We start from the raw sequence: 57671 nt of genomic DNA, 5'->3' as shown, positions 1-57671 counted from the left end.
CGTCGACGCCGGAACGATCAGCATGCCGCGGCAGCCGTAGGAACCCGAGGAGGGGCCCGCCGCCAGGTCGCCGGCCGCCCAGTGCCGCACCCGGCCCGGCTCCTCCAACGCCCCGAGCGCCTCCGCGAACGCCTCCGGGCTGCCGTCCGCTCCCCGCGCCAACCACCGGCGCAGGTCCTCCCGCCAGTGCGCGTCCCGGAACGGCTGCCCGGTCTCGTCCAGCAGGGTCAGCCGCGAGGCCCGGCTGACCACCAGGTCCACCTGCTCGCCGGCGTCCAGCAGCCCGCGGATCACCGCCGCGGCGTACGGCGTCCCGGACGCTCCCGACACACCGACAAGCCAGGGCGTACGCCGTATCGAACCCTCGGAGCTCTCCGTCACACCCCCGACCCTAGGTGTACCAGGCCGTGTGGTCGGTGACAGGGGCCCGTCGTTCGGATCTTCGCTTGTCCGCGACGCCCCGCACGCCGCCCGGCCGGGGTGGGGAGGGCACCGGCGGGGGCGCACCGGGCTCCGCGACCGATGGGCGCACAATGGGGGGGCGAGCGATCTGCGTACGCACCCGGGGAGGCCGACATCGACACCACGCGCAGAGGCCGCGGCACCGTCGCGATCCTCACCTCGGCCGCCCTGCTCGTCGGCGTCGGCAGCGCCTGTTCGGCGGCCGACCACCTGACGTCGGCGATGAAGGTCAAGCAGGCCGTCGAGAAGCTCGGCGAGCGGGACAGCGTCTCGGTGACCGCCCGGTTCGACGCGACCGAGGAGCAGATCCTCGCCTACCTCCAGGAGGGCGAGGGCCCCGGCAAGGGCGGCAACGCACGCCGGCACGCCCGGCTGCTCGCCGATCTGGAGCTGGCCGCCGCGGTCAGCGCCGGAATGCCGCTGCGGGACGTGGCCAGGAACGACCGGTTCGACAACGCCGCGGCGCTCAACTTCGGCGGCAACGACGTCTTCGCCCTCAAATCGGTCGACCGCAAGCTCTACACCCGGGTCAACCTCGCCGCGCTGGCCAGGGAGGTCGGGGACGACGGACCGATGGCCGGACGGGCGGGCGAGCTGGAGGAGTTGGCGCGCCAGCTGCCCGGCTCGCTGGCGACCGCCCGCTCGGCGCTGCGCGGCGAGTGGGTGCGGGTCAGCCCGAACGAGTTCGGGGAGATCGGCCGCGCGCTCGGCGGCGCGGGCGACGGCGCCGTCGAGAACAGCGACCGGATCGCCCAGGCCACCGCGCTGCTCCGGGATCCCGCGCTCCAGCAGCAGGTGGTGTCCGCGGTGGAGAAGGCGCTCGGCAAGCGCGCCCGCTTCGCCTCCGCCGGAAAGCGCGAGGGCGCCGAGCACATCACCCTCACTCTCAACGCCAAGGACGCCGCCCACGAACTCGGCAAGGCCCTCGCCCCGGTGCGCGCCCAGCTCGGCGATCCCGATCTGGACATGCTGGAGCGCGCCCCCGACAAGGACGTACGGGTCGGGCTCGCGATCCGGCACGAGCGCCTCTCCACGCTCACCGTCGACGTGGGCCAGTTCGACCGGGGCCGCTCCGGCGCGCTGCCGCTGAAGCTGACCTTCGCGGCGGGAGAGGTGGTCTCGGTGGCCGCCCCCGCCGACGCGAAGCTGCTGGCGCCGCACGATCTGCTGGAGGCGCTGGCGTACGCCGCCTCCCGGCACCCGGAACTCTCGACCCTGCGTTAGCCGTTGGTCTGGCTGTATAGGCTGGTCCTCGGGGCTCTCGCAGCTCCCGACCCGCCTTCCGCAGCTCCGCGCGCATCCGCCGGTGCCCGGGGGAGGCGCGCGGCCGACAGACGAATGACGACGCCGGGGGTGCTCGATGGCGTACGGACCGAGCGGATCCGGGCAGACCGGCACTCGCCGGGCCCGGGCGATGACGGCAGCGACCTTCATGCTGGGGTGGATCGCCGTCCTGTGGGTGCTGGAGGCGGTCGACGGCCCGGACGGCCCCATAGTCCGCGAGTACGGCATCCGCCCCCGGGAGCTGGACGAGGTGCCGGACATCTTCCCGGCGGCCTTTCTGCACTTCGGCTGGGACCACGTGATGGCCAACACGCTGCCGCTGCTGGTCTTCGGCTTCCTCGCGGCGGTGCGCGGGATGGCGCGCTTTCTCGGCGTCGTGCTGGTCATCATCACCGTCAGCGGCCTCGGAGTGTGGCTGACCGCCCCCGACGGATCGAACACCGCGGGCGCCTCCGGCGTCGTCTTCGGCCTCTTCGGCTATCTGCTGGTGCGCGGCTTCGTCGAGCGGGACGCGTTGGACATCACCGTGGGGATCACGGTGCTGCTCCTCTACGGCTCGATCCTGTGGGGCGTGCTGCCGACGAACTCCGGCATCTCCTGGCAGGGCCACTTCTTCGGCCTGCTGGGCGGCGTTCTGGCGGCGTTCTGGCTCAGACGCACCCCGCCCCGCCGGCAGCAGGTGCCGCCGGGCGGGATCGGGCCGAGCCCCTGGAGCTGACCACCGGCGCCGGGGCGGGGCGGCTCCGTCCGGGGCGGCTCGCTCCGGGTCAGCTCGGTCCGGGTCAGCTCGCTCCGGGTCAGCTCGGTCCGGGGCGGTCGGTGCGGGTCAGCTCGGTCCGGGGCGGTCGGTGCGGAAGGGCTCGACATGGGTCGGGAGGCACTCGGCCGCGAAACCGGCGGCCTCGCCCGCCGCCAGGTCCGGCGCCTCGTACACGCCGTAACCCGCCGCGGTGCTCACCGAGACGGTGGCCAGGCCCAGGCGGCGCTGGAGCAGTGACTGCCGCACCCGTACACCGCTGACCGCGTCACGGCGCAGCGCCGTGGTGGTTCGGCTGAGCGCGCCGGAGCGGACCAGCAGATGACGTCCGGCGATGGTGTGGCCGAGTGCGCGGTGGCCGACCGCGGCGAGCGTGAGCGTGAGCGGCAGCAGCACCAGAGCCGTCATCCACCAGGCACGGTCCGGCACCGCGGTGGTCGCGCCGAGCCAGGCCAGCAGTCCGCACACCGCGCCGCTGACCATCAGCGCCCAGCCGGCCCGGCGGCGCAGGGCGGTGGCGGGGTGGCGGCGCAGCGTCGCGCCCAACGGGCTGTCGTGCTCCGCCAGTACGGCGTCGGCGACCGGTCGCGCGGTGCTCATCGGTCCGCGCGGCAGGATGGTGGCCGCCGCGCTCCACACCGACAGTCCGGTGGTGACGACGCTGGTGTCGGTCATCCGCATCCAGCGCCACAGCAGCGGTTCGGAGAGGCTCACCCCGCGCAGCCGCTTGTCGTCCCGGGTGACCTCGCGGGTCTTGAACAGCCCCTGGCTGGTGCGCAGTACGGTCCCGGCCGGCGTCGGCACCCGCTCCAGGCGGAAGTTCGCGTGCTCGGTGAAGAAGGCCACCGCCATGCCCAGCACGCCGAGCGTGCCGGTGCCCGCGAGGGCGAGCAGCACGGTGAGCGGCAGTCCCAGCTCGTCCCAGTCGGCGAGCCCGGTGATCCAGCCGCCGAGGTCGAGACCGAACATCATCGTCATCCAGTACGCGCCCCACAGCAGACCGGCGGCGGTGAGGTAGGCCCAGGCGCTGAACATGTTGTAGCAGACCCACCACCAGCGGAATCCGGCCAACCGCACGGTGCCGGCAGGGCTTTCGGCTTCGCCGTCCGCGCTCTCGGCGGCGCCCAGCAGCTGTTGGCGCAGCGCCCTGGCCTCGGTGAGGGAGACCGCGTTGAGCGTGAGCGCACTCTCCCCGGCGGTGTTGGCCTGTCCCGCGCCGATGATGACGCGCCGCAGTCGGGCCGCCCGCTGGAGCAGCTTGGCGTCGGCGTCCACGCTGCGGATGCGGTCCCGACGCACGGAGCGGAACTCCCGTACGAACAGGCCGGTGCGCCGTTCGACGTACGCCTCGGTGATCCGGTAGCGGGTCCGCAGCCAGCGCACCAGATCGGCGGTCGAGCGCACCACTCCCCAGCCGGCGATGATCGTCAGCGGCCAGACCGTTCCCGGGTTGGCGCCGACGACGAACAGGGCGACGATCGCGGGCAGTTGGGAGAGCAGCAGCCGCAGGGCGTTGACCCAGACAACACGCTTGTCCAGCCGCAGCCACGGCACGTCGGGGGCATCGGCCGCGGGCTCGGCGGCGGGCTCGGCGGCGGGCTCGGGCTCGACTCCCGCAGCGGGCGCGGCGCCCCCGGCGGCCGGCTCGGCCACCGCGGTGTACGCGGCGGCGGGCCGGTCGGGTTCGACGGCTCCCCCGGCGGTGGCGGCGGCGACGGTGGGGTCGGTGGGGGCGCTCATGTGGCGTCTCCCGGCGTGAGCTGGGTGGAGGTGTTGAGCCGGTCGGCCGCCTCGCGGGCCACGCCCGGCGCCAGGCCGCGGATGGTGACCGCACCGCTGGAGGAGGCCGTGGTCACCACCAGCGTCGAGAGGTTGAGCAGTTGGTCCATCGGACCGCGCACGGTGTCGACGGTCTGGATGCGGGACAGCGGCGCGATCCGCCACTCGCGGACGAACCAGCCCGCGGCGGCGTACACCGCCTCGTCGGTGACCTCCCACCGGTGCACGGCGTACCGCCAGGACGGCATCACCGCGGCGTAGAGCGCTCCGAGCACCGCGGCGGCCACCAGCAGCGGCAGGGTCCACGTGCGGGAGCCGGGCCAGATCGTCGCGGCGGTGCCCAGCACGAGGACGACGGGAAGCACCAGTGCGAGCGCGCGGGCCGTCCACAGGCCGACGGCGCGCCGCTCGACGCGGTGGTGCGGTGGACGCAACTGTATCTCCATGGAACACACCGTCTCACAAAGAGACGCGCTTGTTCCACAGCGGATCGGTACGTCTCTCCATGGGGCAGGCTGCGTATCATCCCCGTCATGGCTCGATCGGTTTCCTCCACCTCGCAGACCCCCGGCACCACCTCCCGCACCCGCCGGGCGATTCTGGACGCCGCCGTCACCGTGATGAGTCAGGACCGAAACGCGCCGTTCAGCGAGATCGCCAAGGCCGCCGAGGTCGGCCGCAGCACACTGCACCGCTACTACCCCGACCGGTCCGCCCTGGTGGGCGCCCTGGTCAGGGACGCCTCACGCGCGACCGAAATCGCCTTCGTCGAGGCCGAGTTGGATTCGGGCACGCCCGAGGAGGCGCTGCACAGGCTGGTGCCCGCGATGTTCGACCTCGGCCCGCGGGTGGGCTTCCTCTTCAACGAGCTGGAGCACTCCGAGCTCGACTGGGACGAACGCGCCTGGGAGGCGTCGCACATCCCGGTGGGGATGCTCTTCCACCGGGGCCGCCAGGAGGGCTACTTCGACCCGGAGATCGACGACGACTGGTTCGTGCGCATCCTCTGGTACTCGATGATGGCCGGCCTGGAAGCCGTCGGCGAGCGGAAGTTGAGCAAGCACCAGGCCATCGCCAGGGTGGTCCGGCTGCTGGAGGGCGGACTGCTCAACCGCAACGGCTGAGCCCCCGGACCGCGGAAGGCGGAGCCGGGGGCTCGGAACGGGCGCGGCACCGCGCCCGGCAGTTCAGGGAGTCAGTCCGCGCGCCACGAGATCGACCAGCGCGCAGACGAAGAGCGCGATCCCGATGAAGCCGTTGACGGTGAAGAACGCACGGGTCAGCCGGGAGAGGTCGCCCGGCCGCACCAGCGAGTGCTCGTAGACGAACGCCCCGGCGACGATCACCAGCCCCGCCCAGAAGAACAGCCCCGCATCCGTGAGCAGGCCGTACCAGACGAACATGCCGAGCGTCACGACGTGGCTGGCGCGGGAGGCGTACAGCGCGGCGGCGACCCCGAACCGCGCCGGCACCGAGCCGACGCCCTCGCCCCGGTCCGCCTCGACGTCCTGACAGGCGAAGATCAGATCGAAGCCGCCGATCCAGACACCCACCGCCAGGCCGAGGACGACCGCCTCCCAGGACCAGCTGCCGGTCACCGCGAACCACGCGCCGACCGGGCCGATCATCTGGGCCAGCCCCAGGATGACGTGCGGGAAGTCGGTGAAGCGCTTGCCGTAGGGGTAGACCACCATCGGCACCACCGCGAGCGGCGACAGGATCAGGCAGAGCGGATTGAGGAGTGCCGCCGCGCCGAAGAAGACGGCGAGCGCGATCAGCGCGCCCGTCCACGCGGTGCGCACCGACACCGCCCCGGTGACCAGCTCCCGCCCGGCGGTGCGCGGATTGCGGGCGTCGATCTCGCGGTCGATGATCCGGTTCGCGGCCATGGCGAAGGTGCGCATCGCCACCATCGCGACCGTGACCACCAGCAGCGTCCACCAGTGCACGGACCCGCTGTCCCGGTACATCGCGGTGAGCGCGGCGATGTAGGCGAACGGCAGGGCGAAGACCGAGTGCTCGATCATCACCACGCGCAGGAAGGCACGTGCCCGGCCGCCGGCACCGGCAGCCGGAGCGGAAGGCCCGCCGACCGTGGCGGCGGACCCGCCCAAAGCCCCCGCGGGCCCGCCCGGGGCGCCGGCGGGGTCGCCGGAGACGCCCGGGGAGCCGCCGGACGGGGAGCCGCCGGCCGCACTCACAGGCCGTACTCCCGCCAGCGCCCGGACACGAGGGCGGCGGTGTCCGGGTCGGAGCGGACCATGTTCGGCCAGCCGCGGACGTAGCCCTCCTCCGGCCACTTGGTGGTGGCGTCGATACCCGCCTTGCCGCCCCAGAACTGCTGGTACGAGGCGTGGTCGAGGTGGTCGACCGGGCCCTCGACGACGCTGAGGTCGCGGGCGTAGTCGGTGTTCCCGAGCGCGCGCCAGGCGACCTCGTGCAGGTTGTGGACGTCGCAGTCGCTGTCCACCACCACGATCAGCTTGGTCAGCGACATCATGTGCGCGCCCCAGATGGCGTGCATCACCTTCTGCGCGTGCTTCGGGTACTTCTTGTCGATCGAGACGATCGCGCAGTTGTGGAAGCCGCCGGACTCGGGCAGGTGGTAGTCGACGATGTCCGGGACGATGATCTTGAGCAGCGGCAGGAAGAACCGCTCGGTCGCCCGGCCCAGCGGACCGTCCTCGGTCGGCGGGCGGCCGACCACGATCGACTGGAGCAGCGGGCGCCGGCGGGTCGTGACGCAGTCGATGGTCAGCGCCGGGAAGTCCTCCTGCGGCGTGTAGAAACCGGTGTGGTCGCCGTACGGGCCCTCGGGCAGCGTTCTGCCCGGCTCCAGCCAGCCCTCGATGACGACCTCGGCGTGCGCGGGCACCTGGAGCGGCACGGTCTTGCAGTCGACCATCTCCACCCGCTTGCCCTGGAGGAAGCCGGCGAAGAGGTACTCGTCGATGTCGCCGGGCAGCGGTGCGGTCGAGGCGTAGGTCACCGCGGGCGGGGCGCCGAAGGCGATGGCGACCGGCAGCCGCTCGCCGCGCCGGGCCGCGACCTGGTAGTGGTTGCGGCTGTCCTTGTGGATCTGCCAGTGCATCCCGATGGTGCGACGGTCGTGGCGCTGGAGCCGGTAGAGGCCGAGGTTGCGCACGCCGGTCTCGGGGTGCTTGGTGTGGGTCAGGCCGAGGTTGAAGAAGGACCCGCCGTCCTCGGGCCAGGTGAAGGTGGCCGGCAGCCGGTCGAGGTCGACCTCGTCGCCGGTCGTCACGACCTCCTGGACCGGAGCGTCCTTCACCTTCTTCGGCGGTACGTGGCTGACCCCGGCGAGCTTGCCGAACGCCTCCCGGAAACCGACGAACCCCTGCGGCAGTTCGGGCTTGAGCAGCCCACCGATCTTGTCGCTGATGTCCGAGTACGACTTCAGCCCGAGCGCCTTGAGCAGGCGCTTGTCGGTGCCGTAGACGTTCATGGCCAGGGGCATCGAGGAGCCCTTGACGTTCTCGAAGAGCAGGGCGGGCCCGCCGGCCTTGTTCACCCGGTCGACGATCTCGCCGACTTCCAGGTGGGGGTCCACCTCGGCCTTGACCCGCTTCAGTTCACCGTCGCGCTCGAACGCCCGCAGCAGCGAGCGGAGATCGTCGTAAGCCATACGACCCAGTATCGGCTACCGGGCCGACCCGTCCGTGGCCGGGAGCACCTTGGCGGTTCGGAGACCACCGCGGCGGCCCCGGACGGGCCGATGTCCGGCTCGTGACCCGCGGTACGGGAAAGTCCGGTCCGTACCCGTGCCCCGTCGGGGCGGTGCGCCCATTACGCTGGACTGGTAGCGCGGTCGCAGCAGGACGTACCAGAGGAGCGTTCCCCATGATCAAGTACCTGCCGTTCCTCCTGGTCCTGGCAGTGTGGATCTACGCCTTCATCGACTGCCTGAACACCCCTGAGAAAGAGGTGCGCAAGCTGCCGAAGGTGATGTGGGTCATCATCGTCCTGCTCTTCGGCCAGGTGCTGATCGGGCCGATCGCCTGGTTCGCGGTGGGCCGCCCCCGCAAGACCGCGTACGGCTCCACCAAGGCGAACGAGCGTCGCTGGGTCGCGCCGGACGACAACCCGGACTTCCTGAAGTCCCTGCGGGAGGACGAAGGTTCGGGTTCCGGCGGGGGCCAGGCCCGCAAGCCGGACGCGGAGGAGTCCCTCGACCGCTGGGAGGAGGAGTTCCGCCGCAACCGCAAGGGCAAGGGCGACACCGGCGGCCCCGACGACACTCCTCCCCCGCCCTCCAAGAGCTGACCCGGGTTCCGCGCCCGCCCCTCGCACCACTTTCAACGGCCTGACGGGCCCAGCAAAGTTTCCGCAAATCCGCTCCCGCTCTGGAACCCGGACCCCTCCGGCGGCGATCCTCTCCTGCACGAGAGATCTGCACCGTTGTGAGGGGAACACGTACATGTCGGATGGCGGGATAAGCCGACGGGTCCTGCTCGGTGTGGGGGCGACCGCCCTCATGACCATGGGGGTCGCCGGCTGCTCCACAGGGGACGAGTCCGGCTCGGGCAAGCCCGGCAAGGGAGACGGCCAGGACGGCGACGGCGGGAAGAAGGAGCAGGCCAAGCCGATCGGCGACGGCTCCACGGCCGACACCGGACCGCAGCCGAACCAGCCGGAGAAGCCGCGCCGGCTCGAACCGGGCGAGACACCGCCGCAGTTCGTGGTCTTCTCCTGGGACGGCGCCGGCGAAGTGGGCAACGGCCTCTTCCCGCGCTTCCGGAAGGTGGCCGAGGAGCACGGCGCGGCGATGACCTTCTTCCTCTCCGGCCTCTATCTGCTGCCGGAGTCCAAGGCCAAGCTCTACAAACCGCCGAACAACCCGGTCGGTGCCTCCGACATCGGGTACCTCAAGGACGCCAACATCAAGCTCACGCTGCAGAACCTGCGTGCGGCCTGGTTGGAGGGCCACGAGGTCGGCACCCACTTCAACGGCCACTTCTGCGGTGGCCAGGGCTCGGTGGAGAACTGGACGTCGCAGCAGTGGCGTTCGGAGATCGACCAGGCGGTGGAGTTCGTCAACAAGTGGCGGACCAACACCGGGTTCGACGATCTGGAGCCGCTGCCGTTCGACTACCGCAAGGAGCTGATCGGCGCCCGTACGCCCTGTCTGCTCGGCCAGGAGAACCTGCTGCCGACCGCTGCCGAGCTGGGCTGGCGCTACGACTCCAGCTCCTCGGGCGGGCTCCAGATCTGGCCGGCGAAGAAGCAGGGGGTGTGGGACCTGCCGCTCCAGTCGATCCCCTTCCCCGGCAAGGGCTTCGAGGTCCTCTCGATGGACTACAACATCCTCGCCAACCAGTCCGACGCCTCCACCAAGGGTCCGCCGGAGAACTACCCTGCCTGGCGCAAGCAGGCCACCGACGCGTACTTCGGCGGCTTCGAGCGCGTCTGCAACGGCAACCGGGCGCCGCTGTTCATCGGCAACCACTTCGAGGAGTGGAACGGCGGCATCTACATGGACGCGGTCGAGGACACCATCAGGCGGATCGCCGAATCCGGCCACAAGGACGTGCGCATGGTGTCCTTCCGGCAGTTGGTGGACTGGCTGGACGCCCAGGACCCCGCGGTGCTGACGAAGCTGCGCGGGCTGAACGTGGGCCAGGCGCCCGCCGAGGGCTGGAAGACCTTCCTCGGCGGCGGCACGGGCGGCGAGACCACCGGCGGTACGGGCGGTGAAACGGCCGGTGCCACCGAGGGGGCGTCCGGTCAGCCCGACGGAGCGGGTGCCCAGGCACCGTGAGCACGGCGTACGGGCGCGCGGCCGCCCGTACGGCACTCGGCGCGACGGCGCGACGGCCCGGCGGAGAGTCTTCCGCCGGGCCGTCGTACGGGTCGTGCGTGGTGAGGCGCGGGCGGGGGCCGGCGCGCGTCGGACTGCTCGGTCAGACGCCGCTGTAGCTGTGCAGGCTGTTCACGAACAGGTTGACGCCGTAGTAGTTGAAGAGGAAGCAGAGGAAGGCGACGATCGCGAGCATCGCGGCCTTGCGGCCCTTCCAGCCCACCGTGGCCCGCGCGTGCAGGTAACCCGCGTACGCGACCCAGGTGATGAAGGACCAGACCTCCTTGGCGTCCCAGCCCCAGTAGCGGCCCCAGGCGTCCTCGGCCCAGATCGCGCCGGCGATGATCGTGAAGGTCCAGAACGGAAAGACCGCCGCGTTGATCCGGTACGCGAACTTGTCCAGCGAGGCCGCCGACGGCAGTCGCTCCAACACGGAGGTGGCGAAACCGCCCGGCTTGCCGCCCTGCTCCAGCTTGTTCTCGTAGCTGTCCCGGAAGAGGTAGAGCATCGTCCCGACCGCGCCGAGGTAGAACAGCCCGCCGCAGAGGATGGCGAGCGAGACGTGGATCCAGAGCCAGACCGAGTCGAGCGCGGGCGGCAGTTGGTCGCTCTCGGTGTAGAGCACTGTGTTGGCCAGACCGAGGTCGAGCAGCACCGTGGTGACCAGCACCAGACCGAGCCAGCGCACGTTCTTCTTCGCCGCCAGCAGCACCAGGTAGGCGCCGACGATCACCATGGAGAAGGTGATGGAGAACTCGTACATGTTGGCCCACGGCGCCCGGGTCACCGAGAACGCGCGGGTGAGCACGCCGGCGGCGTGCAGGGCGAAGGCGAGGACGGTCAGCGCGATGGCGACCCGGCCGTAGACGTCCCCCTGTTCGTCGCCTCCGGCGCCGCCGCCGGTTCCGTCCGGCAGATCTGGACGGCCGCCGAGCGCGGAGCGGGTGACGACCTCGGGCTTCTCCAGCACCGTGGTGCCGGCGCCCGCCGCCGCCTCGGTCTCCTTCTCGGTCGGCCGGGTGTACGGCGACTTCTTCTTCGGTGCCAGCGCGGCGGCCGTACGGGCCACCCTGCTGCGACTGCCGAACACCCACTCGGCGATGTGCGCCACGAAGGCGCAGGTGTAGACCGCCATCGCCGACAGGATCAGCACCCGGCTGAGGTCGGCGAGCGACTGGTTGTCCGCTGCGGCGAGATTCACTTGTCAGCTCCTTCGTGGGCCGTCGTCGTCGGCAGAAGGACCCACCGAGTCGTCGTGGTCACTGGTGTCGTCGGGGCCGTCGTCGGCGTCCCGCTCGGGTGCGGAGGGCAGCGGTGCCGCACCGGCGCGCAGGCGCTCCGCCAGGGTGCCCAGCTCCTCCGGCACCTTGGCGGACTCGCTGCGTCCCAGGCTCGCCATCTCCACGACGGTACGCCCGTCCCCGCCCGCATACGCACGCACCCAGACCCGGCGGCGCTGGAGGAAGAGCGAGGCGGCGAGGCCGCCGATGGCGACGAGCGCACCGCCGAGCGCCCAACCGCTGGCCGGCTTCTGGGAGATCTGGAACGTCGCCCAGCGCTCGACCCGTTCGAAGGTGAGCGAGCCGGCGCCGTCCGGCAGATCCATCGTCTCGCCCGGTCGCAGGCTCTGGCGCAGGATGTCGCCGTCCTCGGTCTCGAACGGCTCCATCCCGCGCTGGTTCAGCTGGTACACGCTCTGCGGGAGTCCGGTGTCGATGCCGAGGTTGCCGCGGTAGGCGGAGAGGAAGATCGCCGGGTACTTCATCCCGGGGAACGTCGAGTGCGGGCCGCGCACCTCGTCGATCCCGTACGTCGGGGTGAAGATGCCGACGAAACCGAGCTGCTCCTTCTTGCCCTTGGCGTCCTGGTAGTCGGTGACCTTCACCACGCCCTGGGAAGTCAGGTTGGGGTCGCCGTCCTGCGGCAGGAACGGAACGGGGCCGCGGAAGGCGACGTCGCCCTTGCCGTCCTTGACCGTGACCACCGGGGCGTAGCCGTGACCGAGCAGGTAGACCTTGGAACTGCCCACCGTCAGCGGCTCGTTGACCTCGATGGACGCCTTCTTCTCCGGCCCGTCCGCGCCTTCCCAGTAACTGATGTCGGCGCGGAAGTCGCGAGGCGTGCCCCGCTCCGGGCCGCTCTCCTCGAAGCTGGAGTGGAACTCCTCCAGGGTGAAGCCGAAGCCGTCGAGGTCGTCGTAGTCGTAGAGGGCGCCGGACTTGATGTCGTCGTACTGGGTCAGGGTGTTGGCGAAGCCGCCGCCCTTGACGACGAGCTTGCCGCCCTCGACGCTCCAGAGCTGCCCCACCGCGAACGCGACGAGCATCACGATGAGCGCGAGGTGGAAGCAGAGGTTGCCCAGCTCCCGCAGATAGCCCTTCTCCGCCGAGACCGAACCCTCGCCGTCGGCGACCCGGAAGCGACTCCCGCGCAGCAGTTTCCGCGCACCGCCGAGGACTTCGGCCGGCTCGGCCTCCGTCCGCCAGGTGGTGTACGCGGGCATCCGCTTCAGCCGGCTCGGGGCCTTCGGCGGCTTCGCCCGCAGCTGCCCGACGAACTGCCAGGTGCGCGGGACGATGCAGCCGATCAGCGAGACGAACAGCAGCAGGTAGATCGCCGAGAACCAGACCGAGCTGTAGACGTCGAACAGCTGGAGCCTGTCGTAGACCGGCCCGAGCTTCGGGTTGTTCTGGAGGAACTCGGCGACCCGGAACGGGCTGGCGTTGCGCTGCGGGATCAGCGAACCGGGCACCGAGGCGAGGGAGAGCAGCAGAAGCAGCAGCAGCGCCACCCGCATCGAGGTCAGCTGTCGCCAGAACCAGCGCAGCCAGCCGAACAGCGAGAGCTTCGGCCCGCTCGGCGCCTCCTCGACGGGCGCCGTGCTCAACTGCGACTGCGCCGCCGCCTCGGTGGCCTCCTCCGCGGAGCCGGAGTCGGTGGCCGCCGAGGAGCCGGTGCGCGCCGTGACGTCCGCGGAGCCGGTGCCTGAGGTGCCGTCGGTGCCTGCGGTGCCGTCGGTGTCACCGGCACCGTTGGACCCTGAGGTGCCGTTGCTGTCAGTGGTGTCGCTCATAGCTCAGATCCCCACGGTGAAGCCGCTCGACCACACCTGGATGTCGTAGACGATGCGGTCCCAGACTCCGGTGACCAGCAGCAGACCCACGGCGATCAGCATCAGCCCGCCGATCCGCATGACCCACACATAGTGCTGCTTGACCCAGTCGAAGGCCCCGAGCGCCCGCCGGAACGCGAGCGCGACCAGCACGAAGGGGAGGCCCAGACCCAGGCAGTACGCCACCATCAGCAGCGCACCGCGACCGGCGCTCCCCTCGTTCATCGCCAGTGCCTGGACCGCGACCAGCGTCGGGCCGAAGCAGGGCGTCCAGCCGATGCCGAACAGCACGCCGAGCATCGGCGCCCCGGCCAGCCCCAGCACCGGCTTCTTGTGGATGCGGAACTCGCGCTGACCGAAGAGCGGGATGACCCCCATGAAGCTCAGACCCAGCAGGATCGTGAGCACTCCGAGCACCTTGGAGATGACGTCCCGGTGCTCCATGAGCGTCGAGCCGAAGTAGCCGAAGAGGGCTCCGCCGGAGACGAACACCGCGGTGAAGCCGGCGATGAAGAGCAGCGCCCCGGCGAGCATCCGCCCGCGCCGGGCGTCCGCGAGGTCCGTACCGCCGACGCCGGTGACGTAGGACAGATAGCCGGGGACGAGCGGCAGCACACAGGGCGAGAAGAAGGAGACGAGTCCGCCGAGGACCGCGACCGGGAGCGCCAGGAGCAGGGCTCCGCTCAGCACGGTCTCGTTGGGCGCGGCTGCCAGGAGCGCGAGCTCGGGGCCCGCGGCTGCTGCTGTCAGTTGCATGCGGTGCCGCTTCCCGGGTTCACTTCGCGTCCGCCGGGGGCGGCTCGGCGCCGCCCGCCTCCGCGACGACGGGCTTCAGGATCTCGCGCAGCTCCTCCTCGCTGAGGTCCTTCAGCGCCCGCACGGCGATCTTGCCGTCGGTGTCCAGGACCAGAGTGGAGGGGATCGTCTGCGGGTTGAGGCTGCCCTTGGGGAAGCGGAGCACCTGCTTGCCGCTCGGGTCGAAGAAGCTCGGGTAGGTGATGCCGTACGTCCGGTCGAACGCCTTCGCGTTGGCGACGTCGAGATCCTTGGTGTTGATCCCGATGAACTGGACGTTCTCCTTCTCCATCTCCTTGGAGACCTTGGCGAAGCCGGGGGCTTCGCTGCGGCAGGGCGGGCACCACGAGCCCCAGACGTTGAGGACGATGACCTTGCCCTCGTGGTCCGAGAGCTTGAGCTGCTCGCCGTCGACCGTCTCGCCGGACAGGTCCGGGGCGCTCTGCCGCTCCTCCTTGGGCACGGTGGTCACCCGGCCGGTGCCGGCCAGGTACTGGCTGTCCTCCCCGTCGGAGGACGGCTTGTCCTCAGCGCCGCAGCCGGAGAGCAGTACGACCCCGCTCACCGCGACCGCCGCGTACATGGTGGCGCGGCGGTTCGGCAGGCGCCGGGGGGTACGACGGAGACTCATGTGAAAAGTTTCGCATGCACCCTGAAGCGGTCCGCCCCGCCCCCCGTGTCCCGATCGTCCTGGCTGGTCAACAACGCCGGGCCGCCGTACACCGGGCAGGGATCCGGGGCAGCGTGCGCCGCGTCGCCGGTACGGATCGTGCCCTTCCGTACCGGCGGACGTGCACACCCCGCGTCAGGCTCCGAAGCCCTTGGCGCCCTTGACCGGCTTGGCGCCGGCCAGCAGGTGCGCGGGCACCAGGTCGCGGGCCGGCTCGGAGTAGGCGACCGAGACGATCCGGTCGCCGATGTAGGTGAAGCTGGTCAGCGAGGCGAGGGTGCACTGGCGGTTGCGCGGGTCGTGCCAGAGGCGCCGGCGCTCGACGAAGCTGCGGATCGTCCACACCGGCAACTGGTGGCTGACGCACACCGCTTCGTGGCCGCGTGCCGCGTCCTTCGCCGCGTCGAGCGCGGCCTTCATCCGTACGACCTGCTCGATGTACGGCTCGCCCCAGGACGGGCGGAAGGGGTTGCGCAGATGCTTCCAGTTGCCCGGCTTGCGCAGCGCGCCGTCGCCGACACCGAAGGTCTTGCCCTGGAAGACGTTGCCGGCTTCGATCAGCCGCTCGTCGGTCGTCAGGTCGAGGCTGTGCTCCTTGGCGATGGGCGCGGCGGTCTCCTGGGCGCGCTCCAGCGGCGAGGCGACGACGGCGGTGATGTCGTTGCCCGCCAGGTGCTCGGCGACCCGCTCGGCCATCCGGTGGCCGAGCTCGGAGAGGTGGTAGCCGGGGAGCCGCCCGTAGAGGACGCCCTCGGGGTTGTCGACCTCGCCGTGGCGCATCAGGTGGACGACGGTGACGGTCTTGTCGGGCACACCGGTGCCGGCTCCCGAAGTGGTGCTGCTGCTCATGAGTTCCGCTCCGCTGGTGGCTGCTGTGGACACGTCGCCGGGGTCGCTCACGCCGCCGGCTCGGCCTGCGCGGCGGCCTGTGCGGCAGCCGGCAGGGCGGCGGCGATGCGCTCGATCGCCCGCTCGTCGTGGGCCGCCGAGACGAACCAGGACTCGAAGGCCGAGGGCGGCAGGTACACACCGTCGGCGAGCATCGAGTGGAAGAACGCGGTGAAGCGGTACGACTCCTGGGTCTTCGCGCTCGCGTAGTCCGTCACCGGCGCGCCGTCCGGCGTGAAGAAGACGGAGAACATGCTGCCGGCGCTCTGCAGGCTGTGCGCGACGCCCTCCTTCTCCAACGCCTCGGCGGTCAGGGCCCGTACGGCGTCCGCGGCGGCGTCGACGCGCGAGTACGCCGACGCGTCGAGCTGCCGGAGCTGGGCGACACCGGCGGCGGTGGCGACCGGGTTCCCGGAGAGGGTGCCGGCCTGGTAGACGGGTCCGGCCGGGGCGAGGTGGGCCATGACGTCGGCCCGGCCGCCGAAGGCAGCTGCCGGGAAGCCGCCGCCCATGACCTTGCCGAAGGTCATCAGGTCAGGTGACACACCGTCGATTCCGTACCAACCGGCCCGCGAGACGCGGAAGCCGGTCATCACCTCGTCGGAGACGAAGAGCGCGCCGTTCTCCGAACAGATCTGCTTCAGCCCGGCGTTGAAGCCCTCGCCGGGCGGAACGACGCCCATGTTCCCCGGCGACGCCTCGGTGATCACACAGGCGATCTCGCCCGGGTGCGCGGCGAACGCGGCGCGCACCGCGTCCAGATCGTTGTACGGCAGCACCAGCGTCTCGCCGGCCTGCGCACCCGTGACGCCCGGGGTGTCCGGCAGACCGAAGGTGGCGACGCCCGACCCTGCCGCGGCCAGCAGCGCGTCCACGTGGCCGTGGTAACACCCCGCGAACTTCACGACCTTGGCCCGTCCGGTGAAGCCGCGCGCCAGCCGGATCGCCGACATCGTCGCCTCGGTGCCGGAGGACACCAGCCGCACCTGCTCGACCGGCGCGATCCGCGCGACGATCTCCTCCGCCAGCTCGACCTCGCCCTCCCCCGGCGTACCGAACGACGTGCCCCTGGCGACCGCGGCCTGTACGGCCTCGATCACGGCCGGGTGGGAGTGGCCGAGGATCATCGGGCCCCAGGAGCAGACGAGGTCGACGTACTCACGGCCGTCCGCGTCGGTGAGGCAGGGACCGGAACCGGAGACCATAAAGCGAGGCGTTCCGCCCACGGCGCGGAACGCCCGCACCGGAGAGTTCACACCGCCCGGGGTGACCCGGTCGGCGCGGTCGAAGAGCGACTGGGACACCGGGGCTTCAACTGGATAAGGCACTTTGCTCCTGACCTGCTGATACGGACACTCGGCCGCGCCCGGGCGGTTACTCTCGACGAAGATCCCCACCGGTGGACGCGCGCAAGCCGGCAACCGGAACCGGCTGCCGAAAGCTGTGCCTCTCCGGGGCGCCGATCTGCGAAACTGGTGCCGGGTCGGGACAGCTCACACAAGCCATGGTGTCAGAGCGCCGCGCGCGGTGACGGCGGGGCGTTTCGCCCGTCGGATCGGGGGGAGGTCTCTGACACACGATGACCGGGTCGCGCGGTGTGGCCGCGAACGAGTGCAGGTGGTGACATGCAGCGCGGAGGCGGGCTGGGCGACGGCTCGGGTGACCTCGGGCCGGAGAGCGTTCCGCGCGGCAGACACCGGAGAAACGCCGCAGACGGCAGAAGGTCGAACGACAGGTCCCCCGACAGGTCGGACGACGGGCCCGTCGACGGATCCGGCAACAGGTCCGGCGACAGGTCGAGCACGGAGAACAGCAGGGGTGGCAGCCTCGTGGGGGTGACCTACAAGTACTTCGGCGCACCCGACGGAGCGACGGCGGCCCGCGTTCCCCGTTCGATGCGCCCGGAGGAGCTCGGCGGCGACGAGCTGGGCCAGGGCGGGCTGTTCACCAAGATCAAGCCCGAAACGGTCGCGGCGATGGTGCTCACCGGTATAGAGGGCATACCTCTGCACCGCGTCCCACCACTGGAGTTGGTCGTCCTCCACCCCGACTACGCGGTGGTCAAGCTGCCCACGACCGTCGTCGATCCGCTGCGCGGCGTCGGCGAGGAGTCGGTCGGTGCGGCGGCGTTCATCTGGTCCACCGTCCCCGACCGCGGCGGCCCCCGGGACGCCTTCGACGTCTACAAACTCCTCGGCGAGTGGCAGGACTTCAGCCACCGCCTGCACGAGGCCGGCCACCAGCCGTACTGCCTGGTCTGGCCGTAGCAGCCCGGCCAACTCCCGGCGGCACCGGGGCGCTTGGGCGCGGCCCTGCGTCGGAGGCGAGGGGTTCTGCCTCGGAGGCGAGGGTTCTGCCTCGAGGGCGAGGGTGGCTTCGGGGGTACGACGGTCTGCTTCGGGAGCGCGGGCCCGGGTGGTGCCGTCCTCAGTTGCCCGGTGTGCGGGGCGGGTTGAGCGCGGCCAGTACGAAGTCGACGCGTGCGGTCACCGTGGCGCGCGGCAGCGGGACGACCTCGTAGCCGTGCAGCCGATAGGCCGCGGCGCACGCCTCCTCGGTGCGGACCGCCTCCTCGTACGACTGGCGCCGTTCGGTGTCCCGCACGTAGATCTCCGGCCAGGTCGGCGCGAGGAACACCCGAGTGTCGTAGCGGACTTCGGCCGCAGCACGGCGCAGATGACCTGCCGGGGCCGCACCGCGGAGCCGGCAGTAGGCGTAGACGTCCACCACGCCGCGGTCGAAGAAGACCGGCCGTGCGCCCGGCTCCACCGCGCGATGTGCGCGCAGCGCCTCCGCCAGCATCAACTCCGTGTACAGCGCGGCGTCCTGCCACGGGAGCGCCGGCCCGTCGACCGTCAGCTGATCGCGGATGACACTCCGACCGGCCTCCGGCGCGACGGCGAAACCGCGGGCGGCCAGGGCCTCGACCAGCGTGGTCTTCCCCGAGCCCGGGCCTCCGGTGAACACGATGCGCGAACCCGCCGTACCGGTCATCTGCCGTTTACCTCCGTGGAGTTCGGCCGCGGACGCGACGGCGCGCCCGCGGCTCAGTGGTGTTGGTGCTGGTCCTGCGGTCGGCCCCGGTCCTGCGGCGGGCGGTCGTGGCTCTCCGCGCCGTCCCGACCGGGGCCGGCCGAAACGGTGAACTCGGCGGTGCGGACGGTGCCTTCGTGGCGGAAGTCCAGGAAGAGCCGGTAGGCACCTGCGCTCGGCGCGGTCGCGGAGAAGGAGATCGCCGGCCCGGCTTCGGTCCTGCCGTCGCCGGGCTCGCCTTCGGGGTGGACGTGGAGGTACGCCAGGTCGCCGACGCGCAGGGCGACCAGATGGCCGTACGCGCCCAGATGGGGCTGGAGGTCGGTGACCTGCTCGCCGTCCTTGCTGACCCGCAGCGTCAGCTGCTCGGGGCGGCCGGGGGTCAACTTACCGTCCAGGGCGACCCGGTAGCCGTCTTTCAGCGCGAACACGGCGGACTGCTCGGGAAGTGCGACCGGCTCGTACGCGCCGGCGACGGCCAGATCGGCGCCGAGCGTGAGCGGCTCGGCGCCCTTGCGGTCCGGCCTGAAGTCGGCGAACAGCCGGTAGGACCCGGCCTGCGGCAGCGAAACGTCCGTGCTCCAGGTGCCGTCGGCGGCGCGGGCGGGGTGCAGATGGCGGAAGGTGTCGAGGTCGCGGTCGACAAGGATCAGGTGGAGCTCCCGGCCGTGCTCGACGGCGTAGGAGGTCAGCGGTTCGCCGCCCCGGTCGCGGATCCGGAAGCGCAGTTCGGACTCCTTCTGCTCGCCGGCGGTGATCCTCGGCGTGTGGAGGTCGAGCGTGTACCCCTGCTTGCTGATCTCCAGCCCGCCGGGCGCGGTGTCCGCACGGGCCCCGCCGGGTCCGCTGCCGTGTCCGCTGCGACCCTGGTCGCGGTCCTGGTCGCGGTCCTCGCGCTCGGCGTCGTGGTCGGTTCCGTACGGGGCCTCGGGCCGTTCCGTCGAGAACGGGCCCGCCGCGGCCCCGACGCCGTAGGCGGCGCCGAAGGTCACCGCGAGGGCGCCCGAAAAGGCGCCAATCTTCGTTCCGGTGTTCATCCCGTACTCCTTCGAATGACCGCGCGAAGCGTGCTCCGCGCAGTTCAGGATACCCCCTCAGGGTATAAGAGCGCTAAGCTCCCCACTCGGACGACGCATACGACACGGGGGTATGCACTCGCATTCGGGAGGCCGGGAATAATACCCCCTGCGGGTATGTTCACGGGGCAGTGTCCGGACAGCCCGCGGATCGCGGGCTCCTCACCGGGCCCGGCGTACGCAGACACGAGCGCGTCCGCGGCAGTGACATCCTGAAAGGACGTACGAGGAGCGGAAATGACGACCACAGCCCGGGACACCTCCGAGGTCGAGCTCACGATCGGCGGCATGACCTGCGCCTCGTGCGCCGCCCGGATCGAGAAGAAGCTCAACCGCATGGACGGCGTCGAGGCGACCGTCAACTACGCCACCGAGAAGGCCCGGGTGAGTCACGACGGAAGCGTCGCCGTGGGCGACCTCGTCGCGACCGTGGAGGCCGCCGGCTACACCGCCGCGCCCCCGCCCGAGCCGAGCACCGCCGGCGGCGGCGGGACGGCGGGCGGCGGAACGGTCGACAGCGGCGAGGAGGCCGACGGGCTCGGCCCGCTGCGGCAGCGGCTGCTGGTGTCGATCGCACTGTCCGTGCCGGTCGTCGCGATGGCGATGGTGCCCGCCCTCCAGTTCGACTACTGGCAGTGGCTCTCGCTCACCCTCGCCGCCCCCGTGGTGGTCTGGGGAGCGCTGCCCTTCCACCGGGCCGCCTGGACCAACGCCCGGCACGGCGCGGCCACGATGGACACCCTGATCTCGGTGGGCACCTCGGCGGCGCTGCTGTGGTCGGTGTGGGCGCTCTTCTTCGGCACCGCGGGCGAGCCGGGGATGACGCATCCCTTCGAGCTCACCGTCGCGCGCGGGGACGGCGCCGCCAATATCTACCTGGAGGCGGCGGCCGGCGTCACCACCTTCATCCTGGCCGGGCGTTGGTTCGAGGCCCGCTCCAAGCGAAAGGCCGGTGCCGCGCTGCGGGCGCTGCTGGAGCTGGGCGCGAAGGAGGTCACCGTGGTGCGGGACGGCCGCGAGCGGCTGATCCCCACCGGCGAACTGGTGGTGGGCGACCGGTTCCTGGTCCGTCCCGGCGAGAAGATCGCCACCGACGGGACCGTGGTCGAGGGCTCGTCCGCGGTCGACGCCTCGATGCTGACGGGCGAGTCGGTGCCGGTGGAGGTCGCAGCGGGCGACGGAGTCACGGGCGCCACCCTCAACGCGGGCGGCCGGCTCGTCGTGGCGGCGACCCGGGTGGGCGCGGACACCCAACTGGCCCGGATGGCCCGGCTGGTGGAGGACGCGCAGAACGGCAAGGCCGCGGCACAGCGGCTCGCGGACCGCATCTCCGCCGTCTTCGTACCGCTGGTGATCCTGCTCTCGCTCGCCACTCTCGGCTTCTGGCTGGGCAGCGGCGCCGGCCTCACTCCCGCCTTCACCGCCGCGGTCGCCGTGCTGATCATCGCCTGCCCGTGCGCGCTGGGGCTGGCGACCCCGACGGCACTGATGGTCGGCACCGGGCGCGGCGCCCAACTGGGTGTGCTCATCAAGGGACCGGAGGTTCTGGAGAGCACCCGTCGGGCGGACACGATCGTGCTGGACAAGACCGGCACCGTGACCACCGGGACGATGACCCTGCTCGGCGTCACGCTCGCCGACGGCGAGGAGGAGCGCGAAGTCCTGCGGCTCGCCGGGGCGTTGGAGCACGCCTCGGAGCACCCGATCGCGCGCGCCGTCGCGGCCGGGGCGGCCGAGCGGGTGGGCGAGCTGCCCGCGCCGCAGGAGTTCGCGGGTGTCGCGGGGCTGGGCGTGCGCGGCACGGTCGAGGGCCGCACGGTGCTGGTGGGACGCGAACAGCTGCTCGGCGAACGGTCGTTGCAGCTGCCCGCGAAGCTCGTCGCGGCCCGGGAGCGGGCGCAGGCGGCGGGCCGTACGGCCGTGCTGGTCGCCTGGGACGGCGAGGTGCGCGCGCTGCTCGAAGTGGCCGACGCGGTCCGGGAGACCAGCGCTGAGGCCGTCGCACGGCTGCGGGCCCTGGGACTCACCCCGATCCTGCTGACCGGGGACAACCGGGCGGTCGCGGAGTCCGTCGCGGCGCAGGTCGGCATCGAGGAGGTCGTCGCCGAGGTGCTGCCGGAGGAGAAGGTGGAGGTGGTCAAACGCCTCCAGGCCGAGGGCCGTTCGGTCGCGATGGTCGGCGACGGGGTGAACGACGCCGCCGCGCTCGCCCAGGCGGACCTGGGACTGGCGATGGGCACCGGCACCGACGCGGCGATCGAGGCCGGCGACCTCACCCTCGTACGGGGTGATCTGCGGGCCGCCGCCGACGCGATCCGGCTGTCCCGGCGCACGCTGTCGACGATCCGCTCCAATCTGGTGTGGGCCTTCGGCTACAACGTCGCCGCGCTGCCGCTGGCCGCGGCCGGGCTGCTCAACCCGATGCTGGCGGGAGCCGCGATGGCGTTCTCCTCGGTCTCGGTGGTCGCCAACAGCCTGCGGCTGCGCCGCTTCAGGGCGCTCGACGACTGAGCCGCACACCTCACCGGCGCCCCGACTCCCCACCGCACGACGGGAGTTCGGGGCCGCCGTCGCGTGCGCCCGCCCGTGGCCGCTGTGGCCGGGTCGGCGGTTCGGAGGCGGGCGGGTCCTCCCGTACCGGGGGCGTGCCGGCCCTCCCGTACCGGGGCGCACCGCGCGGGAGAGCCGGGGCGCGCTACCCACACGCCGGGAGCCCGGCGGTGCGACCCGCCCGCACGACGACGTGACACTTGCCACAGTCCTGTGCACGCACGGCTAAGCGTGCACAGGGCACGCTAAGTTGGGCGGCATGGAAGACGGGGGCTACGGAGCCGATGTGTCGGAGGCACTCACCGTGCTGCTGCGGCGCGACATGCGATCCCGGGTGTACGGAGCTCTCACCAGAGGCGTCGGTGAAGGCATCGACGAGGTCACCTATCCGGTCATCAGCGGCCTTGCCAGACGCGGCAGTTGCACATCCGCGGAGCTGGCCCAGGACGTGAGCGTGGACCGCTCCGTCGTCAGCCGCCGCGCGACCACGCTCGAGCACTACGGCTTCCTGGCGCGCACGACCGACCCCCGCGACAGCCGCGGCACCCTGCTCGTCCTCACGCCCCGCGGGCAGGAGGCCGTCACGGTCATGCGCGAACGCCTCGCCTCCCTGATCGGCGACTACCTCGCCGAGTGGTCGGAGGAGGAGGTGGCCGTCTTCGTGAAGATCTTCCGCCGCTTCGTCGAGAGCAATCTCTTCACCGACCCGCACGGCGCCTGACGGCCCGTCGGGGGCGTCCCGGCACCCACCCGGGTCCCGCCCCGCGCACCGCACCGCACCGCTCGTACGCCCGCACCGCTCGTACGCAACGCCCCGCACTGCTCGTACGTCCGCACCGCAAGGCACCACCCGTACGCCCGCACGCCAGCACCACGCAGGCCCCGTACCGCTCGTACCGCTCGTACCCGCACAGCCAGCACCCCCGCACGTCCCCATGCACCGCTCGTACGCCACTTCCCGTACCCCGCGAGCCCAGCAACTCCCCGCAACACGCGCTCGATTGACGACTCGTCAGCACCGCATCACGCACCGATACCGCCGCACCCGTACCCGCACCCACCCGCAGCTGTCCGCACTCCCCGCACCGCAACTCCCCGCACCGCGCGCCCTGCACCTCCGCACACCCGCACCGCACCCGCCGCGGCACACCGCGCGGCTCCGGCCAGATGCCCCCGCCGAGAGGATGGCCCCATGTCCACGACGGTCCACGCGGACACCAGCAGCTTCCTGACCTCTCCCGCCACCGACAACTGCCGGGACATCCACCGCCGCGGCAGGCATGTGCTGCTGGGAGTGAGCCCCTTCAACAGCCGGTTCTCGGACGCCTACATCGCGCGGCTGGTGCGCTGGGCGCACGCCGCCTTCGCCCGGGTCGACGTACTGCTCGCGGGCGAGCGGACCGCCGCACTCCAGCTGGAGGCGCTCGGCACTCCCGAGGGCAAGGCCCGCTACAAGGCCCGGCGCGCCATCCGCCGCAACCGCCGGTCCGTCGAGGAGGCGCTGGTCCGCCTCAACGTCCGCAGCGGCGAGATCGGTGTCCACCAGATCTCCGACTTCGAGGAGCAGTCGGCCTACCGCCGCTTCCTCGCGCTCGCCACCACGGCGTACGAGCGCGACCCCGCCTTCCGCGGCGCCTGTCTGGAAATGGCGGCCAAGGCCGTGCTGGGAAGGCTGCGCACGGTGCACGGCCGTACGACCCCGGTCACCGCCGCGCAGGCCGAGCACGCGGCCCCCTACGTACTGGCCGAGCTCCCCTTCTTCCTGCACACTCCTGCACTGCTCGGCGTGGAGGAGTCGCTGCTCGCCTACCACCAGCGGTGGGAGCTCGGCGAGCGGATCTTCGCCGGGTCGTTCACGCTCACCGCGGGTCCGCACCAGGGCTACCTGACCGTCACCGAGGATGCATCCGCAGGTATCTGAACTACCGTCAACGACAAGCGTGTTGTACGCAATTCGGCCACGCCGCAGCCTTCCACGCAGTCGCGGCAGAGGAGTTCGGATGCCCACCGTCATCTCAGATTTCAGCGTGCTGTCAACGGACTACGCGCACGACCCCTACCGCAGCTTCGCCGAGCTGAGGGAACGACGTCCGGTCCACCACGAAGCCGCCGTCGACAGCTGGTTCGTCTCCCGGCACCGGGACGTACGCCGGGTGCTGACCGACCACGAGACGTTCACCACCGAGACGCTGCGGGTGCGCGCCGAGCCGGTGATGCGCGGTCCGGTGCTGGCGCAGATGGCGGGCGCCGAGCACACCGCCAAGCGCAAGATCGTGGTCCGCGCCTTCACCGGCTCGGCGCTGAAGGACCAGGAGGAGGCGATCCGCACCAACGCGCAGGCGCTGATCGCACCGTTCCTCCCCTGCGGACGCGTCGACCTGGTCGGCGAGTTCGGCAAGCCGCTGGCGATCCAGATCACCCTGGAGGTGCTCGGGCTGGACAAGCGGGACTGGCGGAAAGTCGCCGCCTGGCACAGCGGTGTCGCCGAGTTCATCACCAGCATCGTCATGACGCCCGAGCGCCGGGCGCACTGCGTGCACTGCGCCGAGGAGCTGGAGGAGTACCTCGTCCCCATCATCGAGGAGCGCCGTGCCCGCCCCGGCGACGACCTCATCTCCCGCCTGTGCGCCGCGGAGTACGACGGGACGGCGCTGACCACCGGCGATGTCACGGCGCTCATCATCAACGTGCTCGCTGCCGCCACCGAGCCGGCCGACAAGACGCTGGGCCTGCTCTTCCGCCATCTCATCGACCACCCGGCCCAGTTGGCGAGGCTCCGCGCCCGTCCGGAGCTGCTGCCGGCGGCGCTCGCCGAGACGCTGCGCTGCACCCCGCCCGTACAGCTGATCCCGCGTCGCGCCGTTTCCGCCGTGGAACTCTCCGGCACGACGGTGCCGGCCGGGTCCACGGTGTTCTGCGTGATCGGCGCCGCCAACCGGGACCCGGAGGTCTTCCACGAGCCCGACCGCTTCGACATGGAACGCCAGGACCTGGGCGCGGCGCGGTCGTTCACAGCGGCGGCGCAGCATCTGGCGTTCGGCGCCGGCCTGCACATGTGCGTCGGCGCCTCCTTCGTGCGCACCGAGATCGAGACCGTCGCGGCGCTGCTGCTGCCGCTGCTGGAGGACGTGCGGTACGCGTCGGGGTTCCGCTACGCCGAGAGCGGCGTGTACACCCGGGGGCCGGTCGCGCTGCCGGTGGAGTTCCGGCCCCGCCCGAGAGCCGCCGCGCGCTGAACGGCGGTCGTCCGCTGCGGAGTCGACCGGCGCGGCAGCCGACAGCGGGGCGGGCGCGGCGGGGCGCGGCGGGCAGGCCGTACCCCGTGCCCGCCCCGGAGGCGGGCCTCACGCCAGGGGTTCGGCGAACGGGCCCTCCAGTGCGAACCGGCGCAGCCCGGCGGAGAACGCCCGCGCCTCCTCGGGCGGCCACTCGGCCAGCGAGTCCTCTATCCGCCGCACCAGTCGCCTGCGCAGCAGGTCGTTCGCCTCCACGCCGCGGTCGGTGAGCACCAGCAGCACCGCCCGGCCGTCGTGCGGATCCGGCTCCCGGCGCAGCAGGCCCGCCGACTCCAGCCGGCCCGCGCGACGGCTGATGCCGGAGCGGTCCAGGCCCACCTCCCACGCCAGATCCGCGGCGCTGCACGGCCCGGTCCTGGCGAGCCCGCTCAGCACCGGATAGGTGACCTCGTCGACGCCCTCCCCCAGCCCCTCGGTCAACCCGGCGTACAGCCAGGTGCGTGCGCTGCGCTTGAGCAACTGGCCCAGCGCGCGGGCGACTTCGTGCCCGACCTCGGTCTCCACATCACGATCCACCCCGCCAGAATAGCGTGCGCAGCGCACGTGTCCCGGTCGCCGCCGTCCGCACGCGAGTACCCGATCCGCCGGCGAACCGCCAGGGTCGCCGGCCGCCGCTCCCGCAGCGAAGCCCGCGGCCCCGTACTGCCCGCGCATCGCCCGCGGCCCCGTACCGCCCGCGCCCCGACGATCCGGCGCCGGTCCGCGCCCCGTCGACCCCGGCGCCGGTCCGCACCGCCCCGCGCCGTCCGTACCTCCGCGTCCCGTCGCTGCGCGCACCGGGTCTCACCCGGACCGGCCGGCCCCGGCGCGGGGGACGCCCGCACGGGGTCGGAGCAGCGCGTTAGCCTTCACCGCAGGGTGCCGAACGGCCACGGCCGGCGGAGGCACCCCGTACGGCCGTCCCCGTCGCCCCGCGCAGAGGAGTCCAGATGTCCGCCCCCACCGCCGTCGTCACCGGAGCGAGCAGCGGCATCGGTGCCGCCACCGCGCGAGGGCTGGCCGCCGCCGGCTACCGCGTGGTGCTCACCGCACGCCGTACGGAGCGGATCGAGGCGCTGGCCGAGGAGTTGACGAACGCGGGGCACCAGGCACTGGCCCGCCCGCTGGACGTCACCGACCGCGCCGCCGTCGCCGCGCTCGCCGACGAGCTCACCGCGCAGGGCTCGGTCGACGTCCTGGTCAACAACGCGGGCGGAGCGCTCGGACTGGACTCCGTCGCCGAGGGCGACCCCGAGGACTGGCGGACGATGTACGAGGTCAACGTCCTCGGCGTCCTCCACACGACCCAGGCGCTGCTGCCGGCGCTCACCGCGAGCGGCGACGGCACCGTGGTGGTGCTCTCCTCCACCGCGGGGCTCGCGGTGTACGAGGGCGGCGGCGGGTACTCGGCCGCCAAGTACGGCGCCCACGCGCTCGCCGAGACGCTGCGGCTGGAGCTGTGCGGCGAACCGGTGCGCGTCATCGAGGTGGCGCCCGGGCTGGTGAAGACCGAGGAGTTCGCGCTGACCCGCTTCGGCGGCGACACCGAGCGGGCCGACGCGGTGTACGCGGGCGTACCGGAGCCGTTGACCGCAGAGGATGTCGCCGACACCGTCACCTGGGCGGTCACCAGGCCGTCGCACGTGAACATCGACCTGCTCGTCGTGCGCCCCCGCGCGCAGGCCGCCAACCGCAAGCTCCACCGCGAGCAGTAGCCACCCACCGGGGCGCCGCGGAGCCACACCCGGCAGCCCCTCGGACGCGGCGGGCAGACCGGCTCACAGGCCCGCACGCCGACGGGCCGGCGCCCGTTCATTGCGGGAGCCGGCCCGTCGGCGTCAGCCCTTGACGCAGACGACCTGCTTCAGCTTCGCGACGACCTCGACGAGGTCCCGCTGCCGCTCGACGACCTGGTCGATGGACTTGTACGCGGCCGGGATCTCGTCGACCACACCGGAGTCCTTGCGGCACTCCACCCCGCGTGTCTGATCCGCCAGGTCCCCGGCGTTGAACCGCCGCTTGGCCGCGCTGCGGCTCATCCGGCGACCGGCGCCGTGCGAGGCGGAGTTGAGCGACGCAGCGTTGCCCAGTCCCTTGACGATGTACGAACCGGTCCCCATCGAGCCGGGGATGATCCCGTACTCGCCGCTGCCGGCCCTGATCGCCCCCTTGCGGGTGACCAGCAGGTCCATACCGTCGTACCGCTCCTCGGCCACGTAGTTGTGGTGGCAGGAGATCACCCGGTCGAAGGTCGGCTTCGCCTTCTTGAACTCCTTGCGGACGACGCCCTGGAGCAGGCCCATCATCACCGCGCGGTTGTGCTTGGCGTACTCCTGCGCCCAGAAGAGGTCGTGCCGGTAGGCCGCCATCTCCGGGGTGTCCGCGACGAAGACGGCGAGGTCGCGGTCGACCAGGCCCTGGTTGTGCGGCAGTTTCTGCGCGCGGCCGATGTGGTGCTCGGCCAGCTCCTTGCCGATGTTGCGCGAGCCGGAGTGCAGCAGCAGCCACACCGCCCCCTCGGTGTCCAGGCAGATCTCCACGAAGTGGTTGCCGCCGCCGAGCGTGCCCATCTGCTTGGCCGCCCGCCCCTGGCGGAAGCGCACCGCCTCGGCCACTCCGTCGAACCGCGACCAGAAGTCGTCCCAGCCCGCGGTCGGGCAGCCGTGCAGCCGACCGGGGTCGACGGCCTCGTCGTGCATTCCGCGGCCGACCGGGATGACCGCCTCGACGCGCGTACGCAGCCCGGAGAGGTCGCCGGGCAGGTCGTTGGCGGTCAGCGAGGTGCGCACCGCCGACATTCCGCAGCCGATGTCCACGCCGACCGCGGCCGGGCAGACGGCGTCCTTCATCGCGATGACCGAACCGACCGTGGCGCCCTTGCCGTAGTGCACGTCCGGCATGACCGCCAGGCCCTTGATCCACGGCAGCGTCGCCACGTTCTGCAACTGGCGCAGGGCGCCGTCCTCGACGGTCGCCGGGTCCGCCCACATGCGGATCGGCACCCGCGCGCCGGGCATCTCGGTGTACGACACGACTGCTCAGCTCCCCCTGGAAATGCTGTGATTCGCCACACCGTTGAGTAAACGGTAATAACCGGACTTGGACGTACATAGCCCCCGCCGAACCGGACGGCTGTACGCGGTGTGCGGTAGACATTGTGTTCTGCTCGCCCCGCAAGGCGGCAACATGTTTTCGACGCGGCCGAGTGCGCGCACGCCGCCGCGTGCGCGAGCGAGGCGACAGTGGGTTCAGAGGTTCGGGAGGCACCGTGCAGCGAAGAGCACGCAGGAGTGCGACGGCGGCGCTCATCGCGCTCACCCTCGGCCTGACCGGCTGTACGGGCGGCTCCGAGAGCGACGACGAGGGCGACGGCAAGTCCGACGGCAGCTCCCAGACGGGCCCCGCCAAACCCGGCACCCACGCCTCGCTCCCCGAGCCGTGCGGGGCCGTCTCCGAGGACGCCCTGCGCGAACTCCTCGTCGCCGGTGGCGAGGAGAGCGCCTCGCCGACCAACCGGCCGCTGCCCGAGGGCACCGCAAGCGTCACGTACGACATCGAGCGCCGGGTCGGCTGCAAGTGGAAGTCGACCGGCACCCTCGGCAGCCACCATCTGGCGATCGACCTCGAACGCGTCGTCTCCTACGACAGCGAGGTCAGCGACGACGACCGCGCCGCGGAGCTGTACGACGCCCGCGCGCGCAAGGACAAGATCCCCGACGAGGCCCCGCAGGTCGACGAGGACGCCCAGGACACAGAGGGCACGGAGGAACCGGGCGGCGACGGCAGCACCGACGACGCCGAGCCGGACGACGCCGGGAACACCCCGGGCGACGAGGGCGCCGGCGGCTCCCAGGAACCCCAGGGCGGCGAGGACGGGCCGAGCCCCTCCGACGGCGGGTCTGCCGACTCCACGGACCCCGCAGACCCCGACGACCCCTCGGCCGACCCCGCACTCGTCCCCCGACCGCTGGAGGCGATCGGCGATGTGGCCTACCTCAACGACGAGTTGGTCACCGCCGATTCCGGTCTGCACCGCGACATCACTCTCGTCTTCCGGGCGGGCAACGTCATCGTCACGGTCGAGTACGACCAGTGGTCCACCGACAAGCGCCTGATCCCGGGCAGCGAGGAACTCCAGGAGAAGGCGCAGAAGCTCGCCAAGCAGCTCGTCGGGCAGTTGGAGAACTGACCACCGGTCCGCACCGGCCGACAGCCCCGAGCGCACAGCTGATCCACACCTGAAAGCGACGAACCCGTGAAGAACCGAGCGACACACTCCACCCGCCCGACCGCTGCCGCCGCCGCAGACCCGGACGCCCCGGGACGCGCCGCGGCCGGCCGCGCACGCTCCCCCCGGCGGCCGGCCCGTCTGCTGGCCGCCGTGACCGTACCCGCGCTGCTGCTGACCGGCTGCTCCGGCTCGGACGACGGCGGCGACGACGACAAGTCCGACGGCGCGAGCGAGTCCTCCGCGGCGAGTCCGGCGCCGGTGAAGTTCAAGAGCCTGCCCGACCCCTGCAAGGCGATCGCGGGCAAGACGGTCAAGGACGTCGTCCCCGGCGTCGACAAGGAGACCGGCAAGAAGCTGAAGACGGCCGACCAGGACCGCTACAACAGCTGCCTGTGGACCGGTCTGGACGACTACGACTACCGCTCGCTGACGGTCTCCTTCCACCGTTTCGAGTCCGAGAGCGGCGGAGCGAGCGGCGACAAGCGCGCCCGCGAACAGGCCGCCCAGCTCCAGGACTCCGTCTCGGCCAACGGCAGCAACAAGGCCATCAAGGAGTCCCGGCTCGACGGCGTCGGCGACAAGGCCACCGGCATCAGCTACGACACCGAGAAGAAGGACGGCAAGAAGTCCGAGGACTACCGCGAGCACCGCATCGTCGTGCTCAGCAGCAACGTCGTCCTGACCGTGGACTACTCCGCCGCGGGCTTCGAGGGCGCCAAGCGTCCGAGCGCCGACACCGTGCGCAAGGACGCCGAGAAGGTCGCCAAGGAAGCGCTCTCCGCGGTCAAGTGACGCCGGAGGGCGGTGCGTTCGGCGCGTCCCCGGAGGCGGCCGGCACGGACGGTCGAGCCCGGGCGGCGCACTCCGGCGGCGCGCCGCCCGGCCGTCACCCCCGGCCGACCCGCCCGGCCGCCTCACTCGATCCCCTTGCTCCGCAACAGAGTTGCCGCTGATGACAGCTCTGCTGCGAGCTGCCGGGAGCCGACCGGCCGGACCGCTGCACACTCCCGCTCGAACACGGAAGCGACAGGTGTGCCAGGCTTGGCGCCGCTCGGTGTCGCCTGGGTGGGAGGAGATCGCGGGTGGCCGCGATGAAACTGAACCGCACGCACCGCGTCCTGATCGGCGTGGTGCTCGTCGGCGCGCTGGTGATCGCCGCGATCGGCTTCGCCGGTTCGTACAGCGCTGTGAGGGATCTGGCCGAACGCAAGGGCTTCGGTGACTTCGCGCCCTTTTTCCCCATCGGCATCGACGCGGGCATCGTCGTCCTGCTCTCGCTCGATCTGCTGCTCACCTGGCTGCGCATCGGCTTCCCGCTGCTGCGGCAGACCGCATGGCTGCTCACCGCCGCCACCATCGCCTTCAACGGCGCCGCCGCGTGGCCGGACCCGCTCGGCGTGGGGATGCACGCCGTCATCCCGCTGCTGTTCGTCGTCTCCGTCGAGGCCGCCCGGCACGCGGTCGGCCGGATCGCCGACATCACCGCGGACAAGCACATGGAGGGCGTGCGGATCTCCCGCTGGCTGCTCGCCTTCCCCTCGACCTTCCTGCTGTGGCGGCGGATGAAGCTCTGGGAGCTGCGCAGCTACGAGGAGGTCATCCGCCTCGAACAGGAACGCCTCGTCTACCAGGCCCGGTTGCGCGCCCGATACGGCCGGAACTGGCGCCGCAAGGCACCGGTCGAGTCACTGATGCCGCTCAAACTCGCCAAGTACGGCATCCCCCTCGCCGAGACCGGTCCCGCCGGCCTCGCCGCAGCGGGCATCACCGTCCCGGCCACACGCACGGGCGCACCGGGCACCGACGCCCTCGACGGTCGCGGCCGGCCCGCGCTCACCGGCGGCGAGGCGAGGCCGCAGCCGGCCGAGGAGACCGCCGCCCGTACGGCGCGCCCGCCCGAGGACCGGAACCGCCACGAGTCGGCCACCGTCCCAGCCGCCGACCGACCGCCCGCCGACGAGCGCCGACAGCACGAGCAGGCGCCGAACGAGCAGCTGCCGAACGAGGGTTGGCAGCACGAGCCGTGGCAGCGCGGCCGTGCGGGGGCGTCGGGCCACTCGGCCCCCGCCCGGCCCCGCGACGGCCTGCGCCCCGACGACGGCGTCACCGCGCACGACGGACGGCCCGCCAACGATCCGAACGCCGGGCGGCGTTCGGCGCCGGCCGACCACAGGCGGTACGAAGAGCCTGCCGAGGCAGGCGAGTTCGCCCCCGCTGCCCATCACCCCGGGACGGGAGCGCCGCACACCCACGCCGGCCACCCGGACCGTGCGGACGGGACGGTCGAACTCGCCCCGCGCCAGCAGGAGTTGGCGTTCCCTGCCCGGCCGGAGCCGGAGGACGAGTCGGCCGTCACGGTGCCCGTCGGTCCCGGCCGGGTACGTGCGCTCGGCCATGCGCAGACCGAGCCCGAGCCCGTACCGGAGCCCGTACCGGAGCCCGTACCGGAGCCGCGACGCCGGAGGCCGGAGGCCGCACCGCGGCACGCTGACCCCGAACCCCCTCGGGAGGAGACCGAGTTGGTGCCGGTCGGCATACCCGACGGCGAGCAGCGCGAAGAGGTGTACTACTCGATCTACCGCCAGTACATAGCGGAGAAGGGCGCCCGCCCCAGTGCGCGCCAGCTCAGCCGCGCGCTCAACGACCAGCTCGGGGTGACCAACAACGACGGCTCGCTGCTGAGCGAGCCGTATCTCCGCTCCCACCTCAGCGAGTTCCGCGACCGCTACAACGCCGAGATGGGCGTCAGCGGCTGACCCCGGCCCCCGCCGCGCCCCGCGCCCGTACGCCCGTGCCTCGCGCACCCGAGCCTCGTACGCCGCCCCGTCCCTGCCGTGCGCACGAGAAACCGCCCCGGGGCGCGCAGCGGTCCTGCAACGCCCCGGAGCGGTCCGGGAGTTCGGGCGTCGGGCCCTCGCATGGCGGCGGCCCTCCCGAGCCACCGAGCGGCGCAGGCCGGCGGCCCACGCAGGGCGCCGGGCTATGCGCCCAGGAGCTTGCGCACCCGGTCGGCGCCGACCGCCAGCAGCAGCGTCGGCAGCCTCGGACCGGTGTCCCGGCCGACCAGCAGCCGGTACAGCAGCGCGAAGAACGCCCGCTGCGCCACCTTCAGTTCGGGGGTGGGCTTCGCCTCCGGCGCCAGCCCCGCCCGGATCTTGGGCACGCCGTAGACCAGCGTCGTCAGCCCGTCCAGCGACCAGTGCTCGTCCAGACCCTCCAGCAGCAGTCGCAGGCTCTCGCGCTGCTCCTCCTCCAGTGAGGCCAGCAGCTCGCCGTCCGGCTCCTCGCGCACCCGGGTGCGCTGCTCGGCCGGCACCTGGGTGCTGATCCAGCGCTCGGCGCGGTCCAGCCTCGGCCTGGTCTCCTCCAACGAGGCGATCGGCCGCTCCGGGTCCAACTCGCCCAGGATGCGCAGGATCTGGTCCTCTGCGCCCTGCGTCACGTCGGCAACCGAGGCCAGCGTGCGGTACGGCAGCGGACGCGGTGTGCTCGGCAGCTCGCCGGCCGCGGTCCGCACCGACCGGGAGTGCGCCGCCAGGTCCGCGGGCTGAGCGGCACCCTCGGCGATACGGCGCTCCAGCGCGTCCCACTCGTCGTAGGTGCGCTGGATCTCCTGGTCGAAGGCGATCTTGAACGACTGGTTGGGCCTGCGCCGCGCGTAGAGCCAGCGCAGCAGCGGCGCCTCCATGATCTCCAGCGCGTCGGCCGGGGTCGGCACCCCGCCCTTGGAGCTGGACATCTTCGCCATTCCGCTGATGCCGACGAACGCGTACATCGGCCCGATCGGCTGCTGCCCGGCGAAGATCTCGCGCACGATCTGCCCGCCGACCACGAACGAGGAGCCGGGCGAGGAGTGGTCGACGCCGGAGGGCTCGAAGACGACGCCCTCGTACGCCCACCGCATCGGCCAGTCGACCTTCCAGACCAGCTTCCCGTGGTTGAACTCGCTCAGCAGCACCGTCTCGCTGTGACCGCAGCGGCACTCGTAGCGCAGCTCGGTGCTGTCGTCGTCGTACGCGGTGACGGTGGTGAAGTCGGTCCCGCAGACGGTGCAGTACGGCTTGTACGGGTAGTACCCGCCCCCGCCGCCGCTGCCGTCGTCCTCGCCCGCGGCGCCCGAGCCCTCGGCCGCGGCGAGCTCCGCCTCGTCGACGGGCTTCTGGCCCTTCTGGCCCTTCGTGCCGGGCTTGCCGCCGTCCTTGACCTTGGTGCGGTAGCGCCCGAGCACTCCGTCGATGGTGCCGCGCTCCCGCATCGCCAGCAGGATCTGCTCGCGGTACGCCCCGGAGGTGTACTGCTCGGTCTGGCTGATCCCGTGGAACTCCACGCCCAGCTCGGCCAGGGACGCCGTCATCGCGGCCTTGAAGTGCGCGGCCCAGGACGGGTGTTCACTGCCGGGCGGCGCCGGGACCGCGGTCAGCGGCTTGCCGATGTGCTGCTCCCAGGAGGGGTCGACCCCGGCCGGCACCTTGCGGTAGCGGTCGTAGTCGTCCCAGGAGATGAGGTGGACGCACTCGTACCCGCGCCGCCGGACCTCGTCCGCGACCAGGTGCGGGGTCATCACCTCGCGCAGGTTGCCCAGGTGGATGGAGCCCGAGGGGCTCAGCCCCGAGGCGCAGACGATCGGTTTGCCCGGGGCGCGGCGTTCCGCCTCGGCGATGACCTCGTCCGCGAATCGGGAGACCCAGTCGGCCTCGGGGGTGCTCTCAGCCACGTGCGGTACTTCCTTCTGTGTTCTGCGCGTACACGTCTGACGTGTCCCATTGTCCCATCCGGGAAAGCAGTTGTTCGCCAGTGGGCGGCCCGTGGGATACTCGCCGGAATCCACCACTTCGACGGAACGGACGCTGCACTCATGGCTTCGGTCCCCTCGCTCGCCACCACGGTCGACCAGTGCGTCGGCGACGCACTCGCGGCTGCCCTGCCGGAGGCCGCCGGAGCCGACCCGCTGCTGCGCCGGAGCGACCGGGCCGACTTCCAGGCCAACGGCATGCTGGCGCTGGCCAAGAAGCTCAAGGGCAATCCGCGTGAGCTGGCCGGCCTGGTCGTGGAGCGGATGGCGACCGGTGCGGGCGAGCCGATCGCGCAGGTCGAGGTCTCAGGTCCCGGCTTCCTCAACATCACCGTCTCCGACGAGGTGTTGGTCACCACGCTCGCCGCCCGGGCCGAGGACGCCCGGCTGGGCGTCCCGTACGCCCCGTCGCCCGGCACCACCGTCATCGACTACTCCCAGCCGAACGTCGCCAAGGAGATGCACGTCGGCCATCTGCGGTCGACGGTCATCGGCGACGCCGTGATGCGGATCCTGGAGCACTCCGGCGAAAAGGTGATCCGTCGGCACCACATCGGCGACTGGGGCACCCAGTTCGGCATGCTGACCCAGTACCTCATCGAGAACCCGCACGAGCTGGACCACGAGTCCGACGCCGCCGGGGCGGGCGAGGCCGGCGAGGCCGCGATGGCCCGGCTCAACAGGGTCTACAAGGCCTCCCGCGCGCTCTTCGACTCCGACGAGGCGTTCAAGGCCCGCGCCCGGGACCGTGTCGTACCGCTCCAGTCCGGCGACAAGGAGACCCTCGACCTCTGGCACAAGATCGTCGACGAGTCGAAGATCTACTTCCGGGCCGTCTACGAACAGCTCGACGTCGAGATCCGGGACGAGGACGTCGTCGGCGAGAGCGCCTACAACGACGATCTCCAGCAGGTCGTGAAGGACCTGGAGTCCTCCGGTGTCGCGGTCCGTTCCGACGGCGCCCTCTGCGTCTTCTTCGACGACGTCAAGGGCCCGGACGGCAACCCGACCCCGCTCATCGTGCAGAAGTCCAACGGCGGCTTCGGGTACGCCGCCACCGACCTCGCCGCGATCCGGGACCGGATCGGCAAGCTGCACGCCGACACCCTGCTCTACGTCGTCGACGTACGGCAGGCGCTCCACTTCCGGATGGTCTTCGAGACCGCGCAGCGGGCCGGCTGGCTGCCCGAGGGCGCCGCGAAGCAGTTGGCGTTCGGCACCGTGCTCGGCGACGACGGCAAGCCGTTCAAGACCCGCGCCGGCGAGACCGTCCGGCTGGTGGACCTGCTGGACGAGGCCGTCCAGCGCGCCGAGGCCGTCGTGCGGGAGAAGGCCCGGGACCTGGGCGAGGAGGAGATCGCCGAGCGGGCCGCGCAGGTCGGCATCGGCGCGGTCAAGTACGCGGACCTCTCCAACTCCATGTCCCGCGACTACGTCTTCGACCTCGACCGGATGGTCTCGCTCAGCGGCGACACCAGTGTCTACCTCCAGTACGCCTGCGCCCGGATCCACTCCATCCTGCGCAAGGCGGGCGAGGCCGGCCCCCGAGCGCACCCCGAGCTGCCGCTCGCCCCGGCGGAGCGAGCCCTCGGCCTGCACCTGGACGAGTTCGCCCAGACCCTGGCGAGCGCCTCGCAGACGTACGAGCCGCACCGGCTCACCGCCTACCTGTACGGGCTCGCCACGCTCTACAGCAGCTTCTACGAGCAGTGCCCGGTGCTCAAGGCCGAGGACCCGGCGACCGTCGCGAACCGCCTGTTCCTCTGCGAGTTGACCGCCAGGACCCTGCACCAGGGAATGGAGCTGCTCGGCATCCGCACCCCCGAGCGCCTCTGAGCACAGCCCCGCGGAGGCCCCGGACAGCGAGAAGCCGTCCGGGGCCTCCGCTGTGTCCGGGGCCGCCGCCGCGTGCAGGGCGCGTGTCCTCCCGCTCCAACCGCCGGTCCGCGCGGCCCCTGCGCACGCTCCACCTGCCCCGGGCGACCTGCCCGGGCCGCGACACGTTCCTGAGCGCGACGCAGGCGCAACTCCGTTGCACGGACGGGTTGTCGGGCTCCGCTCGGCGAACAGGGAGGGCTACCGCCGGTGGCCCAGCTCCGGGAGCCGGAAGCGGCGTACGTCGTCGGTGCGCAGGCCGTCCGGTCCACCGCGGAAGAACCACAGGCCGCCGAAGCGCTGCTTCGGTCCGCCGAAGCCCTCCGAGGCCAGTACGTCCGCGTGACCGTCCTGGTCCGCGTCGAGTACGTGCAGACCCTCGGCGAAGCGGTCGCGTTTGCCGAAGCCGCCGCCGGCGAAGACCTCACCGGGGACACCGGGGGTGTCCATGTGCACGGCCTGGATCGGGCGGAGGCGTGGTCCCGACTGCTTGGCGGCCACCTGGATCGCGCCCCGGTTGCGGTGCTCGCCGTGCGGGATCCGGGAGACCAACTCCGCGTCGCCGTCCCCTGTCACGTCCGCTTCCAGCAGCGGCGAACCCACGTCCTCCCCCGTGGTCAGGGGTTCGGTGCCGGCCCGGATGCCCTCGGGGCCACCGCGCAGATAGCGCCGATCCGTCTTCTCGCCCTGGCCGGGCGGCAGGATGTCCGGATAGCCGTCGTCGTCCAGGTCCATGCCGGCACGCACCTCGGAACCGTGGTCCGTCGCCACGCGCGAGGTCAGGCTCCCGGTCAACTCCGCGTCGTGGACCGGCCCTTCGGGCGTACCGCGGAAGTACCGCACCGGCGTCCGGGGTGCTTCGCCCTCGTACTCCTCGTCGTAGTCGCTGACCATGAGGAGGTCGGTACGCCCGTCGCGGTCGAAGTCGGCGGTGAGTGGCTTGCCCGGCGACCGGTCGGTGCGGAGGTCGCCGGTGCCCAGCGACTGGAACGTGGCGATCTTCCCGGACGAGTCGAAGGGTCCGTACAGGATCTGCGCGTTCGGCTTCGCACCGGTGCGCTGCTCTCGTACGACCAGGAGGTCCGGGTGGCGGTCGCCGTTGAAGTCACCAACGGCACCGAGCTCCAGGAACGCGCCCTCCTCGTTGCCGGGCGCCCGCAGCCGGACGGCCTCGTCACTCAGGCCGTCCGGGCCGCCGCGCAGCAGCACGATGTGGTGCGGGTGCTTGCCGTCCTCGGAGCCCGGCTCGAGATGGCGCTCGGCGACGAGGTCGGTGTAGCCGTCCCCGTCGAAGTCCCGCGCGTGGTGCTGGACGTCCTGGCCGAGGTCGGGACCGGCGCTGCCGACGATCGGGAGCGCGTACCCCTCGGTCAGGAAGCCCCGGTCGTCCTTCCGCCCCTCGCCCGCGACCAGTGGTTTCCCATCCGGGCGGAGGCCGTCCTCGCCGCCGTACAGCACGGCGAGCGGACCGTACGCCCGTTCCAGCCCGGCGACGGGTCCGCCTTTGAGCTGAACGACGGCGTCGGGGTAGCCGTCCCCGTCGAAGTCCGAGCGCGCCGCCCTGCCGCCCTTGGGTTTTCGGGGCCGCTCGGTGCTCAGGGCATCCTTGTCCAGCGTGCTCGGTACGTCGCTCGCGCCGGGTACCGGCGCCTCCTCGGAGCCGCCGCCGGAGCAGGCCGGGCCGAGGACGCCGAACGCGGCACACGCCGCGACCACGGCCAGCGGGCGGCGGCGCGGGCGAGGCCGGTGGAGGGTCATCCGCGCAGAGTACTCAGCCGGGCCGGCCGGCGGGAGTCGCTCCGTACGAGGCTCCGCGTCAAGCGTCCAGCGCGCCGGACTTCGATCCGGCCACGAACGCGGCCCGCCGCTGGTTGCCGAAGACCACGGCGGGGCGCTCACCGCCCCGCGTCCCGTACGGGCACTTCGATCAACTCACCGCAGGAACCGACCCCGACACCGCCCGCTGCACCACCCCGACCCGCTCGGCCTCGCCCCGCGCCGAACGACGAGAGCGTGGAAGTTCAACGCACGCTGCCCTACCCGGGCCCTACCCTGCCGATTCGCCTCCGCTGCTCTCCAGAGCCCCGCGCGCTGCAACGGTCGTGAACCGGCAGGAGAGGAAGGCCCTGCGCCCATGAGCCCGTGGCGAGTTGAGCGACAACGGGCTCATCAGCATGCTCTGAGGTTCGGCACGCGCCCCGAACACGCGCCCTCAGCGCCGGCCGTGTTCGCGCCCGCGCATGGGCCCGAGGCCGCGTCCCCCGGCGCGGATCCGGCAGGACGCGCCTCAGCGGCGCAGCAGCCGCGCCGCCTCCACCGCCCAGTACGTCAGCACCAGATCGGCGCCCGCCCGGCGGAAGCTGGTGAGCGTCTCGACGATCGCCGCCTCGCGGTCGATCCAGCCCTTCTCGGCGGCGGCCTCCACCATCGAGTACTCGCCGGAGATCTGGTAGACGCCCACCGGCACGTCCGCGTGCTCGCGGAAGGTCTTCAGCACATCCAGGTACGGCAGCCCGGGCTTGACCATCACCATGTCCGCGCCCTCGGCCAGATCGAGCGCCAACTCCCGCAACGACTCACGGGCGTTGGCGCCGTCCTGCTGGTAGGTCTTGCGGTCCCCGCGCAGCGAGGAGCCGACGGCCTCCCGGAACGGGCCGTAGAACGCCGAGGCGTACTTGGCGGTGTAGGCGAAGAGCGAGACGTCCGTGTGGCCCGCCTCGTCCAACGCCCGCCGCACGAAGCCGATCTGGCCGTCCATCATGCCGCTGGGCCCCAGCGTGTGGGCACCCGCCTCGGCCTGGACGAGTGCCATCTGCGCGTACCGCTCCAGGGTGGCGTCGTTGTCCACCCGGCCCTGCTCGTCGAGGACTCCGCAGTGGCCGTGGTCCGTGTACTCGTCCAGACAGAGGTCGGACATCAGCACCAACTCGTCGCCCACCTCGGCCCGTACGTCCCGCAGCGCGACCTGGAGGATGCCGTCGGGGTCCGTGCCCTGCGAGCCGACCGCGTCCTTTACCAGCGGCACTCCGAAGAGCATCAGCCCGCCGATGCCCGCCTCCACGGCCTCCACGGCCGCCTTGCGCAGCGTGTCCCTGGTGTGCTGGACGACGCCGGGCATCGAGGAGACCGGGACCGGCTCCTCGATCCCCTCGCGCACGAACGCGGGCAGGATCAGGTCGGCCGGGTGCGGCCGGTGCTCGGCAACCATCCGGCGCATCGCCGGAGTGGTGCGGAGCCGCCTGGGCCGGGCAGCCGGATAGCTGCCGTAGTCACTCACGTACGTGCCCTCCTGCGGGTCGGTCGCTTCTCGCTCGGCCGCTTGACCGGGTCGCCCGCCTCGAGGGCCGCGGCCCTGCGGGCGGTGCCGAAGTCGGCGAGCGCGGCGGCGAGTCTGTGCACGGACGGCTCCGGCGAGAGTACGTCCACCCGCAGCCCGTGCTCCTCGGCCGTCTTGGCCGTCGCCGGGCCGATGCAGGCGATCACCGTCACGTTGTGCGGCTTGCCCGCGATACCGACGAGGTTGCGGACCGTGCTGGAGGAGGTGAAGAGCACCGCGTCGAAGCCACCGCTCTTGATCATTTCGCGGGTCTCCGCCGGCGGCGGCGACGCACGCACCGTCCGGTACGCCGTGACGTCGTCGACCTCCCAGCCCAGCTCGATCAGCCCCGCCACCAGCGTCTCGGTGGCGATGTCGGCACGCGGCAGGAAGACGCGGTCGATCGGGTCGAAGACCGGGTCGTAGGGCGGCCAGTCCTCGAGCAGGCCGGCGGCCGACTGCTCACCGCTGGGCACCAGGTCCGGCTTCACGCCGAACTCCACCAGGGACTTGGCCGTCTGGTCGCCGACCGCGGCCACCTTGATCCCGGCGAAGGCGCGCGCGTCCAGCCCGTACTCCTCGAACTTCTCGCGCACCGCCTTCACGGCGTTCACCGAGGTGAAGGCGATCCACTCGTACCGCCCGGTGACCAGGCCCTTGACCGCACGCTCCATCTGCTGCGGGGTGCGCGGGGGTTCGACGGCGATGGTCGGCACCTCGGCCGGCACCGCGCCGTAGGAGCGGAGCTGGTCGGAGAGCGAGGCGGCCTGCTCCCTGGTGCGCGGCACCAGTACGTTCCAGCCGAACAGCGGCTTGGACTCGAACCAGGCCAGTCGGTCGCGCTGCGCGGGGGCGCTGCGCTCGCCGACGACGACTATCGCCGGCTGTCCGCCGTCGGCGGTCGGCAGCACCTTGGCCTGCTTGAAGGTCTGCGCGATGCTGCCGAGCGTCGCCGACCAGGTCCGCTGCCGGGTGGTGGTGCCGGCGACAGTCACCGTCAACGGGGTGTCCGGCTTGCGGCCCGCGGTGACCAGCTCGGCGGCAGCCGCGGTGACGGTCTCCAGCGTCGCGGAGACGACCACGGTGGCGTCGCTCGCGCCGACCTCCGTCCAACATCGGCTGTCCGCGCTGCGGAAGTCGATGAAACGGACGTCGGTGCCGTGCGCGTCCCGCAGCGGAACGCCCGCGTAGGCGGGCACTCCCACGACGTTGGCCACACCCGGCACGACCTCGAAGATGATGCCCTCGCTGGCGCAGTCGAGCATCTCCTGACCTGCACCCGCGTCCAGGCCCGGGTCCCCGAGCACCGCTCGTACGACCCGCTTGCCGGAGCGCGCGGCCCGCATGACAAGATCTGCTGCACCACCGGCTGTGGCGGATGTCTCGTCCGCGACGGCCTGGAGCGGCGTGTCCACGCCTGCCCGCGCATGGGTCCGTACGACGTCGTGGACCTCGGGATCAGCGACCAGCACGTCGGCCTGCGAGAGGGCTTCCACAGCCCGCAGTGTCAGCAGCCCCGGGTCCCCGGGCCCGGCGCCGAGGAAGGTGACGTGACCGTTCGCGCCGTAGAAGTGCCGATGCGCGGCCTGCGCACTCGGTACTGCCACGCCTGCGGTGGTGCCGGCAGACGCGGTGGCGTTGTGGGCGGTTGTGGGGCTCAATGTGCTCGCTCCCCCATCAGACCGGCCGCACCCTTGGCGAGCATCGCGTCGGCAAGGTCACGGCCCAGCAGTATGGACTGGGCCGTCGCCTCGTCGGCGGACGCCGGTACGGAACCGGTGGTGGACAGCTGCACCTGCGTGGATCCGTCGGTGGTCCCGACGACGCCGCGCAGGCGCATTTCAGTGACGTCCTGCTCGTTGACCCAGAAGTCGGCGAGCGCACCCACTGGTGCGCTGCAACCGGCCTCGAGCCGGGCGAGCAGGGTTCGCTCGGCAGTCACGGCGAGCCGAGTCAACGGATCGTCGAGCTTGCCGAGCTGGACAGCGAGTTGCGCGCTCGCGGCGACGCATTCGACTGCGAGTGCCCCCTGGCCGGGAGCGGGCAGGATCTCATGGGGATCGAGGAGCTCGGTAGCCTCGTCGATCCTGCCCACCCGGGTGAGGCCCGCGGCGGCGAGGACGACTGCGTCGAGTTCCCCGGATCGCACGTACCCAATACGAGTGTCGACATTCCCTCGGATCGGCACGATTTCCGTCTCACGGCCCAGCGCCCGCGCCCAGGACGCCAGTTGCGCCATGCGGCGCGGCGACCCCGTGCCGACCCTCGCGCCGTCGGGCAGCTGGGCGAAGGTCAGCCCGTCCCGTGCGACCAGGGCGTCCCGGGGGTCGACGCGCGGCGGCATCGCCGCGACCACCAACTCCTCGGGCTGCGCGGTGGGCAGGTCCTTCAGCGAGTGCACGGCGAGGTCGACCTCGCCGGCGAGCAGGGCGTCCCGCAGCGCGGAGACGAAGACCCCGGTGCCGCCGATCTGCGCCAGCTGCTCCTTGGAGACATCGCCGTACGTGGTGATCTCCACCAACTCGACGCGCCGGCCGGTCAGTTCGGTGATCTTCTCGGCGACCTGCCCGGACTGGGCCATCGCCAGCCGGCTGCGGCGGGTGCCGAGCCGCAGCGGCGGCGGCTGCCCGGTGCCGGTGTCGCCGGCGGGTGGGACGACGGATGGGACAGGTGTGACGGGTGACTCACTCACGGCCGCTCCTGGTGGGCTTGCTGACGGCAGCGACCGTCTCGGGGTCAAGGTCGAACAGTTCGCGCAGCGCGTCCGCGTAGCCCGCGCCACCGGGCTCCCCCGCGAGCTGTTTGACGCGCACGGTCGGCGCGTGGAGGAGCTTGTCCACCACGCGCCGTACGGTCTGGGTGATCTCGGCGCGCTCCCGCTCGGCGAGCGAGGGCAACCGGCCCTCGAGCCGCGCCATTTCGGAGCTGACCACCTCGGAGGCCATGGCCCGCAGGGCGATCACGGTCGGCGTGATCGTCGCCGCCCGCTGCGCCGCGCCGAAGGCGGCGACCTCCTCGCCGACGAGGGTCCGCACCGCGTCGACGTCGGCCGACATCGGGGCGTCGGCCGCGGCGTCGGCGAGTGACTCGATGTCCACCAGCCGCGCGCCCGCGAGGCGGTGCACACCGGCGTCGACGTCACGGGGCATCGCCAGGTCGAGCAGGGTGAGCGGCGGAGCGTCCGCGGCCCGCCGGGCGACGGCCGCCTCGACGTCCTCGGTGGACAGAACCAGCCCGGTGGCGCCCGTGCAGGACACCACGATGTCCGCGCCGGCGAGTTCGTCGGTCACGGCGTCCATCGCGACGGCCGCGACGTCGAGCCGCTCGCCCACCGAAGCGTTTCGCCGCGCGTTCCGGGCACCGTCCCGCGGAGCGAACCCCGCGGCGTCCGAAAGGTTCGACAGGTCCGGGAGATAGGCGCTCAGCGAGGTGCTGAGCCGCCGGGCACGCTCCAACGTCCTGTTGGCGATCACCAGTTCGGTGACGCCGGCGCGGACCAGGGTCGCCGCGGCGAGCGAGGACATCGAACCCGCCCCGATGACCAGCGCGCGTCTGCCGCGCGCCCAGTCCGCGATCTCCGCACCCCCCGCGAGCTGCTCCAGACCGAAGGTGACCAGCGACTGCCCGGCCTTGTCGATGCCGGTCTCGCTGTGGGCCCGCTTGCCGACCCGCAGCGCCTGCTGGAAGAGGTCGTTGACCAGCCGGCCCGCACTGTGCTGATCCTGGGCGTACGCCAGCGAGTCCTTGATCTGGCCGAGGATCTGGCCCTCGCCGACCACCATCGAGTCCAGGCCGCAGGCCACCGAGAAGAGGTGGTGGACCGCCCGGTCCTCGTAGTGCACGTACAGGTAGGGAGTGAGCTCCTCCAGGCCGACGCCGCTGTGGTGGGCGAGCAGCGTGGAGAGCTCGGCGACGCCGGCGTGGAACTTGTCCACGTCCGCGTACAGCTCGATCCGGTTGCAGGTGGAGAGCACCGCCGCCTCGGTGGCGGGCTCGGCGCCCAGCACATCGGCCAGCAGCGGGCCGCGGGCCGCGGGGGCGAGCGCCGCCCGCTCCAACACGCTGACCGGCGCGCTGCGGTGACTCAGTCCGACGACGAGCAGACTCATGCCGGCATCACGGCGGGGACGTCCCCGTCACTTCCCGGCTCGCCGTTCCGGCCGGACGTGCCGCCCGACGCACCGGCCGGCGACTTGCCGGAGCCGCTGCCGCGCTTGGTGACCGAGGCCGCGGGCGGGGCGACCGGCGAAGCGGTCACCTCCCCGGCGCCCTGCGGCAGCTCCTCGGCGTCCTCGTCGGAGAGTTCGCCCGCCTTGCGCTGCTCGTGGAAGGCGAGGATCTGCAACTCGATCGAGAGGTCGACCTTGCGCACGTCCACCCCGTCCGGCACGGAGAGCACCGTCGGGGCGAAGTTGAGGATGGAGGTGATGCCCGCGGCAACGAGCCGGTCGCACACCGGCTGCGCGGAGGCGGCGGGCGTGGCGATCACGCCGATGGACACGTCGTTGTCCTCGATGACCTGCTCGAGGCCGTCGCTGTGCTGGACCTCGATGCCCGCGACGACCTTGCCCGCCATCTCCGGATCGGCGTCGATCAGGGAGGCGACCCGGAAACCGCGGGAGGCGAACCCCCCGTAGTTCGCGAGCGCCGCGCCCAGGTTTCCTATACCGACGATGACGACCGGCCAGTCCTGGGTCAGGCCCAGTTCGCGCGAGATCTGGTAGACGAGGTACTCGACGTCGTAGCCGACACCGCGGGTGCCGTACGAGCCGAGGTAGGAGAAGTCCTTGCGCAGCTTGGCCGAGTTGACGCCGGCGGCAGTCGCCAGCTCCTCCGAACTGACCGTGGGCACCGAGCGCTCGGAGAGCGCGGTGAGGGCCCGCAGATACAGCGGAAGTCGGGCGACAGTTGCCTCGGGAATCCCTCGGCTTCGGTTCGCCGGTCGGTGAGTTCGGCCAGTTGCCACGGTGCTCCTGCCGTTTACGCAAAGCGGTGAGCGACTCTGTGCACAGCGTGCGCGGCGGCCGCCCCATCCCCCACAGGCTATGTCTTTGTGAACGCGTGCACAAAGATTGTGTCCAGTTTGCCCCTTGGAAGTGACAGGTGCCACACACACGGAAGCGCGCACCTGCAGACTCCTTACGACCAGCCCCCCGAGCGGCAAAACGTACTCGATGGTAGTCGAGCCGGGCCCGTGCGCCCAATCGTCGAAAGAGCCCCGCTCAGGCACCCAGCGCGCGCCGCAACCGGCCGCGGTCCACCCGCCAGAAGTCGTGCTGCGAGCCGTCCACCAGCACCACCGGAATCTGCTCCCAGTACTTGCGGTACAGCTCCTCGTCGGTGTTGATGTCCTTCTCCTCCCACGCAGCCCCCACCTCCGCGCAGACCTCCGCGATGATCTCCCGTGCGTCGTCGCAGAGATGACAGCCGGGCTTCCCGATGAGCGTCACAGTCCTCATGCCGCCATTGTCGCGCCCGTAGCGGACGCGACATCCGCTCTTCACCGGAGCACCGGAACGGGATGGCTATGCTCACCACATGAGCGGACTGGCATGGCTCACGCGTCGTAGGCACTTGGCAACACCGCGAAGTGTCCTGGCCGGTGAGGCCGCGGCCGAGGCGGCCCGCGAGGCGGAACGCGCCGGCCGGGCCGAGCAGGACGACGCGCCCCGGGAATCTCGCAGGTCACGCAGGTCCAAGCAGCCCGATGGGCCGGATTCCGCGGCGCAGACCGATGCCGGGAAGTCGGCCGAAAGCCCGCCCGAGGAGCCGGAGTTCCCGGTCACCGGCGACGTGCGCGCCGCCGCCTTCTTCGACCTCGACAACACCGTGATGCAGGGCGCCTCGATCTTCCACTTCGGTCGGGGCCTGTACAAGCGTGAGTTCTTCGACACACGCGAACTGCTGCGCTTCGCCTGGCAGCAGGCGTACTTCCGGATCGCGGGCTCGGAGAACCCGGAGCACCTCGCCGACGTACGGGCCAGCGCCCTGTCCATCGTCGAGGGCCACCGGGTCTCCGAACTGATGGAGATGGGCGAGGAGATCTACGACGAGTACATGGCCAGCCGCATCTGGCCCGGCACCCGCGCACTCGCCCAGGCGCACCTGGACGCGGGCCAGAAGGTGTGGCTCGTCACCGCCGCCCCCGTCGAGACGGCGACGATCATCGCCCGCCGCCTCGGCCTGACCGGTGCGCTCGGCACCGTCGCCGAGTCCGTCGACGGCGTCTACACCGGCCGCCTCGTCGGCGAACCACTGCACGGGCCGGCCAAGGCGGAGGCGGTCAGGGCCCTCGCCGAGGCGGAGAGCCTGGAGTTGGAGCGCTGCGCCGCGTACAGCGACTCCTCCAACGACATCCCGATGCTCTCGCTGGTCGGCCACCCGTACGCGATCAACCCGGACAGCGCGCTGCGCAACCACGCGCGGCAGCACGGCTGGCGCCTGCGCGACTACCGAACGGGCCGCAAGGCGGCGAAGATCGGCATCCCGGCCGCCGCCGGCGTGGGCGCCGTCGCGGGCGGCGCGGCTGCCGCGGTCGCCCTCCAGCGCCGCCGGCGCTGACCCGCACGGCCGCACCCCATCGCCACGGCGCACCCGCACGCCCGCCGCGGCCGACGCCCCGATGCCACGCGCCGTCCGGCACTGCACCCGAACTCCCGCACCCGGGGCGCGAACCCGGAGCTGCGAACCCGGGGCTGCGAACCCCGGACGACGCGTCGTCACGCCCCGACCCGCCGCGCCGCGATCACCGGCGTCGCGTGTCGGCCGACTTCTGATCGCTCCTGCGACACCGCCACTTACCCAACCTCGCCGCACGCCAGTCGTACGCACGGCGATCCGGCTCAACTCGGTGGCATGCGGGCAGCTTTCCCTCATCAAACGGTCAGAAACAAACACCGGTTCGGTGATCAACCGAGCAGCATTCCATAAGAGAACGAAGCAAAGCAGCGATTTCCGCAACCACGCGTAGTAGCTCCTGCACGAAGCGTTATTCTCCTCAGACGCAATACGGCACCCGTACGCCCGTCCCAGGGCAACTCGTGTCGAACCCGCACATGATGGAAGCTCTGCCTCTGGGAGTCCCGTGTACCCACACGTCGGGGTTGACGCCTCGGGCCTGGCTACGTTGCGCACCACCCTCGTCCAACGGTTGTGCGCACTTGTCCCCGTCCCCGCCGCGAACGCTGTCCCAGCCGTCGCGCGCACAGTCCCCGCACCACACGCCGCTACGGGCCTCGCAGCGGCACCCGCCACACCCCCCGCGTACGCGCTCGCCGACCGCACCACCAGCGCGCCGACCACCCAAGCGGCCAGAACCACCGGCACCACCGGCAAACGCTCCCGCCCCCAGGCCCGCGGCAACGCCCGCAGGCCCGCCGCCGACAGCGACAGCCGGCGGATGATGGACCTGGTCGAACGCGCCCAGGACGGCGAGACCGAGGCGTTCGGCCAGCTCTACGACCACTACTCGGACACGGTGTACCGGTACATCTACTACCGGGTCGGGAGCAAGGCCACCGCCGAGGACCTGACCAGCGAGACCTTTCTCCGCGCGCTGCGCCGCATCGGCACCTTCACCTGGCAGGGCCGCGACTTCGGCGCCTGGCTCGTCACCATCGCCCGCAATCTGGTGGCCGACCACTTCAAGTCCAGCCGCTTCCGGCTGGAGGTCACCACCGGCGAGATGCTGGACGCGAACGAGGTCGAGCGCAGCCCGGAGGACTCCGTACTGGAGTCGCTCTCCAACGCCGCGCTGCTGGACGCCGTGCGCCGGCTCAACCCGCAGCAGCAGGAGTGCGTCACGCTCCGCTTCCTCCAGGGCCTCTCGGTCGCGGAGACCGCGCGGATCATGGGCAAGAACGAGGGCGCGATCAAGACGCTCCAGTACCGCGCGGTCCGTACGCTGGCGCGCCTCTTCCCGGAAGAGGCCCGCTGACGGCAGATCCCTCCTCGGACGACAACGCCCGCGCGCGACCCGGCAGCCCGCGGGTCGCCGGCACCGGCCTGACCTCCGGTGCCGGCGACCCGTACGACCGTCACCGGAGGCCAGGCGTCCGTGGCGCGGACGCCTCCGGCACCGACCGGCCGCCCCGCGGCCCGTCCGTTCCGCTGCCTGCGGCCCCGCCTGCGCGCGCTTCACTCACCCCTGCGTCACGTTGCGGTCACATCATCGCCACTCCGTAACCCGAGTGCGCTGCCGCTCGTTGTCGGGTTGGCAGACTCCCCGTGGGCTCTCGCTGTCCACCCGCGTTCACTCGATCGGGTGGCATTGAGCAGACCGTGGAACCCTCCCCCTGAGGCCCGGAGTCCACCGTGCTGATGAGAGGAGGTGCCGCCTTGATTCCATCCGTGTCCACCAACCGGCGGGCCAACGCCTTCGCCCAGGCCCTCGACGCTTCCGCGCGATCGGAGAAGGAGCTGCCCGAGGCCGCGGGCAGCGACCCGACGCCGGCGGAAGGTTCCGAGGCCGAGCGGGCGGAGACCGGCGAGCACAGTCTGCTGCTCGCCGTTGCCGAGGAGCTGGGCGCACTGCCCAAGCCCGCGTTGGACCCCGAAGTGAAGAGCGTCCAACGGGCGCAGCTCATCGCCGCGATGGAGCGCGAACTGGCCGGTGGCGGCCAGGTGCCCGAGCAGCGAGGCCGTTCGGGCCGCGGTGCCCACCGGGCGGAGCCCCGAAGTGCGATGAGCCGGCTGCGTCCCAAGTCCCGCCTGAGCAAGGGGCTGGCCGCGGGCGGGCTGACCGTCGGCGTCGCCGCCGGCGCTCTCGGCGGCGTCGCCGCAGCCAGCACGGACGCCCTGCCCGGCGACCGCCTGTACGGCCTGAAGCGCGGGATGGAGGACTTCAAGCTCGACATGGCGGACGACGACACCGCCCGCGGGACGGTCCACCTCGACCACGCCTCGAACCGTATGCACGAAGCCCGGCGGCTGCTGGAGCGCGGCAGGTCCGGCGAGCTGGACCACACCTCGGTGAGCGAGGTGCGCAAGGCGCTCGGCGCGATGAGCAGCAACGCCGCCGAGGGCCGCAGGCTCCTCAGCGGCGCGCACTCCAAGGACGGCGACCTCGGCCCGCTGCGCTCGCTGTCCTCCTTCGCCGACTCGCACCAGGAGACCTGGACCTCGATGCGCAGCCGACTGCCCGTCCAGCTCCAGGACATCAGCGACGAGGTCAGTTCCGTGTTCGAGGCGATGAACCGCGACGCCTACGCGGTGCGGAAGTTGGCCCCGGGCCAGCCCGACCCGGGCACCCCGGGGGCGAGCCCCGACCCGGAGGACGGCGGCGGCCCCGGGAAGGACGACGGGCGCCCCTCCGCCCCGGAGGGCGACGCGGACGGTCGCGGCTCCGAGGACGGCGGCCGGGGCCCGGAGGACGACAACGCCCCGGACAAGTCCGGCCCCAGCCCGGACGCCTCGCAGGACGGCCTGCTCGGCGGCGGCACGGGCGGGCTGCTCAACCCGCCCGCGAAGGGCGACGGAAAGGGTTCGGAGGACTCGCCCTCCCGCCCCTCGGCGCCGGACATCACCATCCCGCCGCTGCTGCCCGGCGGCCTGCCCGGACTCGGGCTGGAGAGCGAGCGGGACGACTGACCCTCCTGCTCCGTCCTCGGAAACGGTGGCCCGGCGTCCTTCCGGATGCCGGGCCACCGTGCTGCTTCCACCGCCCGACATCCACCCGGCGACCGCCCGGCGAGGAGCCCGACGAAGAGCCCGGCGCCCGTCCCGCGCCGCACGCACGCCCGTGGAGAGCGCCCGCCGGGCCGCACAGACGTTTCTGCGGGCGCGAGCAGAAGAAGCGCGCTCAGAAGAAGACCGACCGCCGCTGCACCAGCAGCTTGTACAGCGTGTGCTGGATCGTCTCCCGCACCTGGTCGGTCAGGTTGAACATCAGCATCGGGTCGTCCGCCGCCTCCTGCGGATAGCCGTCCGTCGGGATCGGCTCGCCGAACTGGATCGTCCACTTCGTCGGCAGCGGAATCGCCCCCAGCGGCCCCAGCAGCGGAAACGTCGGGGTGATCGGGAAGTACGGGAAGCCCAGAAGCCGTGCGAGCGTACGGGAGTTGCCGATCATCGGGTAGATCTCCTCCGCCCCGACGATCGAGCACGGCACGATCGGCGCACCCGCCTTCAGCGCGGTCGAGACGAACCCGCCCCGGCCGAAGCGCTGGAGCTTGTACCGCTCGGAGAACGGCTTGCCGATGCCCTTGAAGCCCTCCGGCATCACCCCGACGACCTCGCCGCGCTCCAGCAGCCGCTCGGCGTCCTCCGCGCACGCGAGGGTGTGACCGGCCTTGCGGGCCAGCTCGTTGACCACCGGCAGCATGAAGACCAGATCGGCGGCGAGCAGCCGCAGCGTGCGCTCCGCGGGGTGGTGGTCGTGCACCGCGACCTGGAGCATCAGCCCGTCCCACGGCAGGGTGCCCGAGTGGTTGGCCACCACGAGCGCACCGCCGTCGGCCGGGATGTTCTCCACCCCGCGCACCTCGACCCGGAAGTACTTCTCGTACAGCGGTCGCACCAGCGACATCAGCACCGCGTCGGTGAGCTCGGCGTCGTAACCGAAGTCGTCCACCTCGTACTCGCCGGTGAGCCTGCGGCGCAGGAAGGAGAGTCCGCGGGCGGTGCGGGCGTCCCAGCCCTCGCCGAGCAGACGGTCCAGCACGGGCGGCTCGCCGGACGAACCGGGCGTACCCGCCGACGCCGTTCCCCCGCCGGTGGCGCCTTCGGCCGTCTCCGGCCCTGTTGGGGCGCCCGGGCCCTCCGCGGCACCGGGCACCTCCCCGACCGGGGCGAGCCCCCCGTCGCCGCGCTCACGGGCACGTCTGCGGGCCGCCGGGCGCCCCGCACGTCCGGACGTCCGGCCGCCCGCTCCCCTGCGGTCGTCGTCGAAGGGAATGACCTTGGCGTCAGCCATGGCGTACGGCCTCCTGCAAGCGGTCGACGGCGCCGGCGAGGGTGCGCGGCGGCAGCAGCCCCGGCGGCTGGCTCCCGGCGAAGTCTCCGAACGCCTCCGCCGTGGTGAACATCGGTGTGAATCCCAGCATCTCGCGCATCTGCGAGGTTCGTACGACCCGGCCGTGCGTGAGCAGCCGAATCTGCTCGGGCGAGAAGTCGGTGACTCCCACCGCCCGCAGCGCGCTGCCGGCCCAGCGGATCGCGGGCAGCAGCATCGGGGCCGTCGGCCGGCCGAGCCGTCGGGCGCACTGGGACAGCAGCAGGACCCCGCCGCCGGCGATGTTGAAGGTGCCCGCGCTGTAGGAGCCGCGCCGCGGCTCGCCGGACGCGAGCGCCAGCACCTCGACCGCGTCGTCCTCGTGGACGAACTGCAGCCTCGGGTCGTATCCGAACACGGTGGGCAGCACCGGGAGTTTGAAGTACTCGGCCAGCGGGGTGTCCGCGGTGGGCCCGAGGATGTTGGCGAACCTCAGCACCGTGACCGAGACGTCGGGACGTCTGCGGGCGAAGCCGCGCACGTACCCCTCGACCTCGACCGCGTCCTTGGCGAAGCCGCCGCTGGGCAGGGCCTTGGCGACCGTCGACTCGACGAAGACCGCGGGGTCGCGCGGCGCCGAACCGTACACGTTCGTGCTGGACTTGACGACGAGCCTGCGCACCGAGGGTGCCTTCTGGCAGGCGCCGAGCAGCTGCATCGTGCCGATGACGTTGGTCTCCTTGACCGACGTCCGGCTGCCGCGGGGCCCGATCGGGGTTCCGTTCACATCCATGTGGACGACGGTGTCGACGTGGTGCTCGGCGAGCAGCCGCCCGATCGCCGGCTGTCGGATGTCGGCGGCGATGAACTCGGCGGACCCCAACTGGTGCGCAGGCGGCTGCACATCGACGGCGATCAGCCGATCGATGTCGCCGTCCCGCTGCACCCGGCGGATGAACCGCGCGGTGAGCTGCCTTCCGGCACCCGTCACGAGTACGACTCTGCCCAAAGCCCCTCCCATGCCGCTGTGTACGGGGCCCACGGGGCGCGAGTACATCTGCGGTACACGCCCCGGGCCACTGGACACCGTATCGGTTGCCCGCGGGAGCGACGTCGGAACAGGACACGGAAAGCGACCGGCGCCATACGTTCCGCACAGGCTGCCCGCACGGCGCACGCCCCTCGCCGCAGCTCTCCTGCCGCCCACAACAAACGGGGCCCTCTCCTCGGATGAGGAGAGAGCCCCGTGTTGTGGTCAGAAGACCCGCGTGACGCGGTCGCCCGAACTTGAGCGACTACTTCTTGTTACGACGCTGCACACGCGTGCGCTTGAGCAGCTTGCGGTGCTTCTTCTTGGCCATCCGCTTGCGCCGCTTCTTGATAACTGAGCCCACGACTACCCTCGCTCACTTCGATTTCACTCGGTGCGGGGCGTCCGAGCCCACACTACCTACATCGGCTCAGCGTACCCGCCTGGAGTCAATGCTCGTAACCGAGGGCCGGAATCACGACCTTCTCAGGCGCTTTCCACCCCCACGTAGGACTGACGGAGGTACTCGTGCACCGCGTTCTCCGGCACCCGGAAGGACCTTCCCACCCGGATCGCCGGCAGATGACCGCTGTGAACCAAGCGGTAGACGGTCATCTTGGACACCCGCATCACGGCGGCGACTTCCGCCACCGTCAGAAAGTTGACCTCGCTCAGAGGCTTCTCGCCAGCAGCCATTTCACACCTGAACCTTCCGCACATGTAGGGCACCGGCTTCCCCTCCGGTGTCTCCAGCTCCCATGCGCGTACCTCCCCAGATTCGGGGCGGGTGATGCAAGGGGGGAAGAGGAGTCGCGATCAGTCCCCTACTGTGACAGACGTGTCTGTTTGAGTACATACCGCATGAGCGTTCAGTAGCCCCCGCAGGGCTCAGCGTAAGCAGTGGAACCTCGCTCAACACCCCTCCGCAGCCGCCCCGGAGGCACGGCCGCCACTCTCCCGGCTGCTCCGCCCCGACCTCGTGGACCATCCGACTGACCTGCGGCTCAGGGCTTCCGACCCCCGTGACAACCGACCCGCGCGCCCCGAACGCCGTGTCAACAGCCGAGCCGGGACCGGCTGTTGAGAGAGCGGTGAACGCGTTGGTGTGCGCGGGGCGCATATGACCCCCGCCCGTGCGCCTCTCCACAGTTCCACACCACCCCGCAGACCCACCCGAGTTCATCGCGACGTACGCACAACTGCCCACTTCCCGGGCGGACCTGACGGACACTCAGAGCAGGACCGCTGCCGCAGAACATGGACGCGGACTCCCGCAGTCGACGTACCCGCGTCCGCCGAGCACCGACGGCCACACACCGCCGGGGCCCCAACCTCCTGTCACAGCGGGCCGGTTGACGCCCCAGCCACCACCGCGCGCCGACCGGGCCGCGCCCGACACCCACGACCACACACCGGGACCGCGCAACCGCTCAGGGAAGCAGTCCGTGCGAGGGGAACACCGCACGACGCGTCGCCAGCACGGCCTGGTCCAGCGCGTCGCCCGGGTCGTACCCGGTCTCCTCCCAGTCCCGCCACACGGGCTTTCCCCCATCCGTCATACGCCTGGGGGCAGATGCCCGGGTACGCGCGTACACCCGCTGCCTCCACTCCTCCGGCACCTCCGTGGCCGGGTCGATCGGCGCACCCGCCGCCACCGCGACCAGATGGGTCCAGGTGCGCGGCACCACGTCGACCACCGCGTAACCACCGCCGCCCAGCGCCACCCAGCGGCCCTGCGCGTGGGCGTGGGACCAGTCGTGCAGCGCCATCGCGGCTTCCCGCTGGGCGTCCACCGTCACCGCGAGATGGGCCAGCGGATCCTCGATATGGGTGTCCGCACCGTGCTGCGTCACCAGCACCGTCGGAGCGAACGCCTCAAGGAGCTCCGGTACCACCGCGTGCAGAGCCCGCAGCCAGCCGCCGTCCGAAATCCCCGGCGGCAGCGCGACGTTGACCGCGGAGCCCGGTGCGTCCGGACCACCGGTCTCCTCCGGCCAGCCGGTGCCGGGGAAGAGCACACGGGGGTGCTCGTGCAGCGAAATCGTCAGTACCCGGGGATCGTTCCAGAACGCGGACTCCACCCCGTCCCCGTGGTGCACGTCGATGTCCACATACGCCACCCGTTCCGCGCCCAGCTCCAGCAGGCGGGCAATCGCGAGGGAGGCGTCGTTGTAGATGCAGAAGCCGGAGGCGGAACCGGGCATCGCGTGGTGCAGGCCGCCGGCGAAGTTCACCGCGTGCTGCACCGTCCCGCGCCACACCGCCTCGGCCGCTCCCACCGACTGGCCGGCGATGAGCGCACTGGCCTCGTGCATCCCGGCGAACGCCGGATCGTCCGTCGTCCCCAGACCGAAGGACTCGTCGGCGTTCTCGGGGTCGAGCGAGGCCCTTCGAACCGCCTCGATGTAGCTCTCCCGGTGCACCAGCCGAAGCGTGGACTCCCCGGCGGCCCTGGCCGCCACCACGGGCGCCCTGCGGTCCAGCTCGAAAGCCTCCACGAGGTCCATCGTCAGGGCCAGCCTGACCGGATTCATCGGATGCCCGGCGCCGAAGTCGTAGCCGGTCACCGCGTTGTCCCACATCACCTGCGCGCCGCCACTCATAGCGACACCGTATCCATCGAGGACAACGCAGAAAAGGGCCGTACCGGCGATCCGGTACGACCCTTTCCTTCAAAAATTGTTCGGCGGCGACCTACTCTCCCACACGCTCCCGCATGCAGTACCATCGGCGCGGACAGGCTTAGCTTCCGGGTTCGAAATGTAACCGGGCGTTTCCCCATCGCTATGACCACCGAAACACGGTGAAACACACAACCGGAACAGGTTGCTGTCTCAGAAACTACACAGTGGACGCGAGCAAATCTATGGTCAAGCCCTCGGCCTATTAGTACCGGTCAACTCCAACCCTCACGGGTCTTCCATATCCGGCCTATCAACCCAGTCGTCTACTGGGAGCCTTACCCCATCAAGTGGGTGGGAGTCCTCATCTCGAAGCAGGCTTCCCGCTTAGATGCTTTCAGCGGTTATCCCTCCCGAACGTAGCCAACCAGCCATGCCCTTGGCAGAACAACTGGCACACCAGAGGTCCGTCCGTCCCGGTCCTCTCGTACTAGGGACAGCCCTTCTCAAAACTCCAACGCGCGCAGCGGATAGGGACCGAACTGTCTCACGACGTTCTAAACCCAGCTCGCGTGCCGCTTTAATGGGCGAACAGCCCAACCCTTGGGACCGACTCCAGCCCCAGGATGCGACGAGCCGACATCGAGGTGCCAAACCATCCCGTCGATATGGACTCTTGGGGAAGATCAGCCTGTTATCCCCGGGGTACCTTTTATCCGTTGAGCGACGGCGCTTCCACAAGCCACCGCCGGATCACTAGTCCCGACTTTCGTCCCTGCTCGACCCGTCAGTCTCACAGTCAAGCTCCCTTGTGCACTTACACTCACCACCTGATTACCAACCAGGCTGAGGGAACCTTTGGGCGCCTCCGTTACTCTTTAGGAGGCAACCGCCCCAGTTAAACTACCCACCAGACACTGTCCCTGATCCGGATCACGGACCCAGGTTAGACATCCAGCACGACCAGAGTGGTATTTCAACAACGACTCCACACACACTGGCGTGTGCGCTTCAAAGTCTCCCACCTATCCTACACAAGCCGAACCGAACACCAATATCAAGCTATAGTAAAGGTCCCGGGGTCTTTCCGTCCTGCTGCGCGAAACGAGCATCTTTACTCGTAATGCAATTTCACCGGGCCTATGGTTGAGACAGTCAAGAAGTCGTTACGCCATTCGTGCAGGTCGGAACTTACCCGACAAGGAATTTCGCTACCTTAGGATGGTTATAGTTACCACCGCCGTTTACTGGCGCTTAAGTTCTCAGCTTCGCCATGACGAATCACAGCTAACCGGTCCCCTTAACGTTCCAGCACCGGGCAGGCGTCAGTCCGTATACATCGCCTTACGGCTTCGCACGGACCTGTGTTTTTAGTAAACAGTCGCTTCTCGCTGGTCTCTGCGGCCACCCCCAGCTCAAGGAAGCAAGTCCCTATCACCAGAAATGGCCCCCCTTCTCCCGAAGTTACGGGGGCATTTTGCCGAGTTCCTTAACCATAGTTCACCCGAACGCCTCGGTATTCTCTACCTGACTACCTGAGTCGGTTTAGGGTACGGGCCGCAACACAACATCGCTAGAGGCTTTTCTCGACAGCATAGGATCATCCACTTCACCAAAAAGGCTCGGCATCAGGTCTCAGGCACACAGCACACGGATTTACCTGCATGCCGCCCTACACCCTTACCCCGGGACAACCACCGCCCGGGCTGGACTACCTTCCTGCGTCACCCCATCACTCACCTACTACCACCTTGGATCAGCGGCTCCACCACTCCCCCACACTCCAAAGGAGAACAGGGGCGGCTTCACGGCCTTAGCATCAGAAGATTCAGTGTTGGGCGCTGTATCACGGGTACCGGAATATCAACCGGTTGTCCATCGACTACGCCTGTCGGCCTCGCCTTAGGTCCCGACTTACCCTGGGCAGATCAGCTTGACCCAGGAACCCTTAGTCAATCGGCGCAAGAGTTTCCCACTCTTGTATCGCTACTCATGCCTGCATTCTCACTCGCGTACCATCCACAACTCGCTTACGCGGCTGCTTCACCCGGCACACGACGCTCCCCTACCCACCCCAACAACCGTTAGGTCTCATGTTGGAGTGACACGACTTCGGCGGTGTACTTGAGCCCCGCTACATTATCGGCGCGGAATCACTTGACCAGTGAGCTATTACGCACTCTTTCAAGGATGGCTGCTTCTAAGCCAACCTCCTGGTTGTCTCTGCGACTCCACATCCTTTCCCACTTAGCACACGCTTAGGGGCCTTAGTCGATGCTCTGGGCTGTTTCCCTCTCGACCATGGAGCTTATCCCCCACAGTCTCACTGCCGCGCTCTCACTTACCGGCATTCGGAGTTTGGCTAAGGTCAGTAACCCGGTAGGGCCCATCGCCTATCCAGTGCTCTACCTCCGGCAAGAAACACACGACGCTGCACCTAAATGCATTTCGGGGAGAACCAGCTATCACGGAGTTTGATTGGCCTTTCACCCCTAACCACAGGTCATCCCCCAGGTTTTCAACCCTGGTGGGTTCGGGCCTCCACGACCTCTTACAGCCGCTTCACCCTGCCCATGGCTAGATCACTCCGCTTCGGGTCTTGAGCATGCTACTCGAACGCCCTATTCGGACTCGCTTTCGCTACGGCTCCCCCACAACAGGTTAACCTCGCAACACACCGCAAACTCGCAGGCTCATTCTTCAAAAGGCACGCAGTCACGACACACCAAAACAAGTTTGATGCGCGACGCTCCCACGGCTTGTAGGCACACGGTTTCAGGTACTATTTCACTCCGCTCCCGCGGTACTTTTCACCATTCCCTCACGGTACTATCCACTATCGGTCACCAGGGAATATTTAGGCTTAACGGGTGGTCCCGCCAGATTCACACAGGATTTCTCGGGCCCCATGCTACTTGGGAAATTCTCAAATGAGTTGCAGATGTTTCAGCTACGGGGGTCTTACCCTCTACGCCAGGCCTTTCGCATGCCTTTCGCCTACACCCACAATTTTTTACTCACCGACCGGCCGGCAGACCAATCAAAAGAACTCCCACGACCCCGCATGCGCAACCCCTGCCGGGTATCACACACATACGGTTTAGCCTCATCCGGTTTCGCTCGCCACTACTCCCGGAATCACGGTTGTTTTCTCTTCCTGCGGGTACTGAGATGTTTCACTTCCCCGCGTTCCCTCCACATACCCTATGCGTTCAGGTATGGGTGACAGCCCATGACGACTGCCGGGTTTCCCCATTCGGACACCCCCGGATCAAAGCTCGGTTGACAGCTCCCCGGGGCCTATCGTGGCCTCCCACGTCCTTCATCGGTTCCTGGTACCAAGGCATCCACCGTGCGCCCTTAAAAACTTGGCCACAGAT

Annotated in this window: 46 protein-coding genes and 2 rRNA genes (1 of these 48 only partly in view); 18 read left to right on the top strand and 30 right to left on the bottom strand. The window is 70.9% G+C overall.

The window, feature by feature from the left end; translation table 11 throughout:
- Positions 1 to 381 carry the 5' portion of a UbiX family flavin prenyltransferase gene (locus tag JGS22_RS11900; protein WP_372454235.1) on the bottom strand. Its footprint begins 330 nt before the window's first position, so only the first 381 of its 711 coding nucleotides appear in the window; its start codon is at positions 379 to 381; its stop codon lies beyond the left edge, outside the window.
- Positions 382 to 522: 141 nt separating this feature from the next.
- Here JGS22_RS11900 and JGS22_RS11895 point away from each other — a divergent pair, with 141 nt between their 5' ends.
- Both JGS22_RS11895 and JGS22_RS11890 read left to right on the top strand, forming a co-directional pair.
- Entirely contained in the window at positions 523 to 1686 is a 1164-nt protein-coding gene (locus tag JGS22_RS11895; protein ID WP_216814952.1) for a hypothetical protein, read from the top strand.
- A 136-nt stretch (positions 1687 to 1822) separates the two neighbouring features.
- Entirely contained in the window at positions 1823 to 2464 is a 642-nt protein-coding gene (locus tag JGS22_RS11890) for a rhomboid family intramembrane serine protease (RefSeq protein WP_211043420.1), read from the top strand.
- A gap of 108 nt (positions 2465 to 2572) precedes the next feature.
- On the opposite strand, the gene JGS22_RS11885 is transcribed toward JGS22_RS11890, so the two are convergent.
- Together JGS22_RS11885 and JGS22_RS11880 are read right to left on the bottom strand one after the other, a co-directional pair.
- A complete protein-coding gene (locus JGS22_RS11885) occupies positions 2573 to 4243 on the bottom strand; it encodes a PH domain-containing protein (RefSeq protein ID WP_216814951.1) in 1671 nt (556 codons plus the stop codon).
- Positions 4240 to 4728, bottom strand: coding sequence for a PH domain-containing protein (locus JGS22_RS11880; RefSeq protein WP_211041289.1), 489 nt, complete (start codon positions 4726 to 4728; stop codon positions 4240 to 4242). The genes JGS22_RS11885 and JGS22_RS11880 overlap by 4 nt, the downstream gene beginning before the upstream one ends.
- An 87-nt stretch (positions 4729 to 4815) precedes the next feature.
- Here JGS22_RS11880 and JGS22_RS11875 point away from each other — a divergent pair, with 87 nt between their 5' ends.
- Positions 4816 to 5406, top strand: a complete 591-nt coding sequence (locus JGS22_RS11875) for a TetR/AcrR family transcriptional regulator (protein ID WP_211041290.1) — start codon at positions 4816 to 4818, stop codon at positions 5404 to 5406.
- 63 nt (positions 5407 to 5469) lie between these two features.
- On the opposite strand, the gene mqnP is transcribed toward JGS22_RS11875, so the two are convergent.
- Positions 5470 to 6396 (bottom strand): menaquinone biosynthesis prenyltransferase MqnP, encoded by a 927-nt coding sequence (gene mqnP / locus JGS22_RS11870; RefSeq protein ID WP_211041303.1) that lies wholly within the window; start codon positions 6394 to 6396, stop codon positions 5470 to 5472.
- Between the two features lie 83 nt (positions 6397 to 6479).
- The gene (locus tag JGS22_RS11865; protein WP_211041291.1) at positions 6480 to 7925 is read right to left on the bottom strand and encodes a menaquinone biosynthesis decarboxylase; all 1446 of its coding nucleotides are present in this window, start codon (positions 7923 to 7925) and stop codon (positions 6480 to 6482) included.
- Positions 7926 to 8140: 215 nt separating this feature from the next.
- Between JGS22_RS11865 and JGS22_RS11860 the strand changes: the two genes are divergently transcribed.
- Both JGS22_RS11860 and JGS22_RS11855 read left to right on the top strand, forming a co-directional pair.
- Positions 8141 to 8563, top strand: a complete 423-nt coding sequence (locus JGS22_RS11860) for a PLD nuclease N-terminal domain-containing protein (protein ID WP_211041292.1) — start codon at positions 8141 to 8143, stop codon at positions 8561 to 8563.
- Between the two features lie 154 nt (positions 8564 to 8717).
- A complete protein-coding gene (locus JGS22_RS11855) occupies positions 8718 to 10058 on the top strand; it encodes a polysaccharide deacetylase family protein (RefSeq protein ID WP_211041293.1) in 1341 nt (446 codons plus the stop codon).
- Between the two features lie 142 nt (positions 10059 to 10200).
- Here the strand turns inward: JGS22_RS11855 and ccsB are convergent, their stop codons facing one another.
- The 6 genes from ccsB to hemL form a co-directional block, all read right to left on the bottom strand.
- A complete protein-coding gene (gene ccsB, locus JGS22_RS11850; protein ID WP_211041294.1) occupies positions 10201 to 11298 on the bottom strand; it encodes a c-type cytochrome biogenesis protein CcsB in 1098 nt (365 codons plus the stop codon).
- A 3-nt stretch (positions 11299 to 11301) separates the two neighbouring features.
- The gene (gene resB, locus JGS22_RS11845) at positions 11302 to 13170 is read right to left on the bottom strand and encodes a cytochrome c biogenesis protein ResB (protein WP_211041295.1); all 1869 of its coding nucleotides are present in this window, start codon (positions 13168 to 13170) and stop codon (positions 11302 to 11304) included.
- A 3-nt stretch (positions 13171 to 13173) separates the two neighbouring features.
- Positions 13174 to 13965 (bottom strand): cytochrome c biogenesis CcdA family protein, encoded by a 792-nt coding sequence (locus JGS22_RS11840; protein WP_211041296.1) that lies wholly within the window; start codon positions 13963 to 13965, stop codon positions 13174 to 13176.
- Between the two features lie 19 nt (positions 13966 to 13984).
- Complete coding sequence (locus JGS22_RS11835; protein ID WP_211041297.1) at positions 13985 to 14635, bottom strand: TlpA family protein disulfide reductase; 651 nt, start codon at positions 14633 to 14635, stop codon at positions 13985 to 13987.
- Between the two features lie 174 nt (positions 14636 to 14809).
- Complete coding sequence (locus JGS22_RS11830) at positions 14810 to 15523, bottom strand: histidine phosphatase family protein (RefSeq protein ID WP_211041298.1); 714 nt, start codon at positions 15521 to 15523, stop codon at positions 14810 to 14812.
- A 47-nt stretch (positions 15524 to 15570) separates the two neighbouring features.
- A complete protein-coding gene (gene hemL, locus JGS22_RS11825) occupies positions 15571 to 16890 on the bottom strand; it encodes a glutamate-1-semialdehyde 2,1-aminomutase (RefSeq protein WP_211041299.1) in 1320 nt (439 codons plus the stop codon).
- Positions 16891 to 17205: 315 nt separating this feature from the next.
- Between hemL and JGS22_RS11820 the strand changes: the two genes are divergently transcribed.
- On the top strand, positions 17206 to 17829 hold the full coding sequence (locus JGS22_RS11820) for a hypothetical protein (RefSeq protein WP_372454306.1): 624 nt from the start codon (positions 17206 to 17208) through the stop codon (positions 17827 to 17829).
- A gap of 160 nt (positions 17830 to 17989) precedes the next feature.
- Here JGS22_RS11820 and JGS22_RS11815 read toward each other — a convergent pair whose 3' ends face one another.
- Complete coding sequence (locus JGS22_RS11815; RefSeq protein WP_211041301.1) at positions 17990 to 18556, bottom strand: AAA family ATPase; 567 nt, start codon at positions 18554 to 18556, stop codon at positions 17990 to 17992.
- 53 nt (positions 18557 to 18609) lie between these two features.
- On the bottom strand, positions 18610 to 19632 hold the full coding sequence (locus JGS22_RS11810; RefSeq protein ID WP_236073125.1) for a DUF8832 domain-containing protein: 1023 nt from the start codon (positions 19630 to 19632) through the stop codon (positions 18610 to 18612).
- 276 nt (positions 19633 to 19908) lie between these two features.
- Here JGS22_RS11810 and JGS22_RS11805 point away from each other — a divergent pair, with 276 nt between their 5' ends.
- The 4 genes from JGS22_RS11805 to JGS22_RS11790 all read left to right on the top strand — a co-directional run bounded on the left by JGS22_RS11805 (position 19909) and on the right by JGS22_RS11790 (position 25457).
- The gene (locus JGS22_RS11805; RefSeq protein ID WP_211041302.1) at positions 19909 to 22182 is read left to right on the top strand and encodes a heavy metal translocating P-type ATPase; all 2274 of its coding nucleotides are present in this window, start codon (positions 19909 to 19911) and stop codon (positions 22180 to 22182) included.
- Positions 22183 to 22480: 298 nt separating this feature from the next.
- Complete coding sequence (locus JGS22_RS11800; protein WP_211041248.1) at positions 22481 to 22942, top strand: MarR family winged helix-turn-helix transcriptional regulator; 462 nt, start codon at positions 22481 to 22483, stop codon at positions 22940 to 22942.
- A 471-nt stretch (positions 22943 to 23413) separates the two neighbouring features.
- The gene (locus tag JGS22_RS11795) at positions 23414 to 24142 is read left to right on the top strand and encodes a tRNA-dependent cyclodipeptide synthase (protein ID WP_211041249.1); all 729 of its coding nucleotides are present in this window, start codon (positions 23414 to 23416) and stop codon (positions 24140 to 24142) included.
- Positions 24143 to 24221: 79 nt separating this feature from the next.
- The gene (locus tag JGS22_RS11790) at positions 24222 to 25457 is read left to right on the top strand and encodes a cytochrome P450 (protein ID WP_211041250.1); all 1236 of its coding nucleotides are present in this window, start codon (positions 24222 to 24224) and stop codon (positions 25455 to 25457) included.
- 108 nt (positions 25458 to 25565) lie between these two features.
- Here JGS22_RS11790 and JGS22_RS11785 read toward each other — a convergent pair whose 3' ends face one another.
- Positions 25566 to 26021 carry a MarR family winged helix-turn-helix transcriptional regulator gene (locus tag JGS22_RS11785; protein WP_211041269.1) on the bottom strand — a complete coding sequence of 152 codons (456 nt, stop codon included), beginning with the start codon at positions 26019 to 26021 and terminating at the stop codon, positions 25566 to 25568.
- A gap of 425 nt (positions 26022 to 26446) precedes the next feature.
- Between JGS22_RS11785 and JGS22_RS11780 the strand changes: the two genes are divergently transcribed.
- Positions 26447 to 27211, top strand: a complete 765-nt coding sequence (locus JGS22_RS11780; RefSeq protein ID WP_211041251.1) for an SDR family NAD(P)-dependent oxidoreductase — start codon at positions 26447 to 26449, stop codon at positions 27209 to 27211.
- Between the two features lie 123 nt (positions 27212 to 27334).
- On the opposite strand, the gene JGS22_RS11775 is transcribed toward JGS22_RS11780, so the two are convergent.
- Positions 27335 to 28528, bottom strand: a complete 1194-nt coding sequence (locus tag JGS22_RS11775; RefSeq protein WP_211041252.1) for an RtcB family protein — start codon at positions 28526 to 28528, stop codon at positions 27335 to 27337.
- Between the two features lie 236 nt (positions 28529 to 28764).
- On the opposite strand from JGS22_RS11775, the gene JGS22_RS11770 reads away from it, so the two are divergent.
- From JGS22_RS11770 to JGS22_RS26270, 3 genes are all read left to right on the top strand, one after another.
- The gene (locus JGS22_RS11770; RefSeq protein ID WP_211041253.1) at positions 28765 to 29685 is read left to right on the top strand and encodes a hypothetical protein; all 921 of its coding nucleotides are present in this window, start codon (positions 28765 to 28767) and stop codon (positions 29683 to 29685) included.
- A gap of 192 nt (positions 29686 to 29877) precedes the next feature.
- The gene (locus JGS22_RS11765) at positions 29878 to 30519 is read left to right on the top strand and encodes a DUF3558 family protein (protein WP_211041254.1); all 642 of its coding nucleotides are present in this window, start codon (positions 29878 to 29880) and stop codon (positions 30517 to 30519) included.
- Between the two features lie 299 nt (positions 30520 to 30818).
- Complete coding sequence (locus tag JGS22_RS26270) at positions 30819 to 32483, top strand: DUF2637 domain-containing protein (protein ID WP_236073804.1); 1665 nt, start codon at positions 30819 to 30821, stop codon at positions 32481 to 32483.
- 224 nt (positions 32484 to 32707) lie between these two features.
- Here JGS22_RS26270 and lysS read toward each other — a convergent pair whose 3' ends face one another.
- Positions 32708 to 34441: a lysine--tRNA ligase gene (lysS, locus tag JGS22_RS11755; RefSeq protein ID WP_211041255.1), complete on the bottom strand. Its 1734-nt coding sequence runs from the start codon at positions 34439 to 34441 to the stop codon at positions 32708 to 32710.
- Positions 34442 to 34582: 141 nt separating this feature from the next.
- Between lysS and argS the strand changes: the two genes are divergently transcribed.
- Positions 34583 to 36355 (top strand): arginine--tRNA ligase, encoded by a 1773-nt coding sequence (argS, locus tag JGS22_RS11750; RefSeq protein ID WP_211041256.1) that lies wholly within the window; start codon positions 34583 to 34585, stop codon positions 36353 to 36355.
- A 240-nt stretch (positions 36356 to 36595) separates the two neighbouring features.
- On the opposite strand, the gene JGS22_RS11745 is transcribed toward argS, so the two are convergent.
- The 7 genes from JGS22_RS11745 to JGS22_RS11715 all read right to left on the bottom strand — a co-directional run bounded on the left by JGS22_RS11745 (position 36596) and on the right by JGS22_RS11715 (position 45169).
- Entirely contained in the window at positions 36596 to 38152 is a 1557-nt protein-coding gene (locus JGS22_RS11745; protein WP_211041257.1) for an FG-GAP repeat domain-containing protein, read from the bottom strand.
- Between the two features lie 529 nt (positions 38153 to 38681).
- Complete coding sequence (hemB, locus tag JGS22_RS11740; RefSeq protein WP_211041258.1) at positions 38682 to 39671, bottom strand: porphobilinogen synthase; 990 nt, start codon at positions 39669 to 39671, stop codon at positions 38682 to 38684.
- Complete coding sequence (locus tag JGS22_RS11735; RefSeq protein WP_308405813.1) at positions 39668 to 41317, bottom strand: bifunctional uroporphyrinogen-III C-methyltransferase/uroporphyrinogen-III synthase; 1650 nt, start codon at positions 41315 to 41317, stop codon at positions 39668 to 39670. The genes hemB and JGS22_RS11735 overlap by 4 nt, the downstream gene beginning before the upstream one ends.
- A 50-nt stretch (positions 41318 to 41367) precedes the next feature.
- The gene (gene hemC / locus JGS22_RS11730; protein ID WP_268980945.1) at positions 41368 to 42324 is read right to left on the bottom strand and encodes a hydroxymethylbilane synthase; all 957 of its coding nucleotides are present in this window, start codon (positions 42322 to 42324) and stop codon (positions 41368 to 41370) included.
- Between the two features lie 70 nt (positions 42325 to 42394).
- On the bottom strand, positions 42395 to 43819 hold the full coding sequence (locus JGS22_RS11725; RefSeq protein ID WP_211041260.1) for a glutamyl-tRNA reductase: 1425 nt from the start codon (positions 43817 to 43819) through the stop codon (positions 42395 to 42397).
- Positions 43816 to 44676: a redox-sensing transcriptional repressor Rex gene (locus JGS22_RS11720; RefSeq protein WP_211041261.1), complete on the bottom strand. Its 861-nt coding sequence runs from the start codon at positions 44674 to 44676 to the stop codon at positions 43816 to 43818. Before JGS22_RS11720 ends, JGS22_RS11725 begins: the two co-directional genes overlap by 4 nt.
- 256 nt (positions 44677 to 44932) lie before the next feature.
- Positions 44933 to 45169 (bottom strand): glutaredoxin family protein, encoded by a 237-nt coding sequence (locus JGS22_RS11715; RefSeq protein ID WP_211041262.1) that lies wholly within the window; start codon positions 45167 to 45169, stop codon positions 44933 to 44935.
- Positions 45170 to 45248: 79 nt separating this feature from the next.
- Here JGS22_RS11715 and JGS22_RS11710 point away from each other — a divergent pair, with 79 nt between their 5' ends.
- The 3 genes from JGS22_RS11710 to JGS22_RS11700 all read left to right on the top strand — a co-directional run bounded on the left by JGS22_RS11710 (position 45249) and on the right by JGS22_RS11700 (position 49298).
- On the top strand, positions 45249 to 46271 hold the full coding sequence (locus JGS22_RS11710) for an HAD family hydrolase (protein WP_211041263.1): 1023 nt from the start codon (positions 45249 to 45251) through the stop codon (positions 46269 to 46271).
- Between the two features lie 523 nt (positions 46272 to 46794).
- Positions 46795 to 47646, top strand: coding sequence for an ECF subfamily RNA polymerase sigma factor, BldN family (locus JGS22_RS11705; RefSeq protein WP_211041264.1), 852 nt, complete (start codon positions 46795 to 46797; stop codon positions 47644 to 47646).
- Positions 47647 to 48047: 401 nt separating this feature from the next.
- On the top strand, positions 48048 to 49298 hold the full coding sequence (locus JGS22_RS11700) for a DUF5667 domain-containing protein (protein WP_211041265.1): 1251 nt from the start codon (positions 48048 to 48050) through the stop codon (positions 49296 to 49298).
- A gap of 211 nt (positions 49299 to 49509) precedes the next feature.
- Here JGS22_RS11700 and JGS22_RS11695 read toward each other — a convergent pair whose 3' ends face one another.
- From JGS22_RS11695 to JGS22_RS11665, 7 genes are all read right to left on the bottom strand, one after another.
- Complete coding sequence (locus tag JGS22_RS11695; protein ID WP_211041266.1) at positions 49510 to 50622, bottom strand: lysophospholipid acyltransferase family protein; 1113 nt, start codon at positions 50620 to 50622, stop codon at positions 49510 to 49512.
- Positions 50615 to 51649, bottom strand: a complete 1035-nt coding sequence (locus tag JGS22_RS11690; protein WP_211041267.1) for an NAD-dependent epimerase/dehydratase family protein — start codon at positions 51647 to 51649, stop codon at positions 50615 to 50617. Before JGS22_RS11690 ends, JGS22_RS11695 begins: the two co-directional genes overlap by 8 nt.
- Before the next feature lie 286 nt (positions 51650 to 51935).
- Positions 51936 to 52034, bottom strand: a complete 99-nt coding sequence (locus tag JGS22_RS11685) for a 30S ribosomal protein bS22 (protein WP_003948845.1) — start codon at positions 52032 to 52034, stop codon at positions 51936 to 51938.
- A 122-nt stretch (positions 52035 to 52156) separates the two neighbouring features.
- On the bottom strand, positions 52157 to 52366 hold the full coding sequence (locus JGS22_RS11680) for a helix-turn-helix domain-containing protein (RefSeq protein ID WP_155540548.1): 210 nt from the start codon (positions 52364 to 52366) through the stop codon (positions 52157 to 52159).
- 734 nt (positions 52367 to 53100) lie between these two features.
- Positions 53101 to 54273 (bottom strand): acetoin utilization protein AcuC, encoded by a 1173-nt coding sequence (locus JGS22_RS11675; protein WP_211041268.1) that lies wholly within the window; start codon positions 54271 to 54273, stop codon positions 53101 to 53103.
- Between the two features lie 78 nt (positions 54274 to 54351).
- Positions 54352 to 54468, bottom strand: a 5S ribosomal RNA gene (gene rrf / locus JGS22_RS11670).
- Positions 54469 to 54536: 68 nt separating this feature from the next.
- Positions 54537 to 57665 (bottom strand): 23S ribosomal RNA (locus tag JGS22_RS11665).
- Positions 57666 to 57671: the final 6 nt, after the last annotated feature.

The sequence above is a fragment of the Streptomyces tardus genome (assembly GCF_018101125.2).
In the GTDB taxonomy this organism is placed as follows: domain Bacteria; phylum Actinomycetota; class Actinomycetes; order Streptomycetales; family Streptomycetaceae; genus Streptomyces; species Streptomyces tardus.
This window is presented reverse-complemented; position numbering and strand designations above follow the sequence as displayed.

What these genes read in the sequence shown, in the direction of transcription:
- JGS22_RS11725 (WP_211041260.1), bottom strand. Translation starts at nt 43,819, where the DNA reads ATGAGTCTGCTCGTCGTCGGACTGAGTCACCGCAGCGCGCCGGTCAGC.
- JGS22_RS11865 (WP_211041291.1), bottom strand. Translation starts at nt 7,925, where the DNA reads ATGGCTTACGACGATCTCCGCTCGCTGCTGCGGGCGTTCGAGCGCGAC.
- JGS22_RS11815 (WP_211041301.1), bottom strand. Translation starts at nt 18,556, where the DNA reads ATGACCGGTACGGCGGGTTCGCGCATCGTGTTCACCGGAGGCCCGGGC.
- JGS22_RS11875 (WP_211041290.1), top strand. Translation starts at nt 4,816, where the DNA reads ATGGCTCGATCGGTTTCCTCCACCTCGCAGACCCCCGGCACCACCTCC.
- JGS22_RS11835 (WP_211041297.1), bottom strand. Translation starts at nt 14,635, where the DNA reads ATGAGTCTCCGTCGTACCCCCCGGCGCCTGCCGAACCGCCGCGCCACC.
- JGS22_RS11800 (WP_211041248.1), top strand. Translation starts at nt 22,481, where the DNA reads ATGGAAGACGGGGGCTACGGAGCCGATGTGTCGGAGGCACTCACCGTG.
- JGS22_RS11675 (WP_211041268.1), bottom strand. Translation starts at nt 54,273, where the DNA reads ATGAGTGGCGGCGCGCAGGTGATGTGGGACAACGCGGTGACCGGCTAC.
- JGS22_RS11780 (WP_211041251.1), top strand. Translation starts at nt 26,447, where the DNA reads ATGTCCGCCCCCACCGCCGTCGTCACCGGAGCGAGCAGCGGCATCGGT.
- JGS22_RS11715 (WP_211041262.1), bottom strand. Translation starts at nt 45,169, where the DNA reads ATGAGGACTGTGACGCTCATCGGGAAGCCCGGCTGTCATCTCTGCGAC.
- argS (WP_211041256.1), top strand. Translation starts at nt 34,583, where the DNA reads ATGGCTTCGGTCCCCTCGCTCGCCACCACGGTCGACCAGTGCGTCGGC.
- JGS22_RS26270 (WP_236073804.1), top strand. Translation starts at nt 30,819, where the DNA reads ATGAAACTGAACCGCACGCACCGCGTCCTGATCGGCGTGGTGCTCGTC.
- JGS22_RS11805 (WP_211041302.1), top strand. Translation starts at nt 19,909, where the DNA reads ATGACGACCACAGCCCGGGACACCTCCGAGGTCGAGCTCACGATCGGC.
- JGS22_RS11885 (WP_216814951.1), bottom strand. Translation starts at nt 4,243, where the DNA reads ATGAGCGCCCCCACCGACCCCACCGTCGCCGCCGCCACCGCCGGGGGA.
- JGS22_RS11795 (WP_211041249.1), top strand. Translation starts at nt 23,414, where the DNA reads ATGTCCACGACGGTCCACGCGGACACCAGCAGCTTCCTGACCTCTCCC.
- JGS22_RS11830 (WP_211041298.1), bottom strand. Translation starts at nt 15,523, where the DNA reads ATGAGCAGCAGCACCACTTCGGGAGCCGGCACCGGTGTGCCCGACAAG.
- JGS22_RS11695 (WP_211041266.1), bottom strand. Translation starts at nt 50,622, where the DNA reads ATGGCTGACGCCAAGGTCATTCCCTTCGACGACGACCGCAGGGGAGCG.
- resB (WP_211041295.1), bottom strand. Translation starts at nt 13,170, where the DNA reads ATGAGCGACACCACTGACAGCAACGGCACCTCAGGGTCCAACGGTGCC.
- JGS22_RS11840 (WP_211041296.1), bottom strand. Translation starts at nt 13,965, where the DNA reads ATGCAACTGACAGCAGCAGCCGCGGGCCCCGAGCTCGCGCTCCTGGCA.
- JGS22_RS11890 (WP_211043420.1), top strand. Translation starts at nt 1,823, where the DNA reads ATGGCGTACGGACCGAGCGGATCCGGGCAGACCGGCACTCGCCGGGCC.
- JGS22_RS11790 (WP_211041250.1), top strand. Translation starts at nt 24,222, where the DNA reads ATGCCCACCGTCATCTCAGATTTCAGCGTGCTGTCAACGGACTACGCG.
- JGS22_RS11710 (WP_211041263.1), top strand. Translation starts at nt 45,249, where the DNA reads ATGAGCGGACTGGCATGGCTCACGCGTCGTAGGCACTTGGCAACACCG.
- JGS22_RS11680 (WP_155540548.1), bottom strand. Translation starts at nt 52,366, where the DNA reads ATGGCTGCTGGCGAGAAGCCTCTGAGCGAGGTCAACTTTCTGACGGTG.
- JGS22_RS11880 (WP_211041289.1), bottom strand. Translation starts at nt 4,728, where the DNA reads ATGGAGATACAGTTGCGTCCACCGCACCACCGCGTCGAGCGGCGCGCC.
- JGS22_RS11810 (WP_236073125.1), bottom strand. Translation starts at nt 19,632, where the DNA reads ATGAACACCGGAACGAAGATTGGCGCCTTTTCGGGCGCCCTCGCGGTG.
- JGS22_RS11855 (WP_211041293.1), top strand. Translation starts at nt 8,718, where the DNA reads ATGTCGGATGGCGGGATAAGCCGACGGGTCCTGCTCGGTGTGGGGGCG.
- JGS22_RS11860 (WP_211041292.1), top strand. Translation starts at nt 8,141, where the DNA reads ATGATCAAGTACCTGCCGTTCCTCCTGGTCCTGGCAGTGTGGATCTAC.
- JGS22_RS11745 (WP_211041257.1), bottom strand. Translation starts at nt 38,152, where the DNA reads ATGACCCTCCACCGGCCTCGCCCGCGCCGCCGCCCGCTGGCCGTGGTC.
- JGS22_RS11895 (WP_216814952.1), top strand. Translation starts at nt 523, where the DNA reads ATGGGCGCACAATGGGGGGGCGAGCGATCTGCGTACGCACCCGGGGAG.